The 52,346-nt window shown below is 64.6% G+C and carries 58 protein-coding genes and 5 pseudogenes (2 of these 63 running past the window's edge); 38 read left to right on the top strand and 25 right to left on the bottom strand.

The genetic code is table 11. From position 1 onward, the window contains the following. Window positions 1-437, top strand: partial view of an Asp-tRNA(Asn)/Glu-tRNA(Gln) amidotransferase subunit GatA gene (gene gatA, locus ACPFMJ_RS03865; RefSeq protein WP_424362545.1) — the 3' end only. 1,048 nt of this gene lie to the left of the window's left edge; the window shows 437 of its 1,485 coding nt (coding positions 1,049-1,485); its start codon lies beyond the left edge, outside the window; it ends in the stop codon at window positions 435-437. Then, entirely contained in the window at window positions 437-769 is a 333-nt protein-coding gene (locus ACPFMJ_RS03860; RefSeq protein ID WP_424362544.1) for a chorismate mutase, read from the top strand. The genes gatA and ACPFMJ_RS03860 overlap by 1 nt, the downstream gene beginning before the upstream one ends. 22 nt (window positions 770-791) lie before the next feature. Here ACPFMJ_RS03860 and ACPFMJ_RS03855 read toward each other — a convergent pair whose 3' ends face one another. Beyond that, window positions 792-989, bottom strand: coding sequence for a hypothetical protein (locus ACPFMJ_RS03855; protein ID WP_424362543.1), 198 nt, complete (start codon window positions 987-989; stop codon window positions 792-794). Between the two features lie 29 nt (window positions 990-1,018). Between ACPFMJ_RS03855 and gatB the strand changes: the two are divergent. Next, window positions 1,019-2,424 (top strand): annotated as a pseudogene (gatB, locus tag ACPFMJ_RS03850) (Asp-tRNA(Asn)/Glu-tRNA(Gln) amidotransferase subunit GatB). Window positions 2,425-3,059: 635 nt separating this feature from the next. Further along, entirely contained in the window at window positions 3,060-3,404 is a 345-nt protein-coding gene (locus tag ACPFMJ_RS03845; RefSeq protein WP_424362542.1) for a hypothetical protein, read from the top strand. Between the two features lie 120 nt (window positions 3,405-3,524). Here ACPFMJ_RS03845 and ACPFMJ_RS03840 read toward each other — a convergent pair whose 3' ends face one another. Next, a complete protein-coding gene (locus tag ACPFMJ_RS03840; RefSeq protein ID WP_424362541.1) occupies window positions 3,525-3,995 on the bottom strand; it encodes a hypothetical protein in 471 nt (156 codons plus the stop codon). Between the two features lie 112 nt (window positions 3,996-4,107). Here ACPFMJ_RS03840 and hemB point away from each other — a divergent pair, with 112 nt between their 5' ends. Beyond that, window positions 4,108-5,124 (top strand): porphobilinogen synthase, encoded by a 1,017-nt coding sequence (gene hemB / locus ACPFMJ_RS03835; RefSeq protein WP_424362540.1) that lies wholly within the window; start codon window positions 4,108-4,110, stop codon window positions 5,122-5,124. Window positions 5,125-5,127: 3 nt separating this feature from the next. Here hemB and ACPFMJ_RS03830 read toward each other — a convergent pair whose 3' ends face one another. Beyond that, window positions 5,128-5,571 (bottom strand): PA2169 family four-helix-bundle protein, encoded by a 444-nt coding sequence (locus ACPFMJ_RS03830; protein WP_424362539.1) that lies wholly within the window; start codon window positions 5,569-5,571, stop codon window positions 5,128-5,130. Between the two features lie 71 nt (window positions 5,572-5,642). Further along, window positions 5,643-6,227, bottom strand: coding sequence for an NAD(P)H-dependent oxidoreductase (locus ACPFMJ_RS03825; protein ID WP_424362538.1), 585 nt, complete (start codon window positions 6,225-6,227; stop codon window positions 5,643-5,645). A gap of 198 nt (window positions 6,228-6,425) precedes the next feature. Between ACPFMJ_RS03825 and ACPFMJ_RS03820 the strand changes: the two genes are divergently transcribed. After that, a complete protein-coding gene (locus tag ACPFMJ_RS03820) occupies window positions 6,426-6,848 on the top strand; it encodes a DUF1036 domain-containing protein (RefSeq protein ID WP_424362537.1) in 423 nt (140 codons plus the stop codon). Window positions 6,849-6,929: 81 nt separating this feature from the next. Then, complete coding sequence (locus ACPFMJ_RS03815; protein ID WP_424362536.1) at window positions 6,930-8,378, top strand: pyruvate kinase; 1,449 nt, start codon at window positions 6,930-6,932, stop codon at window positions 8,376-8,378. A gap of 33 nt (window positions 8,379-8,411) precedes the next feature. Here the strand turns inward: ACPFMJ_RS03815 and ACPFMJ_RS03810 are convergent, their stop codons facing one another. From ACPFMJ_RS03810 to ACPFMJ_RS03800, 3 genes are all read right to left on the bottom strand, one after another. Further along, a complete protein-coding gene (locus tag ACPFMJ_RS03810) occupies window positions 8,412-8,624 on the bottom strand; it encodes a cold-shock protein (protein WP_424362535.1) in 213 nt (70 codons plus the stop codon). A gap of 175 nt (window positions 8,625-8,799) precedes the next feature. Then, window positions 8,800-9,297: a GNAT family N-acetyltransferase gene (locus tag ACPFMJ_RS03805; RefSeq protein WP_424362534.1), complete on the bottom strand. Its 498-nt coding sequence runs from the start codon at window positions 9,295-9,297 to the stop codon at window positions 8,800-8,802. Further along, entirely contained in the window at window positions 9,294-10,085 is a 792-nt protein-coding gene (locus tag ACPFMJ_RS03800; protein WP_424362533.1) for an inositol monophosphatase family protein, read from the bottom strand. Before ACPFMJ_RS03800 ends, ACPFMJ_RS03805 begins: the two co-directional genes overlap by 4 nt. Window positions 10,086-10,232: 147 nt before the next feature. Here ACPFMJ_RS03800 and ACPFMJ_RS03795 point away from each other — a divergent pair, with 147 nt between their 5' ends. The 3 genes from ACPFMJ_RS03795 (at window position 10,233) to ACPFMJ_RS03785 (ending at window position 12,311) form a co-directional block, all read left to right on the top strand. Continuing rightward, a complete protein-coding gene (locus tag ACPFMJ_RS03795; RefSeq protein ID WP_424362532.1) occupies window positions 10,233-10,496 on the top strand; it encodes a hypothetical protein in 264 nt (87 codons plus the stop codon). Between the two features lie 478 nt (window positions 10,497-10,974). Then, window positions 10,975-11,511, top strand: coding sequence for a DUF1465 family protein (locus ACPFMJ_RS03790; protein ID WP_424362531.1), 537 nt, complete (start codon window positions 10,975-10,977; stop codon window positions 11,509-11,511). Between the two features lie 122 nt (window positions 11,512-11,633). Further along, window positions 11,634-12,311: a sulfotransferase family 2 domain-containing protein gene (locus tag ACPFMJ_RS03785; protein WP_424362530.1), complete on the top strand. Its 678-nt coding sequence runs from the start codon at window positions 11,634-11,636 to the stop codon at window positions 12,309-12,311. 119 nt (window positions 12,312-12,430) lie between these two features. Here the strand turns inward: ACPFMJ_RS03785 and rpmE are convergent, their stop codons facing one another. Both rpmE and ACPFMJ_RS03775 read right to left on the bottom strand, forming a co-directional pair. Next, window positions 12,431-12,661, bottom strand: coding sequence for a 50S ribosomal protein L31 (gene rpmE / locus ACPFMJ_RS03780; RefSeq protein ID WP_424362529.1), 231 nt, complete (start codon window positions 12,659-12,661; stop codon window positions 12,431-12,433). Window positions 12,662-12,801: 140 nt separating this feature from the next. Next, window positions 12,802-13,872, bottom strand: coding sequence for a hypothetical protein (locus tag ACPFMJ_RS03775; protein WP_424362528.1), 1,071 nt, complete (start codon window positions 13,870-13,872; stop codon window positions 12,802-12,804). A 187-nt stretch (window positions 13,873-14,059) separates the two neighbouring features. Between ACPFMJ_RS03775 and ACPFMJ_RS03770 the strand changes: the two genes are divergently transcribed. Further along, entirely contained in the window at window positions 14,060-15,109 is a 1,050-nt protein-coding gene (locus ACPFMJ_RS03770; RefSeq protein ID WP_424362527.1) for a hypothetical protein, read from the top strand. Window positions 15,110-15,149: 40 nt separating this feature from the next. Here ACPFMJ_RS03770 and cpdR read toward each other — a convergent pair whose 3' ends face one another. After that, window positions 15,150-15,524 (bottom strand): cell cycle two-component system response regulator CpdR, encoded by a 375-nt coding sequence (gene cpdR / locus ACPFMJ_RS03765; protein WP_424362526.1) that lies wholly within the window; start codon window positions 15,522-15,524, stop codon window positions 15,150-15,152. Between the two features lie 183 nt (window positions 15,525-15,707). On the opposite strand from cpdR, the gene ACPFMJ_RS03760 reads away from it, so the two are divergent. Continuing rightward, window positions 15,708-16,664, top strand: a complete 957-nt coding sequence (locus tag ACPFMJ_RS03760; RefSeq protein WP_424363785.1) for an N-formylglutamate amidohydrolase — start codon at window positions 15,708-15,710, stop codon at window positions 16,662-16,664. A gap of 27 nt (window positions 16,665-16,691) precedes the next feature. Then, the gene (hisN, locus tag ACPFMJ_RS03755) at window positions 16,692-17,495 is read left to right on the top strand and encodes a histidinol-phosphatase (RefSeq protein WP_424362525.1); all 804 of its coding nucleotides are present in this window, start codon (window positions 16,692-16,694) and stop codon (window positions 17,493-17,495) included. Here the strand turns inward: hisN and ACPFMJ_RS03750 are convergent. Beyond that, entirely contained in the window at window positions 17,492-18,436 is a 945-nt protein-coding gene (locus ACPFMJ_RS03750) for an alpha/beta fold hydrolase (protein ID WP_424362524.1), read from the bottom strand. The two genes, hisN and ACPFMJ_RS03750, sit on opposite strands and share 4 nt — an antisense overlap. A gap of 645 nt (window positions 18,437-19,081) precedes the next feature. Between ACPFMJ_RS03750 and ACPFMJ_RS03745 the strand changes: the two genes are divergently transcribed. Next, entirely contained in the window at window positions 19,082-19,855 is a 774-nt protein-coding gene (locus ACPFMJ_RS03745) for an energy transducer TonB (protein ID WP_424362523.1), read from the top strand. 10 nt (window positions 19,856-19,865) lie between these two features. Continuing rightward, window positions 19,866-20,477, top strand: coding sequence for a MotA/TolQ/ExbB proton channel family protein (locus ACPFMJ_RS03740; protein WP_424362522.1), 612 nt, complete (start codon window positions 19,866-19,868; stop codon window positions 20,475-20,477). A gap of 7 nt (window positions 20,478-20,484) precedes the next feature. Here ACPFMJ_RS03740 and ACPFMJ_RS03735 read toward each other — a convergent pair whose 3' ends face one another. The 3 genes from ACPFMJ_RS03735 to ACPFMJ_RS03725 form a co-directional block, all read right to left on the bottom strand. Continuing rightward, window positions 20,485-21,051 (bottom strand): TlpA family protein disulfide reductase, encoded by a 567-nt coding sequence (locus ACPFMJ_RS03735; RefSeq protein WP_424362521.1) that lies wholly within the window; start codon window positions 21,049-21,051, stop codon window positions 20,485-20,487. 90 nt (window positions 21,052-21,141) lie between these two features. Next, window positions 21,142-23,586, bottom strand: coding sequence for a TonB-dependent receptor (locus ACPFMJ_RS03730; protein ID WP_424362520.1), 2,445 nt, complete (start codon window positions 23,584-23,586; stop codon window positions 21,142-21,144). 65 nt (window positions 23,587-23,651) lie between these two features. Next, window positions 23,652-24,062 carry a hypothetical protein gene (locus ACPFMJ_RS03725; protein WP_424362519.1) on the bottom strand — a complete coding sequence of 137 codons (411 nt, stop codon included), beginning with the start codon at window positions 24,060-24,062 and terminating at the stop codon, window positions 23,652-23,654. A 245-nt stretch (window positions 24,063-24,307) separates the two neighbouring features. On the opposite strand from ACPFMJ_RS03725, the gene ACPFMJ_RS03720 reads away from it, so the two are divergent. After that, the gene (locus ACPFMJ_RS03720; RefSeq protein ID WP_424362518.1) at window positions 24,308-24,772 is read left to right on the top strand and encodes an Hsp20 family protein; all 465 of its coding nucleotides are present in this window, start codon (window positions 24,308-24,310) and stop codon (window positions 24,770-24,772) included. A 51-nt stretch (window positions 24,773-24,823) separates the two neighbouring features. Here the strand turns inward: ACPFMJ_RS03720 and ACPFMJ_RS03715 are convergent, their stop codons facing one another. Then, on the bottom strand, window positions 24,824-26,248 hold the full coding sequence (locus tag ACPFMJ_RS03715) for a hypothetical protein (protein ID WP_424362517.1): 1,425 nt from the start codon (window positions 26,246-26,248) through the stop codon (window positions 24,824-24,826). A gap of 348 nt (window positions 26,249-26,596) precedes the next feature. On the opposite strand from ACPFMJ_RS03715, the pseudogene ACPFMJ_RS03710 reads away from it, so the two are divergent. From ACPFMJ_RS03710 to ACPFMJ_RS03660, 11 genes and pseudogenes are all read left to right on the top strand, one after another. Further along, window positions 26,597-26,916: pseudogene (locus ACPFMJ_RS03710) on the top strand (hypothetical protein). Next, window positions 26,877-27,370, top strand: a pseudogene (locus tag ACPFMJ_RS03705) (glutamate synthase subunit alpha); the annotation flags it as partial. The pseudogenes ACPFMJ_RS03710 and ACPFMJ_RS03705, both read left to right, overlap by 40 nt. A 64-nt stretch (window positions 27,371-27,434) precedes the next feature. Then, a complete protein-coding gene (locus tag ACPFMJ_RS03700) occupies window positions 27,435-27,800 on the top strand; it encodes a hypothetical protein (protein ID WP_424362516.1) in 366 nt (121 codons plus the stop codon). Next, the gene (locus ACPFMJ_RS03695; RefSeq protein ID WP_424362515.1) at window positions 27,797-28,021 is read left to right on the top strand and encodes a glutamate synthase central domain-containing protein; all 225 of its coding nucleotides are present in this window, start codon (window positions 27,797-27,799) and stop codon (window positions 28,019-28,021) included. The genes ACPFMJ_RS03700 and ACPFMJ_RS03695 overlap by 4 nt, the downstream gene beginning before the upstream one ends. Beyond that, a pseudogene (locus ACPFMJ_RS03690) lies at window positions 28,018-28,134 on the top strand (glutamate synthase central domain-containing protein); the annotation flags it as partial. The gene ACPFMJ_RS03695 and the pseudogene ACPFMJ_RS03690, both read left to right, overlap by 4 nt. 2 nt (window positions 28,135-28,136) lie before the next feature. After that, window positions 28,137-28,631 (top strand): glutamate synthase central domain-containing protein, encoded by a 495-nt coding sequence (locus ACPFMJ_RS03685; RefSeq protein ID WP_424362514.1) that lies wholly within the window; start codon window positions 28,137-28,139, stop codon window positions 28,629-28,631. Next, window positions 28,628-28,810 carry a glutamate synthase central domain-containing protein gene (locus tag ACPFMJ_RS03680; RefSeq protein ID WP_424362513.1) on the top strand — a complete coding sequence of 61 codons (183 nt, stop codon included), beginning with the start codon at window positions 28,628-28,630 and terminating at the stop codon, window positions 28,808-28,810. Before ACPFMJ_RS03685 ends, ACPFMJ_RS03680 begins: the two co-directional genes overlap by 4 nt. 106 nt (window positions 28,811-28,916) lie before the next feature. Continuing rightward, window positions 28,917-29,303, top strand: coding sequence for a glutamate synthase-related protein (locus tag ACPFMJ_RS03675; RefSeq protein WP_424362512.1), 387 nt, complete (start codon window positions 28,917-28,919; stop codon window positions 29,301-29,303). Further along, window positions 29,258-30,229: an FMN-binding glutamate synthase family protein gene (locus ACPFMJ_RS03670; RefSeq protein ID WP_424362511.1), complete on the top strand. Its 972-nt coding sequence runs from the start codon at window positions 29,258-29,260 to the stop codon at window positions 30,227-30,229. The genes ACPFMJ_RS03675 and ACPFMJ_RS03670 overlap by 46 nt, the downstream gene beginning before the upstream one ends. 61 nt (window positions 30,230-30,290) lie before the next feature. Beyond that, a pseudogene (locus ACPFMJ_RS03665) lies at window positions 30,291-30,711 on the top strand (hypothetical protein); the annotation flags it as partial. Between the two features lie 439 nt (window positions 30,712-31,150). Next, window positions 31,151-32,455 carry a glutamate synthase subunit beta gene (locus tag ACPFMJ_RS03660; protein WP_424362510.1) on the top strand — a complete coding sequence of 435 codons (1,305 nt, stop codon included), beginning with the start codon at window positions 31,151-31,153 and terminating at the stop codon, window positions 32,453-32,455. Between the two features lie 85 nt (window positions 32,456-32,540). Here ACPFMJ_RS03660 and ACPFMJ_RS03655 read toward each other — a convergent pair whose 3' ends face one another. Beyond that, window positions 32,541-33,203, bottom strand: coding sequence for a L,D-transpeptidase (locus tag ACPFMJ_RS03655; protein WP_424362509.1), 663 nt, complete (start codon window positions 33,201-33,203; stop codon window positions 32,541-32,543). Window positions 33,204-33,343: 140 nt separating this feature from the next. Continuing rightward, a complete protein-coding gene (locus ACPFMJ_RS03650; protein ID WP_424362508.1) occupies window positions 33,344-34,669 on the bottom strand; it encodes a DUF459 domain-containing protein in 1,326 nt (441 codons plus the stop codon). Between the two features lie 99 nt (window positions 34,670-34,768). Between ACPFMJ_RS03650 and ACPFMJ_RS03645 the strand changes: the two genes are divergently transcribed. The 5 genes from ACPFMJ_RS03645 (at window position 34,769) to ACPFMJ_RS03625 (ending at window position 38,622) form a co-directional block, all read left to right on the top strand. Further along, window positions 34,769-35,239, top strand: a complete 471-nt coding sequence (locus ACPFMJ_RS03645) for a hypothetical protein (RefSeq protein ID WP_424362507.1) — start codon at window positions 34,769-34,771, stop codon at window positions 35,237-35,239. Between the two features lie 29 nt (window positions 35,240-35,268). After that, window positions 35,269-36,066 (top strand): ribonuclease T2 family protein, encoded by a 798-nt coding sequence (locus ACPFMJ_RS03640; protein ID WP_424362506.1) that lies wholly within the window; start codon window positions 35,269-35,271, stop codon window positions 36,064-36,066. Window positions 36,067-36,095: 29 nt separating this feature from the next. Further along, window positions 36,096-36,941: a 23S rRNA (adenine(2030)-N(6))-methyltransferase RlmJ gene (locus tag ACPFMJ_RS03635; RefSeq protein ID WP_424362505.1), complete on the top strand. Its 846-nt coding sequence runs from the start codon at window positions 36,096-36,098 to the stop codon at window positions 36,939-36,941. A gap of 352 nt (window positions 36,942-37,293) precedes the next feature. Further along, window positions 37,294-37,899, top strand: coding sequence for a hypothetical protein (locus tag ACPFMJ_RS03630; protein WP_424362504.1), 606 nt, complete (start codon window positions 37,294-37,296; stop codon window positions 37,897-37,899). Between the two features lie 132 nt (window positions 37,900-38,031). Then, a complete protein-coding gene (locus ACPFMJ_RS03625) occupies window positions 38,032-38,622 on the top strand; it encodes a glutathione S-transferase (RefSeq protein ID WP_424362503.1) in 591 nt (196 codons plus the stop codon). A 49-nt stretch (window positions 38,623-38,671) separates the two neighbouring features. On the opposite strand, the gene lysM is transcribed toward ACPFMJ_RS03625, so the two are convergent. After that, entirely contained in the window at window positions 38,672-39,187 is a 516-nt protein-coding gene (lysM, locus tag ACPFMJ_RS03620; protein ID WP_424362502.1) for a peptidoglycan-binding protein LysM, read from the bottom strand. An 88-nt stretch (window positions 39,188-39,275) separates the two neighbouring features. Further along, window positions 39,276-39,953 (bottom strand): outer membrane protein, encoded by a 678-nt coding sequence (locus ACPFMJ_RS03615; protein ID WP_424362501.1) that lies wholly within the window; start codon window positions 39,951-39,953, stop codon window positions 39,276-39,278. Window positions 39,954-40,289: 336 nt separating this feature from the next. Here ACPFMJ_RS03615 and ACPFMJ_RS03610 point away from each other — a divergent pair, with 336 nt between their 5' ends. After that, complete coding sequence (locus tag ACPFMJ_RS03610; protein WP_424362500.1) at window positions 40,290-41,060, top strand: SDR family oxidoreductase; 771 nt, start codon at window positions 40,290-40,292, stop codon at window positions 41,058-41,060. 2 nt (window positions 41,061-41,062) lie between these two features. Here the strand turns inward: ACPFMJ_RS03610 and ACPFMJ_RS03605 are convergent, their stop codons facing one another. Continuing rightward, a complete protein-coding gene (locus ACPFMJ_RS03605; RefSeq protein WP_424362499.1) occupies window positions 41,063-41,908 on the bottom strand; it encodes a hypothetical protein in 846 nt (281 codons plus the stop codon). Between the two features lie 291 nt (window positions 41,909-42,199). Between ACPFMJ_RS03605 and tsaD the strand changes: the two genes are divergently transcribed. Genes tsaD through ACPFMJ_RS03590 form a run of 3 tightly spaced genes read left to right on the top strand, consistent with a single transcriptional unit; the run spans window position 42,200 to window position 44,799 of the window. Further along, window positions 42,200-43,261 (top strand): tRNA (adenosine(37)-N6)-threonylcarbamoyltransferase complex transferase subunit TsaD, encoded by a 1,062-nt coding sequence (gene tsaD / locus ACPFMJ_RS03600; protein ID WP_424362498.1) that lies wholly within the window; start codon window positions 42,200-42,202, stop codon window positions 43,259-43,261. Window positions 43,262-43,264: 3 nt separating this feature from the next. Beyond that, window positions 43,265-43,813 (top strand): phospholipase D-like domain-containing protein, encoded by a 549-nt coding sequence (locus ACPFMJ_RS03595; RefSeq protein WP_424362497.1) that lies wholly within the window; start codon window positions 43,265-43,267, stop codon window positions 43,811-43,813. After that, window positions 43,813-44,799, top strand: coding sequence for an NAD(P)H-dependent glycerol-3-phosphate dehydrogenase (locus tag ACPFMJ_RS03590; protein ID WP_424362496.1), 987 nt, complete (start codon window positions 43,813-43,815; stop codon window positions 44,797-44,799). Before ACPFMJ_RS03595 ends, ACPFMJ_RS03590 begins: the two co-directional genes overlap by 1 nt. 33 nt (window positions 44,800-44,832) lie before the next feature. On the opposite strand, the gene ACPFMJ_RS03585 is transcribed toward ACPFMJ_RS03590, so the two are convergent. The 5 genes from ACPFMJ_RS03585 to ACPFMJ_RS03565 form a co-directional block, all read right to left on the bottom strand. Beyond that, complete coding sequence (locus ACPFMJ_RS03585) at window positions 44,833-45,666, bottom strand: hypothetical protein (protein ID WP_424362495.1); 834 nt, start codon at window positions 45,664-45,666, stop codon at window positions 44,833-44,835. Between the two features lie 13 nt (window positions 45,667-45,679). Continuing rightward, entirely contained in the window at window positions 45,680-47,578 is a 1,899-nt protein-coding gene (locus ACPFMJ_RS03580) for a CHASE3 domain-containing protein (protein WP_424362494.1), read from the bottom strand. A 118-nt stretch (window positions 47,579-47,696) separates the two neighbouring features. Then, window positions 47,697-49,535: a dihydroxy-acid dehydratase gene (gene ilvD / locus ACPFMJ_RS03575; RefSeq protein ID WP_424362493.1), complete on the bottom strand. Its 1,839-nt coding sequence runs from the start codon at window positions 49,533-49,535 to the stop codon at window positions 47,697-47,699. Between the two features lie 159 nt (window positions 49,536-49,694). Next, window positions 49,695-50,624: a hypothetical protein gene (locus ACPFMJ_RS03570; RefSeq protein ID WP_424362492.1), complete on the bottom strand. Its 930-nt coding sequence runs from the start codon at window positions 50,622-50,624 to the stop codon at window positions 49,695-49,697. Between the two features lie 168 nt (window positions 50,625-50,792). After that, complete coding sequence (locus tag ACPFMJ_RS03565) at window positions 50,793-51,053, bottom strand: acyl carrier protein (RefSeq protein WP_424362491.1); 261 nt, start codon at window positions 51,051-51,053, stop codon at window positions 50,793-50,795. A 265-nt stretch (window positions 51,054-51,318) separates the two neighbouring features. Between ACPFMJ_RS03565 and ACPFMJ_RS03560 the strand changes: the two genes are divergently transcribed. Beyond that, window positions 51,319-52,047, top strand: coding sequence for a tetratricopeptide repeat protein (locus ACPFMJ_RS03560; protein WP_424362490.1), 729 nt, complete (start codon window positions 51,319-51,321; stop codon window positions 52,045-52,047). 60 nt (window positions 52,048-52,107) lie between these two features. Then, window positions 52,108-52,346 carry the start of a malonic semialdehyde reductase gene (locus ACPFMJ_RS03555; RefSeq protein ID WP_424363784.1) on the top strand. Its footprint extends 325 nt past the window's final position, so only the first 239 of its 564 coding nucleotides appear in the window; it begins with the start codon at window positions 52,108-52,110; its stop codon lies off the right edge, out of view.

Here is a 52,346-nt window from a genome sequence, read left to right as displayed (position 1 = left end):
CGCGCGCCAAGGGCTTCGGCGCGGAGGTCCGTCGCCGCATCATGATCGGCACCTATGTGCTCTCGGCCGGGTATTACGACGCTTATTATGTGCGCGCGCAGAAGGTCCGCAGCCTCATCAAGCGCGATTTTGACGAGGCTTTCGCCGCTGGCGTCGACGCCGTGCTGACGCCCGCGACCCCTTCCACCGCCTTTGCGCAAGGCGAGCAGGGTTCGACAGATCCCGTCGAGATGTATCTCAACGACGTCTTCACGGTGACGGTGAACATGGCGGGACTGCCGGGCATTTCCGTTCCGGGCGGCCTCGCCGCCAACGGCCTGCCGCTCGGCCTCCAGCTCATCGGCCGCCCCTTCGACGAGGAGACGCTCTTCTCGCTGGCTTCCGCGATCGAGCAGGCGGCGCCGAAGTTCGACTTCCCGCAACCGTGGTGGCGCTGATGAGCAAGACCGCAGCCGAGCCCGACCTCAAGGCGGCGCAGGACGAGATGTCAGACGTCCGCCGCGTCATCGACGAGCTCGACGACGAACTCGTCGCGCTTCTCGCCAGGCGCCAGCGCCAGATCGAACGCGCGGCGAAAGTAAAGCCGGCGCTGGGCATTCCCGCGCGCGTGCCGGATCGCGTCGACGAAGTGCTGGCGCGGGTGCTCGGCGCCGCGCGGCGCGAGGGCCTCTCTGTCGAGGTCGCGATGAATTTATGGACGGCCATCATCGAATGGTCGATTCAATATGAAGAGCGCCTGATGGGGGAGCGCGCGCCGAAAGGCGAATGACCCCCTAAAGAAGCGGCGCGCCCTAATCCCGCTCGGGCGGCGCGCCGTCGCCGTCCTTCCGCTCGACGCGCTTCACGCGCACGAAACCGTAGCGGATCGACCAGCGCAGAAATTTCAGCCATTGCCATTGCATGCGGCGGGCGAGCCTTTCGGCCCCGGGCGAATGCGGCGCAAGGATCACCAGACCCGCCGGAACCATCCAGACGCCGAAAATCGGCAAGAGGCGCGACCGGCGACTGGGAAGTCGTCATCGGCATGGAAATTCCACGCTCAGGTGACGTCGAACGCCAAGCTCTTCTCCGGCGCTTCCGCTGAATATGGCGGCGCGCCCAACGATCACGTCTCTCTCGTCGACGCGGCGATGCCCGGCATGCTGCCGGTCATCAACGAGGAGTGCGTCCGCCAGGCGATCCGCACGGGCCTCGGGCTCAAGGCGCAGATCAACCTGCGCTCGGTCTTCGACCGCAAGAATTATTTCTATCCGGATCTGCCGCAGGGCTATCAGATCTCGCAATACAAGCAGCCGATCGTCGGCGAGGGCCTGGTGATCGTCGACGTTTCGCCGCGAGCGCATCACGGTGGGCGTCGAGCGCCTGCATCTCGAGCAGGACGCCGGCAAGTCGCTGCACGACCTCTCGCCGAGCGAAAGCCACGTCGACCTCAACCGCACCGGCGTCGCGCTGATGGAGATCGTCTCCAAGCCGGACATGCGTTCGGCGGAGGAGGCGCGGGCCTACGTCACCGAAGCTGCGCGCGATGTTGCGCTACATCGGCTCCTGCGACGGCAACATGGAGAAGGGCAACCTGCGCGCCGACGTCAACGTCTCGGTTCGGAAGCCCGGCGACAAGCTCGGCACGCGGTGCGAGATCAAGAACGTCAACTCGATCCGCTTCATCGGGCAGGCGATCGAAGTCGAGGCGCGCCGGCAGATCGGCATTCTCGAGGACGGCGGCAAGATCGATCAGGAGACGCGGCTGTTCGATCCCGGCAAGGGCGAGACGCGCTCCATGCGGTCGAAGGAAGAAGCGCACGATTATCGCTATTTCCCCGATCCCGACCTGCTGCCGCTCGAGTTCGATCAGGCCTATGTCGATGCGCTGAAAGCGGAATTGCCGGAGCTGCCGGACGCCAAGCGTCAGCGCTTCATCGACGAATACGGCTTGCCGCCCTACGACGCCGGCGTGCTCGTGATGGAGCGCGCGAGCGCCGATTATTTCGAGGAGACCGCGAAGGGACGAGACGCCAAGCTCGCCGCCAACTGGGTCATCAACGAGCTGTTCGGGCGCCTCAACAAGGAAGGTCTCGACGTCACGCGTTCGCCGGTCTCGGCGCAGGCGCTTGGCGCCATTATCGACCTCATCTCCAGCAACGTCATATCCGGCAAGATCGCCAAGGATCTCTTCGAGATCGTCTGGACCGAGGGCGGCGATCCGAAGGAGATCGTCGAGGCGCGCGGGATGAAGCAGGTGACGGATACGGGCGCGATCGAAGCCGCCATCGACGCCGTCATCGCCGCCAATCCCGACAAGGTGGAGCAGGCGAAGGCGAAGCCGACGATGCTCGGCTGGTTCGTCGGCCAGGTGATGAAACCACCGGCGGCAAGGCGAATCCGCAGGCCGTGAATGAGCTGCTGAAGCAGAAATTGGGCGTCTGATCCCGCGCCTGGTTCGCGAATCCGAATCAGTGTCGGCTGCGTCTTGCGCGATTTTTTGTCTCGCGCACGATGTCAGCCGACATTTTTTTTGTTTTTTTTCGCGCCGCGCACAATTTTTTTTCGTGACGCGTCCAGCCTGAGTCGAAGCGTCCTCGTCCTGCGCTCATGAACCTTCGAGCGAACATGTGCGCGCTCTTGTGACGACGATGCGCAAGTCGCTTCTGAGCTGGCTCACAACACAGCCTTACGTGTTGCGACGACTTATGCGCGGCTTTGCTCGCCTGGGTGCGACTGAAGCGATCACGAAGAAAAAACAACATATTGAATTGCGTTAGCCGCATCGCTCGCTTCGATACGGATGCGTCATGCGCGCGGATCTGGAATTGCGGTTGCACGCGATTATCGAGAACAATCGCGCGTGCGTCGAAACGATGTGAAAGCATTCACGCGGCGTCTCGACAGGACATTCGACGCACTCTTCTTCGCTCTCCACGATGCTGCGAAAGCACGCTCGAAGGCTTGTTTTGCATACGCGTCGCGCGGCGCCACTTGAACCGGCAGTTAACCACGTTACGCTATTTGCGCGTATTGTCGGTCGACCATAACTCCGGCAATTCGGATCAAGGGGACTTATTATGGCGAGAGCTACAACGAAGCGTAAGCCGGCCAAGAAGGCTGCGGCGAAGAAGGGCGCGCGTAAAACCGCGACCAAGAAGGCGGCTACCAAGAAGCGCGCAGTCAAGAAGGCGACGACCAAAAAGCGCGCGACGAAGAAGACCGCGACGAAGAAGACCGCTCGCAAGGCCGTCCGCAAGGTAGCGACCAAAAAGCGCGTTGCGACGAAGAAGGCCGCGACGAAGAAGCGCGCGACCAAGAAGACCGCGACGAAGAAGACCGCCTCCAAGCGAGCGCCGGCCAAGAAGCGTGCGCCGCGCAAAGTTAAGGTAGCTGCGCCGGAAACGACCAACGAGGGCGCCTGATCAAGGCGTCTTCGCAATGCGTGACCCAAGGGTCACGCGTCGGTTTCAAAAGTTATCGCCCGGGGATCGCGGTTGAAGCGCGCCTCGGGCGAAGCTTTTTGTAGGACTTGGAATTTCCCCTCAGCGCGTGAGGCAGCCGGTCGCGAAGTCGCGCCACATTGGCAGGTTCGCGTTGGCGCCGCGTTTCAACTTGTCCCATTCTTCGGCGCAGGCCCGCATGCGCTCTCGCGACGCGCGCGGCAATGTTGGCGGCGGCTTCGAGGTGTCGATCGGCGGCAGCGGCGGGAGTTTAGTTTGCGATGGGGGCGCGGGCGCAGCCTTCGGCGCGGATTGCGGCGCAGGGGCTTTCGCCGGCGCGCCTTGTTTGCTTGTCGGGGGCGTCGCGGGCGTGGGCCGCTGCGGGCCGGCGCCTGCGCTCGGTTTCTGCGCCGCTCCGTTCTTTTGCGGCTTCGCCTTCGTTGCGGCGGGCGGGCGCGCCGTCGGCGGTTGAGCGTCCTGCGCGAGGAGGTTCGGCGCTCCCAGGCACAACGCGCCGAGGCCAGCCGCCGCGATCATGGCGAATGACGACGAGACTTTGCCCGCGACGGCCATCTTCTCTCCCTGCGCGAGCGCAACGGACGCGCCATATGTCTATAACGTTCCCCCGCGCCGGAGTCGAAAGGCGCAACCATGCGTGTTAAGCGTCCGCGAAAGGGAGGCGAAAATGACCGACAGGGAGAATTCTTCGACGCGGCTCTCGCTCGTGCAGCGGCCTCGGCGCAACCGCAAGAGCGACTGGTCGCGGCGCCTCGTGCGCGAGACGACGCTCGACGTTTCGGATCTCATCTGGCCGATCTTTCTCATTGAGGGCGAAGGACGTAGCGAACCCGTCGCTTCCATGCCGGGCGTTTTCCGCCAGTCGATCGACGTCGCCGTAGCCGCGATCACAGAAGCCGCGGCGCTCGGCGTGCCCGCGGTCGCGCTCTTCCCCAACACCGATCCAAGGCTTCGCGACGAGAAGGCGAGCATCGCGCTCGACCCTGAAAATCTCGTCTGCCGCGCCTGCCGCGCGATCAAGGAGGCGGAGCCCGAAATCGGCGTAATCACCGACGTCGCGCTCGATCCCTATACGAGCCACGGTCACGATGGCCTGCTGGTCGGAGACGAGATCGTCAACGACGAAACGGTAGCGGTTCTGACGCGGCAGGCGGTCACGCAGGCCCGCGCGGGCTCCGACATCATTGCGCCGTCCGACATGATGGACGGACGCGTCGGCGCCATTCGCACGGCGCTCGACGCGGAAGGCTTCCAGAATGTTCAGATCATGAGCTACGCCGCGAAATACGCGTCGGCTTTCTACGGTCCGTTCCGCGACGCCATCGGCACCAACAAGACCTTACGCGGGGACAAGCGCGCCTATCAGATGGATCCGGCGAATTCGGACGAGGCGCTGCGCGAGGTATCGCTCGATCTGGAGCAGGGCGCCGACATGGTGATGGTCAAGCCGGGCATGCCCTATCTCGACATCGTGCGCCGCGTCGCCGAAACATTCCACGCGCCCACCTTCGCGTATCAGGTCTCCGGCGAATACGCGATGATCATGGCGGCGGCGCAGAACGGCTGGCTGGATGGAGAGCGGGCCATGATGGAAAGCCTGCTCGCCTTCAAGCGCGCGGGCGCGTCGGGCGTGCTCACCTATTTCGCGCCGCGCGCCGCGCGCATCCTGCAAGACGCAGGCTGAGGCTCACGCCGCCCGGTTTCTAAGATCGCGCACCCGGTCGTGATTTTCCTTCACGCCGCGATACTGGCGGGCGATGATCTCATGAATCTTGGGCGGCAGTTCTTTTGCGATGGCCGACTCATAAGCGCTCTTGGCGACGTCTTCGCCGCGCTCCACTTCGTCGAGGATCGCCTTGTCGCTATGGCCGGTGACGATCGCCTTGAGGCTGGTCCAGACCCTGTGCCACGCGCCCGAGACCGAGCCGCTATGCGACGGCGAGCCGCCCATGGTCGTGATCTGCGACTCCAGTTCGCGGGCGCCGTCCGCACAGCGAGACGCCGCGCTTTCGAAAATGTTCCTGAGCTGAGGATCGCGCGCTTCCTGCGCAGCCGTGCGGAAACCTCTCTCCCCGTCACGGCTGATCTCGACGAGATTGTTCAGCGTCTTGATGACTTCGTTGTTCTCCATGTGCGCCTCCTGACGAAACGGACGCCGCTGCGTCCGTCCGAAACAAGAGGAAGCCGAGTTTGTTCCGACGATCAGCGTGCTTCTCGCCCTAGCGCTTCGGCGTCGGAAAGCCACTTCTCGGCGACGTCGCGCTGCATGCCTTTCGCCGAGCCGATCAGCGTCGTGCGCACCGGCGCGACGCCCGCGTAGTTTAGAACGTTGCGCTTCAGATTTCTGAGGCCGTGCGCGAAGAAGAAAAAGCGGTAGACGAGGCTCGGCATGCCCATCGTCACGATCACGCGCGCGGATTTTCCCCGGAGCAAACCCTGGGGGATTCTCCCGTCCCGATAGCGAAGCGCGAAGCCGGGACGAAACGTCTGCTCGATGAAGCCCTTGAAGAGGGCGGGCGCGTCGCCGAGCCAGATGGGATAGACGAGAACCCAATGGTCGGCCCAGCGCAGCGTGTCCTGCGCCTCGGCGATGGCCGGAGGGAGGGCGCCCCGCTCGAACTGGGCCTGGCTGCGAAGCATGGGAAAATCGAGTGCGGCGACATCGATGCGCCTGACCTCATGGCCGCCTTTCTCTGCGCCGTGCGCATAGGCCTCCGCCAATCCCCGGCAGAGGCGCTCGGGCGCGGGATCGGGATGGCCCTGGACGACGACAATCTTTTTGCGCAACGCTCAATCTCCCACTTTGCAAACCTCTTTTACAGCTGGGAAAGCCGACAGGCCGCCGCAACCCAGGCGCTGCGGCTTTGGCTGAGACCTTTTGGCGCGGACGGGGTTGCCAAAGCCGGCCGCCCGTGGTTTGCCTGTGCCTCGGACGGCGGCGCTTCGGCGCTTCGCCGAAGGAACCCTCCACTTTCGTCCTCAACCATGATTCGACGCGTTTTCCTTCCCGCCATTCTGACGGGCCTGGCCCTGACGGCGCCGGCGCGCGCCGATTTTCGGCTGTGCAACAACACGAATACGCGGGTCAGCGTGGCCATCGCCTATACCGACGGAAAGAACTGGCTCTCGGAGGGATGGTGGAATCTGCGTCCGTCGGCTTGCGAAACGCTGCTGCGGGGGCCGCTCGCCGCACAATTCTACTATGTGTATGCGATGGACGAGCGCGGCGGCGAGTGGAAGGGCAAAGCCTTCATGTGCACGCGCGATCGCGAGTTCCGGATCGACGGCCGCGAGGACTGCTTCGCGCGGGGGTATGAGCGGACGGGGTTTTTCGAGATCGACACGGGGCGCGACGCCAAGAGCTGGACGGTTCAGCTGACGGATCCGAACGCCGCGCCGGCGCAATGACATAGAGCCGCGCTATAGCGGCCATTGAAGCGCGCCGCGAAAAAGCGGAAAGAAACGCGCGAGGTAGATGAGGATTTGGGAATGAGAAGGCTGAGGCGGACCAAGATCATCGCCACGCTCGGACCGGCGACAGTCGACAAGGCGGTCATCGCCGGCCTCGTGCGCGCGGGCGCCGACGTCTTCCGCATCAATATGAGCCATACCGACCACGCGGCGCTCGGAAACTATGTGCGCATCATCCGCGAGATCGAGGCCGAGATGGGGCGGGCGATCGGCATTCTCTGCGATCTCCAGGGCCCGAAGCTGCGCATCGGCGCCTTCGAGGAGGGCTCGATCCATCTGCGTAAGGGCGACGTCTTCGTCTTCGATTCGGACCCGACGCCGGGCGACGTCACCCGCGTCCGCCTCCCGCATCCGGAAATTCTGGCGGCCCTCAAGGTCGGCGACACGATCCTGATCGACGACGGCCGCGTGCGTCTCCATGTCGTGGAGACGACGCCCGAGCGCGCCCATGCGGTCGTCGACGTCGCGGGGCGCCTGTCCAACCGCAAGGGCGTCAGCCTGCCGGATACGGAAATCCCGATCACCTCCATGACCACGAAGGACCGCGCCGATCTCGACGCGGCGCTGAAGGAGGGCGTGGACTGGGTGGCGATCTCCTTCGTGCAGCGCCCCGAGGACGTGATCGAAGTGAAGCAGATCGCCAAGGGCCGCGCCCTGGTGATGGCGAAGATCGAAAAGCCGCAGGCGATAGCCGCACTTGAAGAGGTGATCGAGGTCTCGACGCGCTCATGGTCGCCCGCGGCGATCTCGGCGTCGAAATGCCGCTGGAGAGGGTGCCCGGCTTGCAGAAGCGCATCAACGCGTCGGCCCGCCGCTCGGCAAGCCCGTCGTCGTCGCGACGCAGATGCTCGAATCGATGATCTCTCGCCGCTGCCGACCCGCGCCGAGGTGTCCGACGTCGCAACCGCCGTCTTCGAGGGCGCCGACGCGGTCATGCTCTCGGCCGAAAGCGCTGCGGGCCAATATCCGCAGGAAGCCGTGGCGACGATGAGCCGCATCGCGGAGGAGGTCGAGACGGACGCGGTGTTCCGCTCGATCATCAACGCGCAGCGCGGCGAACTGCCGAATCCGACCTCGGCCGACGCCATCGCGGTCGCCGCCCGCGATGTCGCGCAGACGCTCCATTCCAAGGCGATCTGCGCCTGGACCTCTTCCGGCACGACGGCGCTGCGCATCGCGCGCGAGCGCCCGCAGTCGCCCATCCTCGCGCTGACGCCGAAGCGCGACACCGCGCGCCGTCTCGCGCTTGTCTGGGGCGTGCACGCGCTGGAAACGCGTGACGCGGCGGACATCGAGGATATGGTGAAGCGCGCCTGCGAATATTCGCGCAGCGAAGGCTTCGGCGAGGATGGCGATCGCGTCATCATTGTCGCCGGCATGCCCTTCGGCTCACCCGGCGCGACCAACATGATCCGCATCGCGCATGTCGGCGAAGCGTCGACCTTTCCGGGCGACGACGCGCCCTAAGCGAAAAGGGGCCGTTTCCGGCCCCTTTTTTTATTACTGAGAAATCTTCAGATTGTCGGCCGAGGAGCGCCCGCTGCGCTTGTCGACGACGATCTCGTAGCTGACCTTCTGGCCTTCGGCGAGATTGCTGAGGCCCGCACGCTCCACGGCGCTGATGTGGACGAACACGTCCCCACCGCCGGCGTCCGGCTGAATGAAGCCGAAGCCCTTTTGAGCGTTGAACCACTTAACGGCGCCAGTCTGCATGGCGTTTCCTTTCAAGACACGAAGAGACCGCCGCGAGAATGCAGCGTCTTTCAATCGAAGTTTAGGGAGAATGTCATCGCCGCGCGTCTTGAGACGAGAGAGCAAGATCGTTCGGCCGAAACTCGACACGCACAATATGGAGCGCCGCGGCTGCGATGAAAAGCGTGGCGGCGGATTATTCAGCCGTTCGCCACTCCATTTGAATGGTCGCGCGGCCTGAAAGCGTGTTTTCGCCCCGACCGACCTGAACGAAACTGTTGCGTTCATAGAAACGGATCGCCCGCATATTGTCGGCGTTGACGTCGAGGCGGATGACGCCGGGCGATATTTCGCGCGCGGCCGCCATCAGCGCTTCCGCGCAGCCATTGCCCTTATAGGCGTCACCCACGCAGATCTGATCGAGCCAGCCCGTTTCCGGATGGATGACGACGAAACCTGCGAGCGCGCCATCGTGGAAGACGCAGAGCGTGACGGCGCCCTCCTGCTCCAGCGTCGCAATCTGGTTGACGAGCCAGGGACGGCGCGCGTCGAAATCGATCTGGGGATAGGCGACGCGCCATGAGGCGACCCAGAGATCGAGCATCTCGGGAAGATCGGCGTCCTCGCGCCGGCGCAGGCGGGCGGGGCCGGGGAGGGGCGTGATCTCGGGGCTCGCGCTGGTCAGTGCGGTCACGCCTTCCTCATCACGTCGAGAAGCTGGCGATGGACCGCCTCATTGCCGCAGCAGATCTCGCCCTTGGTCAGCATGTCGCCGCCGCCCGAAAGATCGGTGACGAATCCGCCGGCCTCGCGCACGAGAACGATGCCCGCGGCCACGTCCCAGGAGTTGATGCCGCGCTCCCAATAGCCGTCGAAGCGGCCGCAGGCGACATTGGCGAGATCCATGGCGGCGGCGCCCATGCGGCGGATATTGCCGATCTTCGCCATGCCGGCCGAGAGCTCGCGCTTGAACGACTCATGGTTGCGCGAACGGGCGAGGGGAGGGATGCCGCAGGCGACCATCGAGTCCGCGAGGGTCCGGCGCGCGGCGACGCGCATGCGGCGATTGTTGAAATAGGCGCCCTGGCCCTTTTCCGCGACGAACATCTCGTCCGTGGCGGGATTGTAGACGAGGCCGGCGACAAGCTGGCCGTCGCGCTCGAGGGCGACGGAGACGGCGAAGACCGGAACGCCGTGCAGGAAGTTCGAGGTGCCGTCGAGCGGGTCGATATGCCAGGTGTGGCTCTTGTCCGATCCTTCGATCGAGCCGCCTTCCTCCATGATGAAGCCGTAGCCGGGGCGGGCCTTGGAAAGCTCCTCGAATAGCGTCTTCTCGGCCCGCTTGTCGGCGGCGGTGACGAAATCGCCGGGGCCCTTCACCGAAACCTGGAGGTTTTCGACCTCGCCGAAGTCGCGCTTCAGCCCCCGCCCGGCCTTGATCGCGGCGGCGGTCATCACATTCATCAACGCGGAACGAATCATTCGGGAAGGCCTCGGGAAGCAGGGGGGAGGGATCAAATGCCTCCCCCCCGCCCATGCGTCAAGCCGTAACGCGGGGTTAGCTGAAGCTTTACGGAAAAGTAAGAACTCCGTCTAAAATCTAGGAAACAATTTAACGGAGTCCTTCCGATGGCGAATATGGACGTCGACTTTGGGATGCAACCCGCCCAGCGCCCGCGGGCGATCGTCGGCGCCTATCACCGTTCGCAAAGGGAAGAACAGCCGGCGGTCGTCACGCGAGCCGCGCCGCGTCCGAAATTCTCCCGCATCACGATCGGCCAGATTGTCCGCGCGCTGATCCTCGTCGCCCTCTGTCTGGGGGTGGTCCAGCTTTCCCACGCCGAAAAGGCTGTCGACGACCCGCGCGCGGCCGAGTTCGGCAAGCGGATGTAGCATTCCCTATCAAACTCACTGACAGGACCGCCCGGGCGCCGGCGCGGCCAAGCCAATGTTATTTCGAGCCATTTCGTGGCTTTCGAAAAAATTGTGCGCGTTAACTGTAAATTAATGAATGAAGCTCAGCCTTTTCATGTCCGCACTCCGGACCCGAGTGGCTCAATCTCTTCTCCACTCGTCCTTGATGCCTCCCTGTATGAGCCTTTAGAGCCGCTTCCGCGGCTCTCTTTTTTGCCGTTAAAAATCCGTTGCCGGCATTAAGGTTAAAAAACGGCTAAGCGAGCGCGTCCATTACAATTGCGCTAATGTCTCTGTGTATCGAGTTCGCCGGCGTCAACCAGACCGGCGAGAGCGCGCGGCGAATTACGGAAGACCGGTTTTTCGCGCAAAGCTCACTCGAAAAGTTGAGGCGATCGCGTTTGTAGTCGGGCGTTTCGGCCCAATTAGCAGCGTGATCTAGCGGCGTGAGCGTGGCATGGGTCGTTTAAGTGACAATCGGGGCGAGGACAGCCAGCCCGTTTCCTTCGTCGAAAAGCTCGCCGGTTCCGAGGCGTTCGGCATGATGTTCAAGGAAGGCATGGGCCTTGTCGAAGAGGCCGCCGCCTATCTCGACGGGCCGGGACGCGAGGAGGCCAAGGAATTGCCCCGCGCCGAAGCCTTGGCCTATGCCGCGGAGAGCATGCGCCTGACGACGCGCCTCATGCAGATCGCCTCCTGGCTTCTTTTGCAGCGCGCAGTCAATCAAGGCGAACTGACCCGCACCCAGGCGGCGAGCGACCGCCACCGGGTCAAGCTTCACCAGCAGGAACTCGCCTCCGCGGCGGATATTTTCCAGCGGTTGCCGGAGCGCCTGCGCGATCTCGCTCTGCATTCCTTGCGCCTGCAGGCCCGCATCATCCATCTGGACCAGCTCATCTACGCCATGCCGGAATCGACTCACGCCCGCAGCGCGCCGGCGGCGTCCCCGGTGCAGGAGCAGCTCGCCAAGCTGCGCGACGCGTTCGCGCAATAAGGGCCCGACCCGCCCACCCGAGCGCCGGCTGAACGCCGGCCGCGGCGTGGCGCCGGGGTAACGCTTGTAAAACATTCAAAACGGAGGCACGCCTCGGGAGGGAGAGCCTTCGAGGATGGGTGATGATTACGTATGATCCCGGCCAGCCGCTGATCGGCCTTCATATACCCAAGACGGCGGGTACGAGTTTCGGCTGGGTTCTCGAACAGTGGTTCCCGGGCGAGAGTCTGTTGAAGCATTATCGCAAAGGCGAAACGCTGCCTGTTCTTCACGAGTTGCGAGGCGGCGTCTGCGTTTACGGCCATTTCAACGCCTTCCGGAAGTTCGGCGTTCATGACTATTATCCGAAAGCGCGTCAGTTCTTTTGCTTTCTCAGAGAGCCATACGCCCGCTTCGTCTCCCAGTGGCTTTATCTCGATCCGAATGGCGAGAAGGACGACCCTCGCGCCTTTGAGCGTTGGCTGGCGGTGAGATCCGAGGAACAACGCGCCGGAATCAACAGCTATTCCTTCATCTGGCACTTTCCGGTTCTTCCGAGAACGATGCCGGCGGAGGTCATGTTCGATGAATATTTCGTATTCGTCGGCCTTGTCGAACGATTGCAGCGGTCAGTGGATGCTCTTGCCGCAGCCTTGCACAAGCCGCGTTTGGCGGCGCCGCGCGTCAACGTTTCCGAGCGACCGCCGATTGATTTTGAGGCTTACCGTTCTGTTTTTGAACGAAGTTTCTCAGATGAAGTCGAAATCTATCAAAAGGCAGTTGTCGCGAATGATGAGATGACGGCGGCCCTGATTGGTTAAGTCTCTGATTTGAAATTGGCGCCGCCAACGTGCGGAGCGCTCCCTGAATGTCGCCATCAACGAAAAAGGCGCCGGAATGACCCGGCGCCTTTTCGAGGCCAGTCGCCCTAGGGCGGCTATTACTTCTTGCCGAAGGAGAGGCCGCCGAAGCGCGAATTGAAGCGGGAGAGACGGCCGCCGCGGTCGAGGAGCTGCGTGGAGCCGCCGGTCCAGGCCGGATGCGTCTTGGGGTCGATGTCGAGATTCATCGTGTCCCCGTCCTTGCCCCAGGTCGAGCGCGTCAGATATTCGGTGCCGTCGGTCATCACGATCTTGATCGTGTGATAGTCCGGGTGGATGTCCTTCTTCATCTGAACGCGTCCTTCCTGCGATATTAAACGGCCACGACCCCGATACGCCTTTCGGCGCGGGGCGGCCGGCTCAAGTTGACGATTTGGCAGCGCTCTTAGCGCAACGCGCCTGTTTCGGCAAGCCGTCCGTGCGATTCCGGCTAAATCTGGCGCTGAAGCGTCGCGTCCGGGGTGCTCACGCCCTCGTTGATCGCGTCCTCGACATAGGAATAGAGCGCGAGGTCGTCGGCGAGGAGGTCGTTGACGACGCCGATCTTGGCCAGATTGGCCGCGAGCGTCTTGACGCTCTGGAAGACCACGGGCGCCTCATCCCCGAAAATATTGGAGCCCACGGCCCCGGCAAGCAGGTCCTTGAAGAGCGGAAAGCGCTCCCGCGTTCCGACGACGTCGAAATCCGAAAGGCTTTCGAGGGCTTTGGACACATTGGCGTGTTTCGGCGGCTCGTCCACGTCGCAGCCGAAAACCTTGGTCATGGGGCTCATGAGCTCGCGACGCTGTTGCTCGGTGGAGGCGCGGAACGCGCCCGTAAGCGCCTTCAGATCGTTGAAGGGCAGGTCGCGGGCGAATTCCAGCAGGCTTCGCGCGCCGTGCGTGTAGGTCGAGAAGGAGGCGGCGTCGCCTTCCCTGACGAGGAAGTTGAAGAAATAGAGGCGCTCGGCGAGTTCCTCGTGGGGCTCGCGCAAGAGCGCGACCCGGAGATAGTCCTTCTCCTTGAGAAGGTCGTTGTAGCGCATCAGCACCGATCGCCCCGAAATGAAGGTCGACCTGTTGGTGGGATTGGCGATCATCGCCACGGTGGTTTCGAGCCCGTTGCGCTCCGAACTGAAATAGGTGAGCGAAAAACGGTTCTTGATCTCGTTTTGAATGCGTCGCTGCGGGATGATCGAGCAGTCGAAGAGAAACATTTTGCGCGGGACATCGAGATCGGCCTGGAATCGGCGATAGATCGGGAGGCGCGTTTCCGCCTCCATGATCTCGACATCCATGACGAGCGGCAGATCGGGGACGATATCGGTGGAAATGACGAATCCGCACTCACCGGTCGCATGGAGGCCGAGGTCGCGAATGCCCTCCCGCATCAGATTGGCGCGGATCTCGATCTCGTCACGGCCGGGGATCGACACGATGAAATGCGGTACGGTCGAGGGATTGTCCGGGGCGAGCCAACCGGAAATTGCGTCGCCGCTGTCGCTATCGATGATGAAATGCATTCGTACCGGGCGTTTGGCGGTAGAAGGGATTCTCTTATTGCGCCCTCTGACCTGGGGGCGGCATCCCACGTTTTGCGCAGAGAATTGAGGACTTAGTACCCGATAAACAGATGTGACTCAAGGCTGGCGGACGAAGCCGTCGGGTCCTAAACAGTTCGGGCGTTTACGCGCTCGGGAGAAACTGCGCTTGCACATCATGGTCCTCGGCGGCTCCAATTCCGGTCCAAAAAACGGCTGGGCCGCGACGCTCGCGCAGATCGCGCCGGAGCATCGAATCGAGAACAAGTTCCTGGGCGCCGTCGGTTCTCTCTTCGGTCTGCTGCGGCTCCTGAAAATGCGTCAGGAGGGGACCGAAAGGCCGGACGTCGTCATCTTCGAATACGCGCTGAACGACTCGCTCTGGCTTCTCGGAAACAACATCACGCTGAAACTCGTCGAGGAGGCGCTGCACGACGTGATCACCCTTTGCGCAGGCGAAGGGATCGGGCTTCTTTTCCTGTGCCTCTGCCTGCGCCCGCCGGAGCCGGAAGGCGAGGCGGAGTTGTCCTTGATCATGGATCGGCTCTATTGCGACATCGCTCGCGTGCGCGGCGCCGCCGATTGTCTCTTGCAGGCCGATATTCTCGGCGGGATCGCCCAGAGCCAATATGTCGACTCCGCGCATATTGGTCCCGAACCGGCGATGCTGGTGGCGCAGGCCGTGGCGGCGCGCCTGCGCGAACCGGTTCCGGCGCCGCGCCAGGCGCGACGCGCGCTCACCTTCGACTATCTCGATGCGAAAAAGGCGCGCATCGACGGCCCGGGCAAGCGGATCACGACCAGCAGCAGCGTATTCGAAGGCCCGTTTGTCGAACTTCAGCGCGGCGGCGCCTGCGTCTGGGACGCCAATGGCGCCCTTGTCGCGCTGGCGCTGCGTTCGACGGAGAGAAGCGGCAGCTACAGCATCCGCGCCGGCGACCGGCTCATCCGCAAGAACGCACAGTCGCTCGCCCGAGAGAATGTCCCGAATCTCATGGCGTTGCACTATGTGACGGCCGAACTGCCGCCGACATCGAGGGTTGCGGTGGAAATGACGCGCTCGGAGCGCACGCTCATGGCCCAGCCCTACGACCTCACCTTGATGGATGGGCCGCCGCACGTGCGCTTCGAGGATCAGACTCTGGAGATTGCGGGGATCATGGTCCGCCGGCGGCGCAACATGTTCGAAAAAGCGCTGGCGCGCATCGCGGCCCGCTGAGGGCGCCGGGGCCTGCCCGCCGGCGCGCGCGTCGGGATGATCAGGCCGCGAGCATGCGCTGAACCTCGGTCACGAGGTCACGCAGATGGAACGGCTTGGAGAGGATCTTCGCCTGACGGGGGGCCTGATTGTCCGGGTTGAGCGCCACGGCGGCGAAGCCCGTGATGAACATCACCTTGATGTCGGGGTCGAGCTCGGTCGCCCGGCGGGCGAGCTCGATTCCATCCATCTCCGGCATGACGATGTCGGTCAGGAGAAGCTCGAAAGGCTCGACGCGAAGCTGGTCGTAGGCCGAGAGGCCGTTGTCGAAGGACGTCACCGAGAAGCCGGCCTGCTGCAAGGCTTTGACCAGAAAACGACGCATATCGTTGTCGTCTTCTGCAAGCAGGATCTTCGCGTTCAGCCTCTCGTTCATCGCAGTCCTCGCGTAGTTTTCTACATAGAGCCGGACCTTCGTAAATATCAGGTGAAACTCCGGCTGCGTCACGTTAACTTAGGCGACTATAATGTGGAAATTCGCGGAGCTTGGGTGAGCCGCGCGACGCCCGCCTGCTATTATGAGGGCGTCGATCCGGCGAGGCCAAGGCGGGGCGAGCTGATGAATGAGGTAGAATCAGGACGCATCGACGGGGATGCCGCCATCGCGCTGCACGAGCCCGAGCTGCCGGCGCCCTTCGAGGTCGTCGAGCCGGCCGAGCTGCTCTCGCCGCTTGTCTTCTCCTCGCCGCATTCCGGCCGGATTTATCCGGCGCGATTCCTTGCCGCCGCGCGGCTCGACGCCGCGTCCCTGCGCCGGTCGGAGGACGCCTATGTCGACGAGCTCTTCGCCGCGTCGCAGGCCGTGGGCGCGCCGATGCTGCGGGCGCTATTCCCGAGGGCCTATCTCGACCTCAACCGCGAGCCCTATGAGCTCGATCCCAAACTCTTCGACGGTCCACTGCCGTCCTTCGCCAATACGCGGTCGCTCCGCGTCGCGGCGGGACTCGGCACCATCCCCCGCGTCGTGGCCGACGCGCGTGAGATCTACGCCAGCCGCATCCCGCTCGACGAGGCGCTGCGGCGGATCGAGGCGCTCTACAAGCCCTATCACGCGGCCCTGCGTGGCCTGATGGAGCGCTCCCAGCGCCGGTTCGGCTTCGCCGTGCTGGTGGATTGCCACTCCATGCCCTCGACCAGCGCCCGCGAGTCAGCCGCCGCGGCCCGCGCGGACAAAAAGCGCGTCGATTTCGTCATCGGCGATCGCTATGGGGTGAGCGCCGCGCCGGTCGTCGTGGGCGGGGTGGAGGAGCGGCTGCGCGCGCGGGGCTATCATGTGCAGCGCAACCGCCCCTATGCGGGCGGCTTCATCACCGAGCATTTCGGCCGCCCGGCGGCCGGATGGCACGCCGTGCAGATAGAGGTTTCGCGCGGCCTCTACATGGACGAGGCGACGCTGGAGAAGAACGCGCGCTTCCAGACGGTCGTCGCCGATCTGGCCGAAGTCGTCGCGGGCCTTGCGCAGGACATCGAGCTCGACGAATCCCTTGGCGGCCCGCGCCGGATGGCCGCCGAATAACGCGACCGCCGCGTCGCTGGAGAATCCATGACAGTCGTCGATTTCGAACGCTTCGTAGAGGAGCTTGCCGACGTTTCGGGCGAAGCGATCATGCCCTTCTTCCGCACGGCCCTCGCCGCGGACGACAAGGCGCATGGCGGCGCCTTCGATCCCGTGACGGAGGCCGACCGCGCCGCCGAGCTCTCCATGCGCCGGCTGATCGAGCGGACCTTTCCGAACCACGGGATCATCGGCGAGGAATTCGGCTCGAAGGATTCCGGCGCCGAATATGTCTGGGTGCTCGATCCCATCGACGGCACCAAGAGCTTCATCTCCGGCTTTCCGACCTGGGGGACGCTGATCGGCCTGCAGCATCGCGGCCGGCCCTGCTACGGGCTGATGCACCAGCCCTTCACGCGCGAGCGCTTCCACGGCGACGGCGAGGCGGCCTTCTGGCGCGGCCCGGCCCGCCATGGCAAGGCTCCGGAGGAGCGTCGCAAGCTCGTCGTCCGCCCGTGCCCCAAGCTCGCGCAGGCGACGATGATGACGACCTCGCCTCTGCTGATCGAGCCCGCGTTGCGCGAGAGCTTCCTCCGCGTCGAAGCCGAGGTGCGCCTCTCGCGCTATGGCGGCGACTGCTACGCCTATTGCGCGCTGGCGGCGGGCCATGTCGACCTCGTGATCGAGGCGGGCCTCAACGCCTATGACATTGTGGCGCTCATCCCCATCATCGAGGGCGCGGGGGGCGTCGTGACGACCTGGGACGGCGGCGATGCGTCGAAGGGCGGCGCGATCGTCGCGGCCGGCGATCGGGCGCTGCATGAGGCGGCGGTGAGGCTGTTGAGCGCCTAAGCCTTCCCCGACCCCGGCACAAACGCGTCGAACGCCTTCCAGAACCGTTCCCTGACCGGATCGCGCTCCATCAAGATCTCATGCTTCGATCCTGAGATCGGGATCAATGCGCCATTGTTGAGGTTCTGCACGAAGCGTTCGATGGCGGGGTTGGACACGACATTCTCCAGCCCCGCCGAATAGGCGAGAATCGGCGTTCGAATCTGCCTCGCATATTCCGGCGCGTCGAAGCGGTTCATGAGGCGGAAGGCGGCGTTGACCCAGCCGATCGTCGGATCGCCGATCAAGAGCGACGGCGCCGCGCGGACGATCCCCGCATTGCGTGCGAAGCGCACCGGATCTGTGGTCAGCTTGTTTCCCTCGAAGGGCAGTTCAAGAAAGTTGCGCCCGCCGCCGAAAGGGATGAACTGCGCGCCGAGTCCCAGCATGTCGAGCGTATCGGCGAGCCAGCGCGCGCCACGCGGAAAGATCAGATTGGCGAGATCGACCATCGGCGCGGTGACGACGATCCGCTCGAAGGGCGGGCGGCCGGCATGCGCCGTGTCGAGCAGGATGGCGCCGCCCATGGAATGCGCCAGCGCGAACCATGGCTGCGGGCGGGGTCTCAGCACATCCGCGACGAAGACCTCGAGATCGCGCTGATACTGCGAGAAATCGTCGATATGTCCCTTGCGCGGATCTTCCAGCTCGCGCTCCGAGCCGCCCTGTCCGCGCCAGTCGAGCGCGACGACGTCGAAGCCGCGCTTGCGCAGCGCTTCGATGGTCTCGAAATATTTCTCGATGAACTCGTTGTGGCCCTGAAAGACCGCGACCGTGCCGCGCGGGGTCTCGCGGGCGGGGAACGTCGCGGCGCGCAGGCGCCTGTCGTCATAGCTCTTGAGCTGATGGACGACGGCGCCGTCGGGAATGGGATTGTCAGGCGTCGCGACCAGTTCGAGCATGTCTTCTCCGTGACGCTAGCGCGGCCGATTCTCTGTATTCGAACATAGTGCAAAACGTCCTCCGGGCCGAACCGAAGACGATGAGGTTGAACGCTCGAGCCGCCGAGCCGCGGCCTTCCGCCGCAACGCCTCTCCTTGATTCCGCAAAGCTTAAAAACTAGCGTTTGCGAGAGGCGAGAGAGGCGGCATGACCAATCCCTCGGGAGGGCTCGGCAAGAACGCAAGGCGCTTTGGCGCGTGGCTTGCCTTGCTGCTGTTTTTCCAGGGCGCCTTGTCCGCGCTTGCGCTCGCCCGTTCGGGCGAGCCGGGCCACGCAACCTGCATCACAAAGCAAGTTTACGGCGATGGCGAAGGGCCGGCTCCCGCTGCGCCGGGCCATAAGACTGAGAAATGTTGCGTCGCGCATTTCTCCCAGAAGGTTTTGGTTGCTCCCGATCATTCGTGGCTGATCGAACATCGAGCCGCTCTCAGCGAAGGCGGTCTCCCGCGAGGCCCCGTTCGGCCGGTCGCAAGGCTGCGAAACCAGTTCGCCTTTCCCAGAGCGCCGCCGGTTCTCTCCCCGTAACGACCCCACGCGCCGCCCTCTGGCGGCTCTTGCTGCGTCTCGCCTGCGCGAGCGCGGGTTCTTACTCGAAGAGCGGCATCATGAGTGATCTTGTCTTCGCACGAGCGACGGAGCAGGCCGAGCCCGGTCGCGCGCGCCCGCCTTTGCGGCCGTCATGGCTGCACCGAACATCCGCCGTAGTCGTTATCGCCGCGCATGCGATCTTTTTCGCAGCCTTCCTGCGTTGGATGGAACCGCAACTGATTTCGCTCGCTTCGATCGACGCTGAACTCGTGCGTGACGGCGATTTTCTGGAGATGGGCGCTCCCGCAGGCGTGGATGAAGCGCAGAGTGAAGAGGATTCCGCTGAGATCGATCCTGCCGAATTCGCCGCGCTTCCGCCGCCGCCGGTCATGGAGCCGGTGGAGGTCCCCGTCGAGGCGCCCAAGCCGGTGAAGAAGGAGCGGGCGAAGAAAAATCCCGACAAGGCGAAGAGGGAGACGAAGAACGCAGTCTCCGCATCCAGCGCCTCGCGTGGGCCCGGCGGAGGGATCGCCGGCCCCAGAAGCGGCTCCGGGAGCGGGAGAGGTCCCGGCGTTCCGGGCGGTCGCGGCACGGGCGCCGGCGCGTCCGAGGCGACATGCCTCGCGGGGGTCGCTGTGTCGATACGTCGACACCTGCCGGGCGCGACGTCGCTCGGCCCGGGCTCTGCTTTCGTCACATTTCACATCAATTCAGGCGGCGGCATTTCAGGCGTTTCGGCCAGCGGCTCGACGCCTGCCCATGCGGCGCTTGCGCGACGCATCGTGGCGTCGGCGCGCGGACCGGCGCTATGCGGCGCCGCCTTCGCCAGCCAGAACATCTCATTCGAATAGCGAGGGCTCCGTGGATTACTCCCTCTCACCTACGGCGATGTTTCTGAACGCCGGCCCCGTGAGCAAGGTCGTGATGGCCGTGCTCGTCTTGGCGTCCATCTGGACGTGGATTCTCATCGTCGACGGCGTCTATGTGGCGCTACGGATTTCGAAAGCCATCAAATCGGCGCGGGCGGGCGGGGCCGTCGACGTGCTTTGGCCGATCGCTTGCGCGGGAGAGCGCGCGGCCTCGGCCTCCCTGCCTGGCGAAACCAATGAGCAAAGGCGCAACCGCATCCTCGAGTCGACGCGCCGCGCCGCCGCGGAATTCATGACATCGGCGCGAGGCGGACTCTCCAACCTTGCGATCGTCTCGTCGGTCGGGCCTTTCGTCGGCCTTTTCGGAACGGTCTGGGGGATCATGTCGAGCTTCTCGAGCATTGCGCAGACTCAGGACACGAGTCTCACAATCGTGGCGCCCGGCATCGCCGAGGCGCTCGCGGCGACCGCCTATGGTCTGGCCGCCGCCATTCCCGCCGCCATCGGCTACAATCGCATCGGCGCCGCTTTTTCCGAGATCGGCGACGAGGTCTCGCAGTTCGTCGCCGACGACGTGATCTCCCTGACAAAGGACGTCACATAGGCGGGGCTCAACTTCCGCAGAAGGCCGCCAGTCTGTCTGGCTCCGCGAAATTGATTCTGCCGCTGACGATCGCCTCGACGACGCCGACGCCGTTGACGAAGTAATGCGTCGGCGTCACCACGCCGCCCTCCTTGGTCAGACCGTAGAAAGCCCCCGCAGCCCGCGCCTTGGCCTTGTCGGTCTTGGTCGTGTCGGAGATGCGGTAAATTTTCCAGGGCAGGCCGAAGGTCTTGAACTTGGCGAGATCCTTCGGATAGTCCTTCTGCATCGACGAGACGAAGACGACGTTCCAACGCCCCGGGCAGGCCTTCGCCAGCGCCTTGTAACCCGGCGCTTCCGCGACGCAGTTGGGGCACCAATGCGCCCATATGGAGACGAGCGTCGGCTTGCCGTTGCCGAGCGCCGCGCGCAAATCGAAGGGCGCGCCTTTCTCGTCCACGAGATCGATCTCGCGCAGCGAATCCTTCATATCCTGCTCGGTCACTGCGCGCTCGACCTGCATGCCGAGGATTTCCGCGCGGGCGAGGCCTGTGGCGCAATGGAGCCCGAACAGCAAAACGATCAGGCGCTTCATCTGCTTGTCCTTTCCGTTCGCTCTTGAATCGCGAACAAAAAAACCGGGCGGCGCCAGCCGCCCGGTTGCGATGGCTCGAAGTCGGCGATCCTAGAACTTTACGTTCGTCGCCACATAGACGCTCCGCCCCATGCCCGGGACCGGTATGCCCCAGACCGGCGCCCCGCCGCCGTTGCCCGACATGGTCGCGCCGTAACCGATATAGGCGCCGCCGAGAGGCTGATAGTAGAATGTGTTGAAGATGTTTTCGACGCCGACGTCGAAGCGGACATTGCGCCATTCATAGCTGCTGCGCCAGTTGAAGAGCGTATATCCGTATGTCTTCAACTCGTTGCGAGCCTGCTCGATATTCGCCTTGGCGCCGACCACCTGCATTTCGATCGCGTTGGTCAGACCGAAATATCTCTGCTCCAGCGACAGCTTCGCGTTCACCGGCATGATCTGGTACAGATTTCCGCCCGTCGTGATGTTTTGCCCGTTCACGTAGCTGAGAATCGCCCGGCCGGTGAAATCGCCGAGCGGCGTGTTCTGCGCCAAGACGGCATGGCCCGAGAGGTCCGCGCCGAACAGACGGGCGTCCTGATTGACGAACTGGAGAAAGACGAAGCCATACGTCGTCACCAGATTGTTGCGCAGCGTCGGCGTATTTCCGCAGACATAAAGCGGGCAGCGCTGCACGTCGATGAAGTTGGAGACGTAGGTGAAGTACGGGGTAAAGCGGATTCCGCGCTGGTTCGCCTCGTCATGCCAGTCGGCCGTCGCGCTGATGGTGTTTGCGACTTCCGGCTTCAGGTTGAGATTGCCGATATAGAAGTTTCCGTCGCCGAACCAGCCGATCATTTCCGCCGGCATGGTCGCCGGCGACCAGGAATAGCGCTCATAGAGATTGGGCGACCGGCTCTTCAGCGAATAGCCGAGCGAGAAGGCCCAATCCGCATTGGGCGTATAGGTCGCCTGCGCGGTTGCGTTCCAGTTCTGATCGGTGCGGGCGCGGTTGGAGATGTTGAACTTCGTCGCCGCGAAGAGCGGAGCAGAGTCGTACATCTGGACATTGTAGCCATGCACGGGACCGGCGTTCATCCACACCGTGTCGCTGCGCACGCCGACCAGGGTCAGCCATTGCGGGCTCCAGCGCGATTCCACTTCGGCGAAGGCGTCGAAGCGATCACGCTGTCCGTCGTTGATCGCGATGAAGGCGGCCGGCGCCATGCCGCCGACCGTCTTGCCGGCCGGCAGCACGAAGGGGGACGGCGGCCACCATTCATTGTAGCGATACTGCTGATACTCCGCGCCGACGCGCAGATTGTGGATGTTGAACAGGGGAATGCTGGCCTTCGCCTTCACCCCGGTGTTCTGCGCCTTGGTCTCCATCGGCATGCCCGGCGCCAGGATGTTGTTGAGCGCGCCGTAGTAGTACTGCTTGTCGTTGCCGAAATCCATGCCGTGGCGGACGGTCTGGTGATAGAACTGCCCCTCGAGCAGGCCCCAGTCATATTGGCCGTTATAACGGACGCTGCCCTGAACCGTTCGGTTCAGCGTCATGTCCATGCGCTGATTGGGGAAGTTCTGATAGGGAATGTGCTGAAAGCCGACATTCACCTGGAGCAGATGGTTTTCGTGGCGGAAGGCGAGATTGACGTCGTGATTCTGCGTTTGATACGCGGTCGAACCGACCTCGCTGCCCGAAAGCCAGGGCACGAACTGGTTTGAACGGGTCAAGGGCAGCGGCGCGAACGGGAAGGCGTAGCCTGCCGGTTTGAACGCGGCGGCCGCATGGTAGTTTTCGGACCGCGCATAAGCGCCGTTGTACGTGATGTTGAAGCGGTCCGATGCCGCCGTCGCGGAGAGATGCCCGCCATAGCCGTTGCCGTTGCTGCGATAGAAGGCGCCGATCTCTCCCTTCGTCAGGATCGGGCTGCCATTAAGATTGAAGATCAGAGGGGCGGGCTCGTTCGGCGCCGGGCGGCGCGGATCGGCCGGTTGCGCAGCGGATGCGAAGACGGGCGAGGGCGGGTCGACTACAACGGCGCCGCCAATGCTGTCGCCGCCGACGCTGACTGGAACCACGCCGGGATAGACGCGGATATTTCCGACCTGCGACGGCGAAACGTAGGAGAGCGGCGGGTTCATGTGGTTGGCGCAGGCCGAAGCCGCGGGGATGCCGGACACCAGCACGTTGAGGCGATCGTCGGCGAGGCCGTGGATCGCGGGGAGGCGGGAGACGCCGCCAGCTTCGTACCAGCTCACGCCGGGCGTGTTCCGCAGGAGCTGGACGGTGTCGACGGCCGCCGGACGCTCCTCGGCGATCTGACGCTGGTCGATGACCGTCGCATCGATCGGCTTCGCAGGCTCCGTCACGGTCGGGACCGCTTGCGTGACGGCGGGGGCGGAACGCGAAGGGGCGGTCCGGCGCGCGGCCGCGATCGTAATGTCGGGCAGGGGGGTCTGGGCCAGCGCGCCAGTTTCGGCGCCGGCAAGCAAGGCGATAGCGATCGCGCCGGCGGATGCGCCGCGCGTCAGGGCAGGACGTGACATGACAAGATTCTCCCGATCCGCCGGATTACGGCGGCTAAACAGCAACTGATCGTTTGTTCAGTGGATCAGGAGAAAAGCGGGGGCGCGCGAGCCGAGTGCGCGATGCGCCAGCGCGTCGGAGGCGCGGAGAAACCCTGCGGGAAAGGCGCGACAATCTCGCCTGTGCGAACTGGCTGCGCAATCCGGCCGGAACTCGCGTCTGCGACGGAGGCGAAGAAGCAGGCGAGGCAGGCCTCGCAATCATGCTGAAGATCAGTCGCCGGTCCACGGGTCTGGTGGCCCGGGACGGCGACGCCGGTTCGTTCGCACTTCTGGCCGACGGCCGCGCCATTGAGCGGGCGCCCGCCCTGCGCATGGACAGCCGGACCCTGCGCGACGAAGAACAGCGCCATCGCCAGGGCAAGGACGCTCCGCGCCCAGCCGGCGAATCCGACGCGCTTCTTTGCGCCGAGAATATGGCCCCCTCGATTCCGCATGCAGCCAACTTAGCCGGCGCGAGCGTCGTTCAGCATGCGACAAAGTCTCCGATTACAATGATATATCTGGAGTGTGATTTTTGAGCAACGCGAATTGATTTTAGGCAAGCTCTGCCGAAAGCGACCCTCTTGAAGTCCGCGAAAGCGCTTCCCACCTCGTAGTCAGCGCGGGCCACACTGGACGCGCGGAAAGGCGCGGCGCGTTACGCAGCGCGCCGCATGTCGCTTCTTCAGGAGGATATGTCATGCGTCACTTCGATCTTTCGCCCCTCTATCGTCAGACCGTGGGCTTCGATCGTCTCTTCAATCTTCTCGACCAGGCGGGCGGCGTCGACAGCGCGTCTACCTATCCGCCTTACAACATCGAGCGCACCGGCGAGAACGCCTACCGCGTCACGCTGGCCGTCGCCGGCTTCTCGCGGGAAGAGCTGACGATCGAGACCAAAGAGAACACCCTCTCCGTCAAGGGCTCGAAGGAACAGGCCCAGCCAGCCGAAGGCCGCGAGATGCTGCATCAAGGCATCGCCGCGCGCGCCTTCGAGCGTCGCTTCCAGCTTGCCGATCATGTCATCGTGACGGGCGCGAGTCTCGTCAACGGCCTGCTGCATGTCGACCTCGTTCGCGAGATTCCGGAAGCTCAGAAGCCTCGCCGCATCGAAATCGGCGGCGGCGCGTCGGCTCCGAGGGTCGTCGAGACGAAGGCCGCCTAAAGTTCATCCAGGGTCTGAAAATGAGAGAGGCGCCCGTTGAGGCGCCTCTTTTTATTGTTCCTTCGGCATCGCGACGCTTTGCGGCGTTCGCCCGCCCGGCGAGGCACGCGCAGTCGATGTCGACGGCGTCGACGGCGTCACCACCGTCACGCCCTCCGCCGCCGCCGGCGGCACGATCGCGCGATGCGAGCCGCCGCCGGTCGAACGCGCCGCCGTCGCGCGCTGGGCCTTGGCTTCTACGGGATTCTTCCACTCTATCGCTGGCGCCGCGGCGGGCGCCGTCGCGGCCTCCACGGGCTTCGCCGGTTGCGATCTCGCGGCGACCGGCTTCGCGGGCTCCACAGCTCTGGCGGCGACCGGCTTCGGCGCTTCTGTCGCCTTTGGCGACTCGGGGGCCTTCGAGGTTTCGACCGGCCTCCCCAATTCAACGGGTTTCTGCGGCTCGACGGCTTTCACCGCCTTGACGGGCTTTGCGGGCTCGATGGGCTTCGCCGCAACGGGCTTGGTCAAATCCATCGGTTTGGCCGCTTCCGCAGCCTTGGGCGGCTGGGCGGGCTTTGGCGGTTCCGCCGCCTCGGCAGGTTTCGAAATCTCGGAGGGCCTCGCCCATTCGACGGGTTTCGGCGGCTCCGCCGACTTCACCGCCTTGACGTGCTTTGCCGGCTCGATCGGCCTCGCCGCAACGGGCTTGGCCGAATCCATCGGTTTGGGCGCTTCCGCAGCCTTGGGCGGCTGGGCGGGCCTTGGCGCATCCGCCGCCTCGGCGGGCTTCGAAATTTCGGAGGGCTTGGCCCATTCAACGGGCTTTGGCGGCTCCGCGGGCTTCGCCGTCTCGACCGGTTTGACCGCCGCAGGCTTAGGCGACGTCTTTGGAGAAGGCGCGGCGACGGGAGCCGGTGGAGCCTGCGGGCCGGGCGTCGGCGCGATGATCTGCGGCGCCGGGCGCGCGGCTTCGCGCCGGGGCGTTGCGGCGGGCTCCTGCGGGGCCGGGCGCTCAACGCGGCGGATGCGGTCATTGCCCCGCGCTTCTTCCGGCGGCTGCGCGCGGTCGCGGCCGATTTCCTTGACTACCGGATGCGAGCCGCCCAGTTGCGGCACGAAACCGTCGTCGCGACGCGGCGGCGGCCCCCCGAGGCTAACGGCGTGGATGATCACGCCTTCAAACGGGTCGATGAAGAAGCGCGTCTCGCCCTCGCGGCGGCTCACGCCCGTCGCGACGATCTGGTCGCCGCGTCGCCCCAGGGGCCCGACGAGCTGAAATCCCTCGCGCGCCAGTATGCGCGCGACGGCGCGGCGCGAGGCGAAGCGGGGCGCGTCATCGTAATCGTCGTCGATGTCGGGCGGCGGCAGGTCGTAGTGGAACGTATGGACGAAGGGCCGGAAGTAGAACTGCGCCATGGCCGCGTCGCCGGCCGCGCAAGCGAGCGCGATTCCCAGCGCCAGCGGGGTCCCCCATTTCCGCCAAGCAGAAGACATGATCCACTATCCTTAACCGTAGCCCCAATCTCTTTTACCATCATCTCCTTGATTACGGCGAGCGTTGGACGGTCGGATGGAACCGCCTTCTTATTGGGCGGTTGCTTGTCACCGCTGCATAAATCTGGCACTTATCGTGTGCGCCGATATGTCAGTGCTGCTGACCTTTCGTCGCCGCTCGCCCTTCGGTCGCGATCCGCTGCTCCCGCCCTCGCAAGGGCTTTACGATCCGTCGAAAGAGCACGACTCCTGCGGCGTCGGCTTCGTCGCCAACATGCACAATGAGAAGACGCACGACATCGTCGAGATGGGCCTGCAGATCCTCTCAATCTCGATCACCGCGGCGCGGTGGGCGCCGACCCCAAGCTCGGCGACGGCTGCGGCATTCTCGTCCAGATCCGCACGACTTCTTCAAGGCCGAGTGCAAGAAGCTCGGCTTCGACCTGCCGGCCGCCGGCGAATACGCCATCGGCCAGTTCTTCATGCCGCGCGACGCCGAAATGCGCGCGCAGGCGCGCGCCATCATCGAAGCCGCGATGCAGCGCGAAGGCCTCACGCTGCTCGGCTGGCGCGACCTTCCCGTTGATTCGAGCGATCTTGGCGTCGGCGTCCGCGAGCCGTCGAGCCGATGCACCGTCAGCTCTTCATCGGCCGCGGTCCCGACGTGAAGGACCATGACGATTTCGAGCGCCGCGTCTATCTCGCGCGCAAGTCCGCGTCGAACGAGATCTACGCGATCGGCAATGGCGGCCGCGAGTTCTATTCCGTGTCCGTGTCGACGCGCACCATCGTCTACAAGGGCATGGTGCTCGTCTCCCAGCTCGGACCGGGCTACTTCCTCGATCTTCAGGACAAGCGCTTCGTCTCCGCGCTGGCGCTCGTGCATCAGCGCTTCGCGACCAACACCTTCCCGTCCTGGAAGCTCGCGCATCCCTATCGCATCGTCGCGCATAACGGCGAGATCAACACGCTGCGCGGCAACTCAACTGGATGGCGGCGCGTCAGGCATCGGTCTCCTCGCCGCTCTTTGGCGACAATATCAGCAAGCTTTGGCCGATCTCCTATGAGGGCCAGTCCGACACCGCCTGCTTCGACAACGCGCTCGAATTTCTCGTGCGCGGCGGCTATTCGCTCGCGCATGCGGTGATGATGCTGATCCCCGAGGCCTGGGCCGGCAATCCGACTGATGGATACCGATCGCCGCGCCTTCTACGAGCACCACGCCGCGCTGATGGAGCCGTGGGATGGCCCCGCCGCCATGGCCTTCACCGACGGCCGCCAGATCGGCGCAACGCTCGACCGCAACGGCCTGCGCCCGGCGCGCTACCTCGTCACCGAGGACGACCTCGTCGTCATGGCCTCTGAAATGGGCGTGCTGCCTATTCCGGAGGAGAAGATCGTCAAGAAGTGGCGCCTGCAGCCGGGCAAGATGCTGCTCGTCGATCTGGAGCAGGGCCGCATCATCTCGGACGACGAGATCAAGCAGGAGCTGGCGCTCTCCCATCCCTACAAGGAGTGGCTCGCGCGCACGCAGATCAGCTGGAGGACTTGAAGCCCGTCGAGTCGCGCCCCGCGCGCGCCGACGTGACGCTGCTCGATCGCCAGCAGGCCTTCGGCTACACGCAGGAAGACCTCTACCTGCTGACGTTCCCGATGGCGGTCACCGGCCAGGAGGCCACCGGCTCGATGGGCACCGACACGCCGATCTCGGCGCTCTGTCGTCGAAGTCGAAGCTGCTTTACACCTACTTCAAGCAGAACTTCGCGCAGGTGACCAATCCGCCGATCGATCCGATCCGCGAAGAGCTGGTGATGAGCCTCGTCTCCTTCATCGGCCCGCGCCCGAACATCCTGGATCACGAGGGTCGGCGAACAAGAAGCGCCTCGAAGTGCGACCAGCCGATCCTGACCAACGAGGATCTGGAGAAGATCCGCTGGATCGGCATGGTGGAGGACAGCTTCGACACGAGACGCTCGACATCACCTATCCGGCGGATAAGGGCGAAGGCGGCATGGGGCCGGCGCTCGACGGCATCTGCGCCGAAGCGGAAGAGTACGTCCGAGCCAAGGAATTCAACATCATCATCCTGTCCGACCGTCGCGCCGGACCGGACCGCATCGCCGATCCCGGCGCTGCTCGCGACGCGGCGGTGCATCACCACCTGATCCGCAAGGGCCTGCGCACCTCGGTCGGCCTCGTGGTCGAGACCGGCGAAGCGCGCGAGGTGCACCACTTCGCCTGCCTCGCGGGCTATGGCGCCGAGGCGATCAACCCCTATCTCGCCTTCGAACGCTCGCCGATGATCCCGGAGCTGCCGGAAGGACGTCGACGCCGAGACGGCCGTCAAGCGCTACATCAAGGCGATCGGCAAGGGCCATCATGAAGGTGATGTCCAAGATGGGCATCTCGACCTATCAGTCCTATTGCGGCGCGCAGATCTTCGACGCCGTCGGCCTCGCGCAGAGCTTCGTCGACCAGTATTTCACCGGCACGCACGACCCGCGTCGAAGGCGTCGGCCTGCGCGAGATCGCGCGCGAGACGGTGCGTCGCCATCGTCATAAGGCGGCCTTCGGCGACGCGCCGGTCTATCGCGACGCGCTCGACGTCGGCGGCGAATACGCCTATCCGCATCCGCGGCGAGGCCCATAGCGTGGACGGTCGCAGACCGTGCTCGCACGCTGTTCGCGCGCCGTGCGCGGCAATGCGCGCGACAAGTATCGCGCCTTCGCCAAGGCGCTGAACGAGCAGGACGAACGCCTGCTGAATCTGCGCGGCATGTTCCGTATCCGCTCAGCCGAAGACGGCCGCAAGCCCGTCCCGCTGGAGGAGGTCGAGCCGGCGACCGAGATCGTGAAGCGCTTCTCGACGGGCGCGATGTCCTTCGGGTCGATCTCGCGCGAGGCGCACACCACGCTCGCCATCGCGATGAACCGCATCGGCGGCAAGTCGAACACCGGCGAGGGCGGCGAGGAGCCGATCGCTTCAAGCCGATGCCGAACGGCGACTCGATGCGCTCGGCGATCAAGCAGGTCGCTTCCGGCCGCTTCGGCGTGACGACGGAATATCTCGTCAACTCCGACATGATGCAGATCAAGATGGCGCAGGGCGCGAAGCCCGGCGAAGGCGGTCAGCTGCCCGGCGACAAGGTCGACGCCACGATCGCCAAGGTGCGTCACTCGACGCCGGGCGTCGGCCTCATCTCGCCGCCGCCGCACCACGACATCTACTCGATCGAGGACCTGGCGCAGCTCATCTACGACCTGAAGAACGTCAACCCGAAGGCCGACGTCTCGGTGAAGCTCGTCTCCGAGGTCGGCGTCGGCACGGTCGCCGCCGGCGTCTCCAAGGCGCGCGCCGACCACGTGACGATCTCCGGCTTTGAAGGCGGCACAGGCGCATCGCCGCTGACCTCGATCAAGCACGCAGGTAGTCCGTGGGAGATCGGCCTCGCCGAGACGCATCAGACGCTGGTGCTCAACGGCCTGCGCGCGCGCATCGCCGTGCAGGTCGACGGCGGCCTGCGCACTGGCCGCGACGTCGTCGTCGGCGCGCTGCTGGGCGCCGACGAGTTCGGCTTCGCGACGGCTCCGCTGATCGCAGCGGGCTGCATCATGATGCGCAAGTGCCATCTCAACACCTGCCCCGTCGGCGTCGCGACGCAGGACCCGGTCCTGCGCAAGCGCTTCGTCGGCCAGCCCGAGCATGTGATCAACTACTTCTTCTTCGTCGCCGAGGAAGTCCGCGAGATGATGGCGCAGATGGGCTATCGCAGCTTCGACGAGACTCATCGGCCAGATGCAGATGCTCGACAAGGATCGCGCCATCGAGCACTGGAAGGCACGTGGCCTCGACTTCACGAAGCTGTTCCACAAGCCACACGCCCCGGCTGGCGTCGCAATTTACAACAGCGAGCGCCAAGACCACGGTCTCGAGAAGGTTCTCGACGTCAAGCTGATCGAGCTGGCGAAGCCTGCGCTTGAATTGAAGAAGCCGATCAAGGCCGAGGTCAACATCAAGAACGTCAACCGCTCGGCGGGCGCGATGCTCTCGGGCGAAGTCGCCAAGCGCTTCGGTCACGCCGGCCTGCCGGAAGATACCATCTGGATCTCCTTCAAGGGGACGGCAGGCCAAGCGTTCGGTGCCTGGGTCGCCCACGGCGTGACGCTCGATCTCATCGGCGAAGGCAACGACTATGTCGGCAAGGGCCTCTCGGGCGGCAAGCTCATCGTCTATCCCTCGCGCAACGCCAAGAAGATCGAGCCGTCGAACTCGATCATCGTCGGCAACACGGTGCTGTACGGCGCCATCGCCGGCGAGTGCTATTTCCGCGGCGTCGCCGGCGAGCGTTTCGCCGTGCGCAACTCGGTGCCTCGCCGTCGTCGAGGGCACAGGCGACCATGGCTGCGAATATATGACCGGCGGCGTTCGTCGTCGTGCTCGGCCAGACGGGCGCAACTTCGCGGCTGGCATGTCGGGCGGCATCGCCTACGTGCTCGACGAGGATGGCAATTTCGACGCGCCGTCTCGCATGGTCGAACTCGAAGCCGGTCACTGCCGGAAGAGGGCGGCGATGAGAAGCTATCAGCAGGGCGGCGATCTCGAGACGCACGGCAAGGTCGACGTGATGGCCGACATGACGCGCTTCGACGCCGAGCGCCTGCGCCACGCTCATTTCACGGCACGCGCACTACACGAACTCGCGTCGCGCTCAGGAAATCCTGAAGAACTTCCAGGCCTACCTGCCGAAGTTCAAGAAGGTGATGCCGGTCGAATATCGCCGCGCATTGACCGAGCTTGCCAAGGCCCGCGAAACCAATCGCGAGGCAGAGCTCGAAGCAGCGAAGCAATAACAATCGCACCGGCACATCGCGGATAGACAAGACGAAAGAAGAAACAGAAGAATGGGCAAGCCGACTGGTTTTCTGGAAATCGAGCGCGCCGACCGTAATTATCGCCCGGTCGAAGAGCGCCTGAAGCACTACAAGGAATTCGTCGTTCCGTTGTCGGAGCCTGAAATCAAAAAGCAGGCTGCGCGGTGCATGGATTGTGGCATTCCGTATTGCCACAACGGCTGCCCGGTCAACAACCAGATCCCCGACTGGAACGACCTCGTCTATCGGGGCGACTGGAAGGAAGCCGCCGACAACCTGCACACGACGAACAACTTCCCGGAAGTGACGGGTCGCATTTGCCCGGCGCCATGCGAAGCCTCCTGCACGCTCAACATCGACGACAAACCAGTCACTATCAAAACCATTGAATGCTCCATTGCGGATCGGGCGTGGGAAGAAGGCTGGGTCCAGCCGCTTCCTCCTGAAAAGAAGACCGGCAAGAAAGTCGCGATCATCGGCTCGGGCCCGGCGGGTCTCGCCGCCGCGCAGCAGCTCGCGCGCGCTGGTCACGAGGTCCACGTATACGAAAAGAATGCCCGTCCCGGCGGCCTGCTCGTTTACGGCATTCCCGACTTCAAGATGGAAAAGAGCGTCATCGCCCGCCGCGTCAAGCAGATGGAAGCCGAAGGCGTAACCTTCCATTGCGGCATCCACGTCGGCGAGGACCTTTCGGCGAAGTACCTGGAATCGAAGCACGACGCCGTGCTGATCGCCATCGGCTCCGAGCAGCCGTTCGACTTCTTCGCCAAGTCTCCGGGCCGCGATCTCGACGGCCTGCACTACGCAATGGATTTCCTGCCGCAACAGAACCGCCGCAACGCTGGCGAGCCTCAGAAGCCGAAGTCAAAAGAGATCTCGGCCAAGGACAAGCACGTCATCGTCATCGGCGGCGGCGACACGGGCTCCGACTGCATCGGCACCTCATTCCGCCAAGGCGCAAAAAGCGTGACGCAGCTTGAAATCATGCCGATGCCGCCGGAGAAGGAGAACAAGGCGCTCTCCTGGCCGCACTGGCCGCTCAAGCTGCGCATCTCGACGTCGCAAGCCGAAGCGGGCGCGCCGCGCCATTTCTCGGTGCTGACCAAGGAATTTGTGGGCGAGGGCGGCGCGGTCACGGGCCTGCGCTGCGTGAAGGTCGACGGCAAGATGCAGGAGGTGCCGGACAGCTCCTTCATCATCAAGGCGGATCTCGTGCTGCTCGCCATGGGACGCGAGAAGAAGAAGGCCGGCTGGATCCTGATCGGCATCTGGGTCGTGATTCAGGTCGGCCTGTCGGCGCTGACCAATTTCGTCTTCACCTGCAATATGGAATAGGCCGGCGCGGAGCGCTTGAGCCGTCCAAACGAAAAGCCCCGGTTTTCCGGGGCTTTTTAAGTTTGGGGGGAGGAAAGGCGTTCGATCAGAGGACCACCACCGTCGTGCCGACCTTCACGCGGCTGAAGAGGTCCGTGACGTCGTCATTCGTCATGCGGATGCAGCCCGAAGAGACCGCCTGACCAATCGTCCAGGGCTCGTTGGAGCCGTGGATGCGGAACATGGTGTCCTTGCCGCCAGAGTAGAGATACATGGCGCGGGCGCCGAGCGGGTTCTCCTCGCCGCCAGCCATGTGGCGCGGCAGGTCGGGACGGCGCTTCAGCATTTCCTTCGGCGGCGTCCAGGCCGGCCAGGCTTCCTTGCGGCCGATATGGACGCGGCCCTTCCAGGTGAAGCCCTCGCGGCCGACGCCGATGCCGTAGCGCATCGCCTGACCATTCGCGAGCGAGAGATACAGATAGCGGCCTTCCGTATCGACGGTGATCGTGCCCGGCCGCTCATTGGTCGGATCGGAAACGATTTCGCGCGTCACGTTCGAGGATTCGCGCTGGAGGCGCGTGTCGTCCTGCTGCTGCTCATATGAGGCCGGTTGCTGGCCGCCGTCGTAAGAGGCGCTGTAATCCTGCGAATCGGCGGGCTCTTCGAAGAGGGCCATGAAACCGCTGTTCTCCGCCGAAGCGCTCGTCGAAAGGGCGCTCATCAGCGCGAGAGCGGCGACCGGAAGAAGGCGGTTTTTGAAATGAGACATTTTTGCGGCTCCAGAAGTCCTCTGGAATCGAGAATGCAGAAGCCAAGCAATTGGTTCCGTGCGCCGCCGCACGATAGTCAACGGCGCGCAAAAGGAATCGCCGCAGAATCGGCGTCGTTCTTAAACGCCTTTCAACGATATCAGTGCGCTACGGGCTTCCAGGAGTAATCGTCGGCGCGATTGGGGCGCGGGGATTGATCGCCCCCTTCCACGAAGACATGGCGCGCAAGGGCCTGCGCATCGGCGGCGGGCGCCGAGGCGGGAGCGCGTCTCGCGAGTTCGGAGCCAGCGGCGGGAGCCGGCGCGCCGGTGAGATTTTGCACGGGACCGATCGCGGGGCGTTCCGGCAGGGCGGGCGCCTGGGTCGTCGATGGTTTCACCGGCGAGCGGAAGACGACCGGCGCGCCGGGCGCCGAAACAGGCGCGGTCGCTTGCGTCGGCGGCTGTCCCGAGGCGGGCGGCGCTGCGGCCGACGGCGCTTGCTCATGAGGTGGAGCGGGGTGATGGCCCTCATAGAGCTTCTTGATCTCGTTCGCGACGAAATGGGCGACGCTCAGCGCGCCCGCATCGGTCAGATGTACGCCATCGGCGGTGCGAAGCTTCACGATCTGGCCGTTCACGTCGGGCCCGAAGGCGCTGAACTGACCCTTCTCGTCCGCGAGATCTTCCCAGAGGTCGACATAGATGTCGCCGGCCTTTTCGACGCGCTCGCGGAAAATATCGTTGAGCTTGGCCATGTCGGCCGAGTAGCTCTCATTCTTCATGATCGGGAGGCCGACCCAGACGACGGGGATTTTCTTTTCGTGGAAGGCCGCGAGCACGGCGTCGACGCGCGCCGCATAGAGTTCGCGCCAGCGCGGCGATAAGGGATCTTCGCTCTGCGCGCCTACGCGCAAGGGCTGCCGGTCGTTGGAGCCAATCATCATCACGGCGACGTCGATCTTTTGCGGACCGTCGGCGATCTCCTTTGCGGATTTCGGCCAGTCGAAGAAGTCGTCGCGCACGAGGCCGGAGCTTTCCTTGCCCTTGCGAAGGACGCCGATCTCCGGCTTGTCGGCGAAGGTTTCCTCGAGGCCGCCGGCAAGCTGAATGCCGAGCGTATCGCCCATTACGGCCACGAAATAATTGGCCGCCGCCTCGGGCGCCTGCGCCTCCGCTGTTCCAGGACCGCCGGTTTCGCTGCGCTTTACCGCGCGCTTGGTTCCGGAGCGGCTCGCTTCTCCGCCCCGCCAATAGGTAGGCGGTCGGTTCTCCTGATGAGGCATCATGCGGCGCACGCGCGGTTGGCTCTCGGGCCGCGCGGCAGGGGCATGTTTTGGGCTTCCGAAAAGGCCGCCGAAGAAATCGGAGAAGGGATCCTGCGCGAAGGATTCGGGCGCGGAAGCAAGGAGGGCGGCGAGCGCGAGCAGGACGGCTCCGAGCGCGCGGCGCAGCGAAAAAGCATTGGCTTTGCAGTCATTCGCCATGGAAGGAGTATGGCGCCGCGCGGCGCCTCGCGCAAATCGCGGCTTGACGCAGACGCGCCTTTCGCCCCCAATCCGCGGCGAGTCGGACAAGGGAAGAATATGATGCGCAAAAGGGCCGTCGCTCGCCTCATTCTGGGCTTCGCCGCCGTGATGGCGGCTTGTTCGCCGGCCCTTTGCCGCGACGGCGGGCGGCGTGAATACGATCCGCCGGCCGAATTTCGCTATCCGCCCTTCACCGGCGCCGTGCCGCTCTGCTCCGACCCCTGGGTGTTTCGGGAAATTTCGGACAAATTCGCTTCACGGGAGCAGGAATATTGGAACTCCGGCCTCGTCATCGCCGCTTTCGACGGTGTCGCGGAGACCGGCTATCGCACCAACGGCTTGAGCTACATACCGCGCCGCTATTGCCTGGGCGACGCGATGTTCAGCGACGGAAAGCGCCGCCGAATTGTTTACAATATCGGCGAGGCGCTCGGCTTCATCGGCCTCGGATGGGGCGTGACTTGGTGCGTGGAGGGGCTTGACCGCAACCATGCCTTCAGTCCGAATTGCCGCGCGGCCGGGCCTTGAGCGTGGCCGTTTGAGCCAAGAGGACTTCGATGTTCGCCATTCAATTCAGCGCCGCGCTTCGTGTGGCCGCGATTTGCGTTGCTTTTTCCTGTTTGTCGGCCGCGCAGGCCAAGGACGACGATTGCATTCTCGACCATTGCGCCGACAAGCTGCCGCCCAAGGCGCAGCCGGCGCCTGCGCAGCAGGTTGCGCCCGAGACCAGGGCCACGCCCGAGACGAAGACCGAGGCGCGTGACGGCGGCGGCTTCCGCTCTGGCGCGCCCTCCAGCGATTTCGATTTCTACGTGCTCGCCCTGAGTTGGTCGCCCGGCTTTTGCGACAGCGTCGGCGGGGCGCGCGACCAGTGCGAGCCGGGCAGGGGCCTCGGCTTCGTCGTTCATGGCCTCTGGCCGCAATATGAGCATGGCTTCCCGAGCGATTGCGACGGTCCGCGCAGCCCCTCGCGCATCGCGCTCGAGCGCGCCAACGGGGTTTTCCCGGATGAGCGTCTCGCGCGTTACGAATGGCGCAAGCACGGCACCTGCAGCGGCAAAAGCCCGAGCGATTATTTCGCCGACGTCTCCCGCGCCCGCGAGGCGGTCGCGATCCCGGCGCCTTTCGTGCGGGCGACGCGCGACCAGACCTTCACGCCCATCGACATCGAACGCGCCTTCTACGACGCCAATCCGCGCCTGCGCCCCGGCATGATGACGGTGGCCTGCCGGCGCAACATGCTGGAAGAAGTGCGCATCTGCATGTCGAAGGATCTGCGCGAATTCCGCGCCTGTCCGGAGGTCGTGCAGCATGGGTGCCGCCAGCGCGAGATTTCCGTGCCCGCGCCGCTGTGAGAATGCGACGCCGCGTGCGATAGGACGCCATGAACTATCGCCACGGCTTCCACGCCGGCAACTTCGCCGACGTCTTCAAGCACGCGCTTCTCGCCCGCCTTCTCGTTTATCTGACGCGCAAGGAGACCCCCTTCCGCGTCATCGACACGCATGCGGGCGAGGGCGCCTATGACCTCGCCGCGGACGAAGCCGAACGCACGGGAGAGTGGGAAGGCGGCATTGGGCGCCTCGCCGATCTCACGGGCGCCGATGACGAGACGCGCGCGCTCCTTGCGCCTTATCTCGACTGTGTCGGCGCGTTAGACGCGGACGGGCGGCCCAGACTCTACCCAGGCTCGCCGCTCATTGCGGCGCGTCTCATGCGCGAGCAGGACCGCGCCATCTTCTGCGAGCTTCGCCCCGACGCCTATGAGGAGCTGCGCTATCGTTTCGGCCGCGACGCGCGGGTGAAGTCGATCCATATCGACGGCTATACCGGCCTCGGCGCCTATGTGCCGCCGAAAGAGCGGCGCGGCCTGGTGCTGATCGATCCGCCCTTCGAGCGCACGGACGAATTCGACGCGATGTTCGCCGCCTTTCTCGCCGCTTACCGGAAATGGCCCATCGGCGTTTACGCCTTATGGCACCCGTCAAAGGACGCGGCCGCCGAGCGCAAATTCCTCGACCGCTTCAAGGCCGAGGGCGTGAAACGCGCGCTGCGTCTGTCGCTCGCCGTCGCGAGCGGCGGCGAGGGCCTGAGGCGCACGGGCCTCGTCGTGGTCAACCCACCCTTCGTCTTCGAGGAAGAGGCGCGAAGGATCGTGGCGTTTCTTGCGGCGCGACTTGCGCAGGGCGAAGGGGCGGGGTTCGTGGTCGAACAACTGACGGGAGAGTGACCGCAAAAATTTTAAAGTCTGGCGAGCCCTCAGTCGCGCCTGTCGCTGCTCGGCACGAGTCCCGGCGACAAGCGTCGCCATCGCGAAAGACTTGACGGCAGAAGGACTTGGAAAGCGTCGTCGCGCAAGGGCGCGTCTCGGGCTGCATTCTGACCGCCTGGCTCGGGCCGCGCGAAGAAGATGTGCGCTGGCGCGCAGTTCTGCGGTTTTCTTTTCACTACGCTGGGAAATGCTGATAATGCAGCGAGGAGCGGCGACCATGGCTTAACCGCAGGCCGACATTCGGCTGCGCGGCGAAGTCGTTTCTCTATAACAGACGGCGACTAGGGAAATTGATTCGGAGGCGGCGGTCATGGGTTTCATTAATTATTTTTCTCAGCTCCATCGCTGCGGTCGCCTTCTGGCCCCAGTTCTCGTCGTCTGCGCATGGTCGACCGCCGCCGAAGCCGGTTTCTTCGAGGATTTGTTCGGGGACGGCGGCGAAACCAAAGCCGCGCCCGCCGCGCCCGCGCCGCAGGTTCGGCGCCGCCAGCCGACGGGGGGCGTCTCCTTTTCGATCCGCGCGAATATTTCCGCGAAGGACCGCCGGTCCATCGTCCGCAAATCTGACGACGCCAGCGACGGCGGATCGAAGCCGCAGAAAACTGTCTTTTGCGCCCAGGGCCTGTCGGCGCGCGCCAATCCCGACAGCGACGAGGTGCGCCTGCATGACGGCACGCTGCGGGCCGGAGACAGCCTCGTGACGGCGGACGGCATCCTCGTCTTCAAGGGCCGCGCCGCCTGTCCGCACACTGCGTCGGATTTCGTCGGCCTCGCGCAGTCCAAGCTGCCGGTCGCGCGGCGCAATGCGCTCGAGCAACTGGAGCATACGATGCAGACCGGGCGCAGCTCGCTGGTGCTCAGCGAGCAGGAGAAGGATGACGACGCGCAGCAGGTCGCGAGCGGAAACAATCGATAAGTCAGGCGTCGTCGCGCGTCTCCGTTGACTGGAACGGGGCGCGAAACCCGCTCTTGATGTCGGGCCTTGGGGGCAATATGCGTCCATCGAGCCGCCGCCGCGAGCGGCCGTGCGACAGAAAGACAGCCGCCAATGATGATTCTCCGCTATTCCGCCGCCTCTCCCTATGCCCGAAAGATCCGCATCGCGGCGGAGCTGCTTGGCCTTTCCGGCCGCATCGAGATCGTGGCCGCAAGCACGGCAGATCCCAGCGACACGCTGCGCCAGCAAAATCCGCTCGGCAAGATTCCGACGCTCATTCTGGAGGACGGTTCGGCGCTCTATGACAGCCGCGTCATCGCCGACTATCTCGACCATCTCGGCGGCGGAAAGCTGATCCCCGCCGCGCCGCGCCGCTTCGATGTCCTGCGCCTTCAGGCGCTGGGAGACGGCATCAACGACGCCGCTCTGCTCATTCGCTACGAGACGGCGATGCGGCGCCCGGAGTTGCGCGACCAGGACGCCATCGACCTGCAGCAGGGCAAGATCGACCGCGCGCTCGCCGTTGTGGAGTCCGCGCCGCCTTCGGGTCCGGTCGATCTCGGCCAGATCGCCGTCGCCTGCGCGCTCGGCTATCTCGACCTGCGCTTCGAGGGCGCGTGGCGCGGGAAGCATCCGAAGCTCGTCGCGTGGCTACGGGATTTCGAGGCGCAGGTCCCGGCCTTCGAAGCGACGAAGGCGTAAAAACGGGCCCGGCGCTCCGCAAGCAAAGCGCCGGGCATGTATTCGAGCCTCATCCCTTTTTGGAGATCTCGGCCGGCGGCGCCCAGACGACGGCGTTCGCGGCGGCGGGGCCGGTCGCGCCCGGAATACGCAAGCGCTGGCCCGGATAGATCTTGTCGGGATGCTTCAGCATCGGCTTGTTGGCCTCGAAGATCTCTTCGTAACGCTTGCCGTCGCCATAGCTTTCCTCGGCGATCTTCCAAAGCGTGTCGCCCGCCTTGACGACATAGACGCCCGACGGCGCCTCGGGGTCGGCGTCCGGCGCGATGAGATTGTTCTCGACCTGAGCGACGCCCTTCGTATTGCCGACGAGCAGCACGATCTTTTCCATCTCAGCGCGGGAGTTCACGGCGCCGTTCAGCGTCACCTTGCCTCCGTCGACTTCAATGTCGACGCCCGACACGTCGAAGCCGTGGTCCTGCAATTCCTTGGTCAGCGCGTCGGCCGGCGCCGCCGCGTTGTCGGTCGCGCCCGCGGGCGCGGGGGCCGCTTTGCTCTTGCCCGTGAAGAAATCGAAAATGCCCATGAAATGCCTCCTGACCAAGACGCTTGCGCGCGCCGCCTTGTATATTAGGCGCGCCGCGCGCCTGTGACAGGGCCTTTCGTCATTCCGCTCAGAAATGAAAATTCATGCCCGCCTTGACCGCTGACATATTCACGCCGGAATCCAAGGCGTAAGGCGAGAAATCAAAATAGCGTCCCGAGCCCGTCGATGTGAACATGTATTCGCCCTTGGCCGAGACGCGCGGCGTGATCATGTATTCGACGCCCGCGCCCAGCGCCCAGCCCGGCTGGAAGCTCGCCTGAAAACCGTAGAACGGTCCCTGCGCATATTGCAGCGTGTTCTTGCTCGCCGCGAAGCCGCCCGTGACATAAAGGAGCGCGCGGTCCATCACCGCATAGCCGGCGCGGCCGCGGATCGTGAAAAGGTCGTCGACCTCTCCCTTGGCGGCGGCGTTCCAGAAGGGCGAGGTGGTGGCGCTGATGCCCGCGAAGGCGAAATCCGCCTCGGCGCCGATGAGGAGTTGCGGCGCGGCCATATAATTGAAGCCGCCGGTGAGGCCGATGAGCCCGCCCGTTGGATCGCCGATCAGCCGGCCAGCGTCATTCGTGAAGGAAGCAAAGCCAACGCCGCCGTGCACGCCGGCATAGAAGCCGCCCCAGGTGAGGGCGGGCGGCGGCGGCGCATACTCGATCGGCGGCGCGCTGGAGCGGCTCGGCAGGTCGGCGCCGAAAGCGGCGCTCGCCGCGAGGAGGAGGGGCGCGCAAAGGAGGGCGCGGCTGATTTTCATGTCCTTACTCCCATGGCCGCTCTACCCGCGGCATGTATCGACGCGGCTGTTTCTCCGCTTGTCGATGGGAAGAAATGAAATCGTTCAGCTTAATGATTTCTTGCCGGAGACCGCCGCAAAGCGTGGCGGAAAGCGGGCGGGGCAGTATTATTCTTGTCGGAACCTTGGCGCCCCTAGACGCAACCATTCTATACTTGCCGCAGGAGTTAAGCGCATTGGTAAAACTCGACTTGAATGCAGAGCATCTTGGCTAACGTTTCGTTGAAGCGCGGCGCCGCCCGAAGTTGACCCCGTATGCGCATCGTGAGAATCCCCCTGCCATGGAGCAAAGCGGCGATGACTGAAGCGAGCGACAGACATGGCGGGCCGGCGCTGGTGACCGGCGCCGCCCGGCGGATCGGCCTCGCCATAGCGGGGCGGCTGGCGCGCGAAGGGCGCCCCGTGGTGCTGCATTCTTCGCAGCGCTCGGCTGAAGAGGCGGAGCTCGCGGCGGACGCCATCCGCCAGCAGGGCGGCCGCGCCTGCGTCGCCGTCGCCGACCTCGCCAATGCGGATGAGACGGGGCGGCTCGTCGACTTCGCGTCGCGCGCCTTCGGGCCGCCGACGCTTCTCGTCAACAACGCTTCCGTCTTCGAGGTGGATCAGGCGTCGGATTTCACGCTGGAGCGCTATGAGCGCGCCATGGCGATCAATCTGCGCGCGCCGCTCATCCTCGCCCGCGACTTCGCCGCCGCGCTGCCGGAGTGCGGGCAGGGCGCCATCGTCAATATCATCGACCAGCGCGTCTGGCGCCTCACGCCGCGTTATTTCAGCTACACGCTCTCCAAGTCGGCGCTCTGGACCGCGACGCGCACCATGGCGCAGGCCTACGCCCCGCGCATCCGCGTCAACGCCGTGGGGCCGGGTCCGGTCTTCCCCAACGAGGCGCTGGGCGACCGCGATTTCGAGATCGAGACGCGCGGCGTCCCGCTCGGCCACGCGGCGGAAGTCTCGGGCGTCGTGGACGCGGTGATCTATCTGAGCAAGGCGAAGAGCGTCACCGGCCAGATGATCGCGGTGGACGCGGGGCAGCATCTCGCGTGGCGGACGCCGGATGTGGCGGAGTAGCGCTAGGAGATCGGGCCCAGGAACTCGAGGCAGTTCATGAGGAAAGTCTTATTGTCCGCGGCGTCTATCAGACCGGGCGCCGGGAACGGGCTGTCCGCATCTCCGCTTATGCCGGAGTTGCCGGCTATGATGACGGCTCCGTTGTTGTCGCCGTAAGGGACCAGCAGCGCGAAGGGCAGTCCATCAGGCGGCATATGGTTGATCGGGCTTCTGTTGAGGACGCCGTCGGCGCGATCCGGAAGAAGGGCGATTGGATAGGAAGTCACCCCGTTCATCGGGAATATGGCGCAGCTATTGTGCGCCTGCAGTTCGGAGACCCCCGCCAGAATCTTCGCGACGACCGGATCCTGTCCAAAGGACGTGATCGACAGCATTCCTTGCGACTGATCCTCGAAAGTCGCTGGCTGAACTTGCACGCCGAAAGCCGCCGCAAGCTGGCAGTCATTGATTGTCTGGATGTCGGTCTTGTTGCCGTCGAAGGGGCCGTGATCCGAGATCAGCAGGAGTCCGTGGCCTTGGTTCACAAAAGCCTGGATCGCCGTAAGCTCTTCCGGGGGAAACTGGAAGTTGGCGTTTTCGGGGAAAGGGTTGGGCAGCGGCGGCCAGATGGTGCCCGGCGGATAGGGCGTCCTTGGTTTCTCCGGCGCTTGCTGCCTGAGGCGCGTTAAAATGCACAGCACGTCGACGCCTTCCAGTTCTTGCGGCGTCAGGGGGGATCCGTCGCGATGTTGCGAGATTGTGTGCTTCCAGCCTCGGCTCTCGATGGCGCGGAAAAGCTCTTTGAGCCGCGTTCCCGTTTCCAAGTGAACTTCAACCTGAGATGACTTGGCGTCGAACAGAATATGCATGACGGCACTCGTGTTGCTTGAGCGAAACGTTTCTTGCGAATTTTATCTAAGTCTTCTTTTTTGCAGCGGATTTGATACGACGAGCGATGCCAACACGTCGTTGCGCGCATTGCAAGGTTCAAGGCGGCGCCTCCGCGCAACATGTGCGGGCGTGGCTAAGCCGCTCGATTGCCGTAAACCCTTCGCAAACCATAAGCCGCTAAAGCTTTAAGCAGTTACAGTCAGTTCTCCGGGGGCGACGTATCCGGTCCCGGGCGTCAAAAAGGCGCGTTTCGCGCCTAGGGAGCGTGTATGCGCGTACTTGGCATCGAAACCACCTGCGACGAGACGGCTGCTGCCGTCGTGTCGGACCGCCTCGGCATGGACGGGGGCGAAATTCTCTCCAATGAAGTCCTGAGCCAGATCGCCCAGCACGCGGCCTATGGCGGCGTCGTGCCGGAGATCGCCGCGCGCGCCCATATCGACGTGCTCGACCGGCTGATTGTCCGCGCGCTGGCCAACGCCAATGTCGAGCTCTCCGATATCGACGCCATCGCCGCGGCCGCAGGGCCGGGGCTCATCGGCGGCGTGCTGGTGGGGCTCACGGCGGCGAAGGGGTTGGCGCTCGCCTCCGGCAAGCCCTTCATCGCCGTCAATCACCTCGAAGCTCATGCGCTCACGGCGCGGCTCACAGACCATCTCGACTTTCCCTATCTCGCGCTGCTCGTCTCGGGCGGGCACACGCAGCTCGTCGCGGTGCGGGGCGTCGGCGATTATCGCCGCATCGGCTCGACGGTGGACGACGCCGCGGGCGAGGCTTTCGACAAGGTCGCGAAGATGCTCGGCCTGCCTTATCCGGGCGGCCCGCAAATCGAGAAGCTCGCGATGGAGGGCGATTCCCACCGCTTCGACCTTCCGCGTCCCATGGTCGGACGCGGCGGCGCGGATTTCTCGCTCTCCGGCCTCAAGACGGCCGTGCGGATGGAAATTCTCAAGCTGGGAACGCCGAGCGAGCAGGACGTTAAAGATCTCGCGGCCTCTTTCCAGGCCGCCATTGTGGACGTGATCGTCGATCGCGTGCGCGGCGGCATCAAGCTCTTCACGGAAGGCGAGGGACGCCCGAGCGGGCTCGTCATCGGCGGCGGCGTCGGCGCCAATGGTCCCATCCGCCGGGCGCTCACGCGCCTTTGCGCCGAGAGCGGTCTGCGCTTCGTCTCGCCGCCCGGCAATCTCTGCTCGGATAATGGCGCCATCATCGCCTGGGCAGGGCTGGAGCGCTTCAAGCGCGGCTTCACCGACGATCTGGGCTTCGCGCCGCGCCCGCGCTGGCCTCTCGACGCGGTGGCGAGCGGCGCGCATCACGGCAAGGCCTGAGGGTTGCGTCGCACTTTCTTCGTGGCGCTGGCGGCGATGCTGCTGGCGCCTGAGCCACAGGCCGCCGGGCTGCTCTCGCAGGAGCCGCTCTACACGGGCGTGCAAATCTTTTACGGACCGAGCGACGGCTTCGAGAGCGTGGACATCCAGCTCATCAGCGGCGCGCGCCATTCCATCGACATAGCGGCTTATGTGCTGACCGACCGCGCGCTTATCGCCGCGCTCGGCCGCGCCGCCATTCGCGGCGTGCGCGTGCGGGTTTATCTCGACGGCGAGGAGATGGGACGCAATGCGCCGATCCTCAGCGTCGCGGAAGCGCCCAACCTCGCCGTGCGCCTCAAGGCCCGCAACCGCGAGCTGATGCATCTGAAGAGCTATCAGGTTGACGGCCGCACTCTACGTACGGGGTCGGCGAATTTTTCGGTCTCTGGCGAAGTCTATCAGGACAACGATCTAATCGTTATAGAGAGCCCGCAGGCGGCGGCGCGCTTCCGTGAGACGTTCGAGCGTCTCTGGGCGCGCCCCGACAATCAGCGAATCGGGATGAGGTGATGCGCGACTCCATCGCAGTTCTCGGCGCCGGCGCCTGGGGCGTCGCGCTCGCCAATGTCGCTGCGCAGGGTCGCGAGCGCGTGGCGCTCTGGGCGCATGATCCCGCCCATGCGGCGGCGCTGGCGAAGGACCGCGAGAACAAGCGGCATCTTCCGGGGCTGCCGCTCGCCGCCGCCGTCGCGCCGACGAGCGACCTCTCTTGCATCAGCGGCGCGCGGATCGTGCTGGCGGTCGTGCCGGCGCAGGCGCTTCGCAGCGTCGCGCGCGCGGCTCGGGCGCATCTTGCCGACGGCGCGGCCTTCGTCATCTGCGCCAAGGGCATAGAACGCGATCGCCGTCATTTCATGAGCGAAGTCGTCGCGGAGGAACTCCCGCAGGCGCGCCCCGCGGTTCTGTCCGGTCCGAGTTTCGCGGCCGATGTCTGCAAGGGCCTGCCGACGGCGGTGACGCTCGCCGCCGAAGACGAGGCGCTGGCGCAACGGCTCTGCGAGGAAATCTCGACCAGGACGTTCCGCCTCTATCGCTCGACGGATGTTCGCGGCGTCGAGATTGGCGGCGCGGCCAAGAACGTCTTCGCCATCGCGGCAGGAATGGCCTCGGGCCGCAAGCTCGGCGCGAGCGCGCAGGCCGCGCTCATCGCCCGCAGCTTCGCAGAGCTGACGCGCCTCGGCCGCGCGCTGGGCGCGCGGAGCGAGACGCTGATGGGCCTTTCCGGCCTCGGCGACCTCGTGCTCACCTGCGGCTCCGCGCAATCGCGCAATTTCGCCTTCGGCCAGGCGCTGGGACAGGGAACGGCTGTGAAGGACGCCTCCGGCGGCAAGCTCACCGAGGGCGCCTTCACGGCGCGCGTGCTCATCGAGATGGCGCAGGCGGCGGGCGTGGAAATGCCCATTGCGGAGGCGGTGGACGCCATTCTGTCCGCGCGGCTCAGCGTCGACGCGGCGATCGACGCGCTTTTGATGCGGCCGTTGAAGGCGGAGGGGTGAGCGTGCGCAGAGCTTCCCGCGCACGCACGTCATCTACCAGCTTTTGATAAACTGCCAGAAAGTCCGCGTCTCCGTGCCGTCGCGCAGCCTCGCGATGGCTTTCTTACCCGAGATGCGCACTTCCTCGCCATGCGTTTTGAGATCGTCGATGTCGCGATCGAGCGCCTCGAATTTCTTGCGGATTTCTGGATTCTCCACGCGAGGCGGCGCGGGCGCCGGCGGCTTGTCGGAGACTTTCAGCAACGGCGCGGCGGACGGCGGCTTTTGCCGCAGCGCGAGCGCGCGCGGCTTCACCTTTGCGACGATGAAGCAGTGATGCATGGCGGCGAGACGCCAGGTCGGACTCGTCCAGTCGGCTTCTTTCGGCCCGTTGCCACGGTCGAGCGCGCGATGGCAATCGAGCTTTTCCTCAAAGCCATTGGTGTCGATGTCGTGGAAGTCGCGCACGAGGCCGTTTTCGTCGATCTCCAACGCGAACTGGAAATCCTGCAAAAGATCCGGATAGGCGATGTTCCAGTCCTCGACGACTTTGTCATATTTGTCGAGCTTCGCCGCCAAAGCCGCATCGTCGTCGCCATCCGCGCCATTCGCGATCCTGTATGAATGGAAGACGCGCGCCGACATGAGCTGCGAGGCGCGGTCGAAGCTCTTGGTTGCTTCCTCGAGACGGGCCTTTGCGAGGTCGAGGCGCGTCTGCTCGCGCCAGCTCTTGTAGGTGAAGCTCGTCGTGACGACGCCCGCGAGCAGGGTGGTGAAGACGAAGCTCCAGAATTTCTCTTTCAAAAAGCCGCCGTCGGCCATGCGCGCCTCTGAAATTTTCACCGGGAAAACAAAAGCCAGCGTCGCGCCGAGCGCCTGAAAATGCAAGCGCCCTATCGGGCTATTCCGCGCCAGCGGGAAGGTTCGCCTTGCCGTCCAACGCGTCCCTGATCTTCCGCGCAAGCTGCGCGAGCGTGAAGGGCTTGGTGAGCAGATTGACGTCGGGGTCGAGCAGGCCGTTGCGCATGATCGCGTGCTGCGAATAACCGGTGATGAACAGCACATGCAGGGAATGGCGGCGGAAGACGGCCTCGCGCGCGAGCCGCGCGCCATCCATTCCCGGCATGAAGACGTCGGTGATCATCAGCGAGATATCCGAGCGGGCGCGAATGATCTGGATGGCCTCTTGCCCGCCCGAGGCCTCGAGAACGGTGTAGCCGAGCTCCCGCACGCCTTGCGAGGTCACGCGCAGGGCGTTTTCGTCATCCTCGACGATGAGAACGATTTCTTCGGGCCTCCCGCGCGGAAAATCCTCCAGCGTGATCGACGGGGGCGGCGGCTCAGCCTCTTCCTGCGCCTCCACATAGCGGGGGAGATACATTTTGATGCAGGTTCCGTGACCGACTTCCGAATAGATCTTGATGTGCCCGCCGGATTGTTTGACGAAGCCATGGGCCTGAGAAAGGCCGAGGCCCGTCCCCTTGCCAATCGGCTTGGTCGTGAAGAACGGATCGAAAGCCTTGGCGACGATGTCGGGCGGCATGCCCGCGCCCGTATCAGAGACCGAGAGCAAGACATATTGGCCGGCCTTCGCCTCGGGATTTTCCTCGGCATAGTATTCGTCGAAGTCGACATTCGCGGTCTCGATCGTCAGTTGCCCGCCGGTCGGCATGGCGTCTCGGGCGTTGACGGCGAGGTTGAGAATGGCGCTCTCCAGCTCGTTTGCGTCGACCTTGGTCAGCCAGAGATCCTTGTGAAGCGCGGTCGCGAGCTGGACCGGCGTGCCCAACGTGCGATGAAGGATCGACGACATGCCCGTGACGAGCTGGTTCGCGTCCACCGGCGTCGGGTTGAGCGGCTGGATGCGGGAGAAAGCCAGGAGCCGGTGCACGAGTTTCGCCGCGCGATCGGCGCCGTCGAGCGCCGAAGTGATCATCTGATCCGCGTCGCCCTCCTTTCTTTGCAGCTTTCGCCGCAGAATATTGAGGCTCGCGACGATGACGCCGAGCATATTGTTGAAGTCGTGCGCAATGCCGCCGGCGAGCTGGCCCAGCGCCTCGAGTTTCTGCGATTGGCGGAGCTGCGCCTCCAGTGCGCTACGCTTCGTCGACTCGGCGATCAACTCGTTATAGGCGTGCTTGAGGGCGTCGCCGGATTTGCGAAGCGCGGTGATCTGCTTCTGGGCGAGGAAGACCGCAAAGGCGCCGACCCCCGCAAGCAGCACGATCATGACGCCGATCGCGGTTTGCAGGGATTCGCTCGCCTGCAAGAGGCGCTCGTCGCGATGGCGATAGAGCTCCTCTTCCGACGAGATCATTTCATTGACCAGCGCGTCGATCTGATCCATCAGCGCCTTGCCGCGACCCGTGCGCACGATTTCGCTCGCCTCGTCGAAGCGTTCGGCCCTCATCAGATCCAGCTTGCGCTGGAGAAGGCGGACGCGCTCGTGCAACAGGGGACGTAGCCTGGTGAGCCTCTCGTTTTGTTCTGGATTGTCGGAGACCAGCGCGCCGATGTCGGTCAGCGCCCACTCGATCCGGGCGGCGAAGTCAGACTTCGGCGTGAAATATTTCGGGTCGTGGGTGATGACATAGCCGCGCTCCTCGCTCTCCGCGCGGCGAACCTCGCTGTTCAACTTGTGCAGCGCACTCTCGACCTGCAGCGTATGGCGTACGAGGGAGCCGCTGTTGCGGCGATGCTCCTCGGTGCGAATGGTAACGACGCCGGCCGAGGCGAGAATCGCAAAGGCGACGATCAGACTGACCGTCTCGAAGGAGAGATACTTTCTCGACGCGGCCATGCGCGGTCCACTAACAAACCGATCTGGCGATTTTATGCGATACGAGGCTGATTGCCAGCGTCGCAACGCGGCGGGCCATGCTTCTTTGCAAAGCCCGCCATTTTCTCGCCAATGGCTCCTAAGCCTTCGGAATCTCGCGAACCGCGCCGCGCGCCGCGCTCGTCGTCATGGCCGCATAGGCGCGCAACGCCGTCGAGACCTTGCGATGGCGTGGGCTTGCCGGTTGGAACCCCTTGGAGGCTTGAACCGCGCGGCGGGCGGAAAGTTCCGTCTCAGAAACGGCGAGGGTCATCTTTCTGTTGGGGATGTCGATCTCGATCAGGTCGCCGTCCTGCACCAGAGCGATGGTCCCGCCCTCGGCCGCCTCCGGCGAGACATGGCCGATGGAGAGGCCGGACGTGCCGCCCGAGAAGCGACCGTCGGTGATGAGCGCGCACGCCTTTCCGAGGCCCTTCGATTTCAGATAGCTCGTCGGATAGAGCATTTCCTGCATGCCGGGGCCGCCGCGCGGCCCCTCATAGCGGATGACGACCACGTCGCCCGCCTGCACGGCGCCGGTGAGGATGCCGGAGACCGCGGCGTCCTGGCTCTCGAAGACACGGGCGGGGCCCGAAAATTTCAGGATCGACTCGTCGACGCCCGCCGTCTTCACGATGCAGCCGTCTTCGGCCAGATTGCCGAACAGCACGGCGAGGCCGCCATCCTTGGAGAAGGCGTGGGCGGCGTCGCGGATCGCGCCCTTGGCGCGGTCGGCGTCGAGCGAGTCGTAGCGGCGGTTCTGGCTGAAGGCCTCCTGCGTCGGCACGCCGCCGGGCGCGGCCATGAAGAAGGTCTTGGCGGTGTCGCTGGTCGTCACGCCGATATCCCAGCGGGAGATGGCGTCGGCCAGCGTGACGCTGTGCACCGTCGGGCGGTCGCCATGCAGCAGACCGGCGCGGTGCAGTTCGCCGAGAATGGAGATGACGCCGCCGGCGCGATGCACATCCTCCATGTGCACGTCCGGCACGGAGGGCGCGACCTTGCAAAGGACCGGCACGCGGCGCGACATGCGGTCGATGTCGGCCATCGTGAAATTCACCTCGGCTTCATAGGCCGCCGCAAGGAGATGCAGCACGGTGTTGGTCGAGCCGCCCATGGCGATGTCGAGCGCGATGGCGTTCTCGAAGGCCTCGAAGGTCGCGATCGAGCGCGGCAGCACGCTCTCGTCATCCTGCTCGTAATAGCGGCGCGCAAGATCGACGATGAGATGGCCGGCCTCGATGAAGAGGCGCTTGCGGTCGGCATGCGTGGCAAGCGTCGTGCCGTTGCCCGGGAGCGAGAGGCCCAACGCCTCGGTGAGGCAGTTCATGCTGTTCGCGGTGAACATGCCCGAGCAGGAGCCGCAGGTCGGGCAGGCGGAACGCTCGATGGCCTTCACGTCGCTCTCGGCGACCTTGTCGTCGGCGCCGGCGATGATGGCGTCGACGAGGTCGAGCGCATGCTCCTTGCCCGCGAGCACGACCTTGCCGGCCTCCATCGGCCCGCCCGAGACGAAGACGGCCGGGATGTTGAGGCGCAGCGCAGCCATCAGCATGCCGGGGGTGATCTTGTCGCAATTGGAGATGCAGACCATCGCGTCGGCGCAATGGGCGTTGACCATATACTCCACGCTGTCCGCGATCACTTCGCGCGAGGGCAGGGAGTAGAGCATCCCGTCATGGCCCATCGCGATGCCGTCATCGACCGCGATGGTGTTGAACTCCTTCGCGACGCCGCCGGCCTTCTCGATCTCGCGGGCGACGAGCTGACCGAGATCCTTCAGATGGACATGGCCGGGCACGAACTGGGTGAAGCTGTTGACGACGGCGATGATCGGCTTGCCGAAATCCTCGTCCTTCATGCCCGTCGCGCGCCAGAGGCCGCGCGCGCCCGCCATGTTGCGGCCGTGGGTGGTGGTGCGGGAACGATAGGCAGGCATGGCACAGCTTTCTGCGAGCAAGGGAATTTGATGAGGCGATAGCCCAGCCGACGCGCGCCCGCAACCGGCCCGAGGCTCCGCAGCTTTATAACATAGCTTGGCAGAAGGCGCCGCTTTCGCAAGCCCCCGCCGCGCAACAGCGGTCGGCGTTCGGATTACCTACTGAAACAGCCGTTTGAGACGCTGGCCGAAGCCCCGGGCCTCGGTTGGCGGCAAATGAACCGCACAGCTTTCGAGCGTCAAATGAAGCGCCCCCGCCGGATTGGCGTCGCTCGGGCCGGCGTGGCGGACGCGGATCGTTCCGGCCTCGTTCGCCTCGAAAATCCCGCCGTCCGGGGTGAGCTGTCCCGCGCGCGCCCGCATCGCTTCGACGAATTCGCAGATGCGGACAAAAATCCAGTCGGGGGGCATCGGGGTTTCTTCGAAGATGACGGCGCAATTGAGGAAGTGCTCGGCGAAACAGGCGCGTGCGCCGATCACCTGCCGCCCGGCAATTGTCCAGGCGCCGGTAAAATAGCTCGGATGCAGGAAGAGTGGCATGGGCAGCGCTCTCGTCGCGGCGAGCGACAGAAACTGTTCCGGACGGAGGATCTGGTTGGACTGGCGCCAGTGTATCGCCGTCGGATACGACCGCCCGCAGACATATTGGGTCAGTAATTTGCAGACAGCGAGCTTCATATCGAAAAGGCCGTCCGCTTGCGGCGCCCGCTTGACGCCGAGCTTGGCCTGCGGTTCGCCGCCGGTTTCCACCGGCGCGTCATGGGTCACGGTGATGTGAATGTGGGACCGGTGGTCGGCGACCGCCGTCGCGGCGTCCTCGAAGGTCATCTGCGTATAGGGCGAGGCCAGGCTCTGCGTGAGGCTCTGCAGGCCGAGCGGCCGCGAATTCTTCGACACCAGAACGAACAGACCCGAGCCGACGAATGCGCCCGCGGCGCCCGTCGCGACAGGGCAGAAACGGAAAGGCTCGAGAACGCCCCTGAAGAGCGCGTTCAGATGGTCAAGAATTTCTGGGAACGGGATATTCGGACAGGGGCCCGCATAGAGCGTCGCCGACTCCAGGTCGATGGGGGCGAAGCTGAGCAGCATGGCGGGTCTCCGGCGAATTTGTCGGAGTCTGATCCCCAAGCTGCTAACACTTGTTGGACAAACGTGCTTAAGGGAAATCAACCGTCAGAATGCGCAAGCCCGAAAGGGCGGCAGGAACCGGGCCGTGTGCTTTCGGGCTTTGGGAAGAGCGACGCTGCGCTCGGAGCGTCACGCGGCCTGGCGGGCGGCGACGGAAGGCTTGAGTTCATTCAGGCAGGCGACGATGGCGTTGACAGAGGAGAAGCTCTGGCGGCGGAGCATGTTGACCGGGAACTCCACATCGAAGGCTTCCTCGATCGCGAGCATGGTGCGGATCGCGGCGAAGGGGGTCAGGCCGGCCGAGTAGAGGTCGGCGCCGTCGGAGAGATTTTCAATCGGGGTGTGCAGGCGGCCATTTTCTTGCAGAAGACGGCGAATGGTCTCGATCATGGCTTCAACTCCAAAGGCGCGCGTTACGAACCGGCGCGGGCCGAAAGCTTCGTTTGAATCGATGCTCAGATTTTGACTGGCAATCGTGAACATCGTGGAAAGAAATTGGGGCGCCCTCCCTGAACCGAAAATGAATTCGCGGAAAATTCGACCGGATTTCCCATATGGTTAGGTTAATGTGTGGTTAACTGTGGGCAAGCCCGCCTTGGCGGCCGCGCGTGCAGTGCTTTAGTGTGACCCCATGAGAACGATCGGCGCGTTTTTGATGTTGTTCGCCCTCCTGTGCGGCCTCCCGGCCGGCGCGCAGGAGGACGCGCCGACCCTCGGCGACGACGAAAACGGCGGGAATTTCCTCTTCATACCCGGCATCGGAAAAATTCCGCTGCCGCCCGGCGCGCGGGGCTACGGTCCCGGCAATCCGCAGGATCCCCAGGACAGCCTCGCCCCGAGGCGCCTCGGTCCCAAGGCGGCCAATCCGCGGCCGGAGCCGCCGAAATCTCCCGAGGAGCGGCAGGCCCAGGAGCTGGCCCGCCTGTTCGACCGCATGCGCGACGCGGACGACGAGCGCGAATCGCAGTCGGCCGGCGCCGCGATCCTTCATCGATGGTCGCGGTCGGGCTCGGACACGGTCGCCCTCCTCGCCGCGCGCGCCCTTGCGGCGGAGGTCGCGGGCGCGCCCTCTCTCGCCAGAGCTTTGCTGGATTACATCGTCGCCCTATCTCCCAACTGGCCGGAAGGTTTCGTGCGCCGCGCCCGGGTGATGGCCTCGGAGGGGGACGTCGCGAGCGCGCTCGCGGATCTCGAGACGGCCGCGCGGCTGGAGCCGAAACGCTTCGACGCGCTGGAAGCGCTCGGCGCCCTTTCGGAAAAGGCGGGAGACAAGAAGCGTGCGCTCGGCGCCTATCGCAAGGCGCTGGAGATCGAGCCGCGCAATGAGTCGGTGCACAAGAATGAGGAGCGCCTGCGCATCGAGGTCGAAGGGCGCGATATCTAGATTGAATTTCCGCGGGAGGAAAAGATTGTGACCGACGCGACGCATCTCACGCCGGAGGCGATGGCGCAGCTCTTCACCGCCGCGCGGACCCATAACGGGTGGCTGGAAAGGGAGGTTCCGGACGACCTGCTGGAGCTTGCGCTCGATTACGCCAAATGGGGCCCGACCAGCGCCAATTGCTCGCCGATGCGCATCCTGTTCGTGCGCTCGCCCGAGGCCAAGGCGCGGCTTTCGCCGGCCATGTCGGCCGGCAACCACGACAAGACCATGGCCGCGCCCGCCACGGCGATCATCGGCTA

It is taken from the genome of Methylocystis parvus (genome assembly GCF_049675845.1).
GTDB classification, from domain to species: Bacteria; Pseudomonadota; Alphaproteobacteria; order Rhizobiales; family Beijerinckiaceae; genus Methylocystis; species Methylocystis parvus_A.
This window is presented reverse-complemented; position numbering and strand designations above follow the sequence as displayed.

What these genes read in the sequence shown, in the direction of transcription:
- ACPFMJ_RS03860 (WP_424362544.1), top strand. Translation starts at nt 437, where the DNA reads ATGAGCAAGACCGCAGCCGAGCCCGACCTCAAGGCGGCGCAGGACGAG.
- ACPFMJ_RS03845 (WP_424362542.1), top strand. Translation starts at nt 3,060, where the DNA reads ATGGCGAGAGCTACAACGAAGCGTAAGCCGGCCAAGAAGGCTGCGGCG.
- ACPFMJ_RS03840 (WP_424362541.1), bottom strand. Translation starts at nt 3,995, where the DNA reads ATGGCCGTCGCGGGCAAAGTCTCGTCGTCATTCGCCATGATCGCGGCG.
- hemB (WP_424362540.1), top strand. Translation starts at nt 4,108, where the DNA reads ATGACCGACAGGGAGAATTCTTCGACGCGGCTCTCGCTCGTGCAGCGG.
- ACPFMJ_RS03830 (WP_424362539.1), bottom strand. Translation starts at nt 5,571, where the DNA reads ATGGAGAACAACGAAGTCATCAAGACGCTGAACAATCTCGTCGAGATC.
- ACPFMJ_RS03820 (WP_424362537.1), top strand. Translation starts at nt 6,426, where the DNA reads ATGATTCGACGCGTTTTCCTTCCCGCCATTCTGACGGGCCTGGCCCTG.
- ACPFMJ_RS03815 (WP_424362536.1), top strand. Translation starts at nt 6,930, where the DNA reads ATGAGAAGGCTGAGGCGGACCAAGATCATCGCCACGCTCGGACCGGCG.
- ACPFMJ_RS03810 (WP_424362535.1), bottom strand. Translation starts at nt 8,624, where the DNA reads ATGCAGACTGGCGCCGTTAAGTGGTTCAACGCTCAAAAGGGCTTCGGC.
- ACPFMJ_RS03800 (WP_424362533.1), bottom strand. Translation starts at nt 10,085, where the DNA reads ATGATTCGTTCCGCGTTGATGAATGTGATGACCGCCGCCGCGATCAAG.
- ACPFMJ_RS03795 (WP_424362532.1), top strand. Translation starts at nt 10,233, where the DNA reads ATGGCGAATATGGACGTCGACTTTGGGATGCAACCCGCCCAGCGCCCG.
- ACPFMJ_RS03790 (WP_424362531.1), top strand. Translation starts at nt 10,975, where the DNA reads ATGGGTCGTTTAAGTGACAATCGGGGCGAGGACAGCCAGCCCGTTTCC.
- ACPFMJ_RS03785 (WP_424362530.1), top strand. Translation starts at nt 11,634, where the DNA reads ATGATTACGTATGATCCCGGCCAGCCGCTGATCGGCCTTCATATACCC.
- rpmE (WP_424362529.1), bottom strand. Translation starts at nt 12,661, where the DNA reads ATGAAGAAGGACATCCACCCGGACTATCACACGATCAAGATCGTGATG.
- ACPFMJ_RS03775 (WP_424362528.1), bottom strand. Translation starts at nt 13,872, where the DNA reads ATGCATTTCATCATCGATAGCGACAGCGGCGACGCAATTTCCGGTTGG.
- cpdR (WP_424362526.1), bottom strand. Translation starts at nt 15,524, where the DNA reads ATGAACGAGAGGCTGAACGCGAAGATCCTGCTTGCAGAAGACGACAAC.
- ACPFMJ_RS03760 (WP_424363785.1), top strand. Translation starts at nt 15,708, where the DNA reads ATGAATGAGGTAGAATCAGGACGCATCGACGGGGATGCCGCCATCGCG.
- hisN (WP_424362525.1), top strand. Translation starts at nt 16,692, where the DNA reads ATGACAGTCGTCGATTTCGAACGCTTCGTAGAGGAGCTTGCCGACGTT.
- ACPFMJ_RS03750 (WP_424362524.1), bottom strand. Translation starts at nt 18,436, where the DNA reads ATGCTCGAACTGGTCGCGACGCCTGACAATCCCATTCCCGACGGCGCC.
- ACPFMJ_RS03745 (WP_424362523.1), top strand. Translation starts at nt 19,082, where the DNA reads ATGAGTGATCTTGTCTTCGCACGAGCGACGGAGCAGGCCGAGCCCGGT.
- ACPFMJ_RS03735 (WP_424362521.1), bottom strand. Translation starts at nt 21,051, where the DNA reads ATGAAGCGCCTGATCGTTTTGCTGTTCGGGCTCCATTGCGCCACAGGC.
- ACPFMJ_RS03730 (WP_424362520.1), bottom strand. Translation starts at nt 23,586, where the DNA reads ATGTCACGTCCTGCCCTGACGCGCGGCGCATCCGCCGGCGCGATCGCT.
- ACPFMJ_RS03725 (WP_424362519.1), bottom strand. Translation starts at nt 24,062, where the DNA reads ATGCGGAATCGAGGGGGCCATATTCTCGGCGCAAAGAAGCGCGTCGGA.
- ACPFMJ_RS03720 (WP_424362518.1), top strand. Translation starts at nt 24,308, where the DNA reads ATGCGTCACTTCGATCTTTCGCCCCTCTATCGTCAGACCGTGGGCTTC.
- ACPFMJ_RS03715 (WP_424362517.1), bottom strand. Translation starts at nt 26,248, where the DNA reads ATGTCTTCTGCTTGGCGGAAATGGGGGACCCCGCTGGCGCTGGGAATC.
- ACPFMJ_RS03700 (WP_424362516.1), top strand. Translation starts at nt 27,435, where the DNA reads ATGGATACCGATCGCCGCGCCTTCTACGAGCACCACGCCGCGCTGATG.
- ACPFMJ_RS03680 (WP_424362513.1), top strand. Translation starts at nt 28,628, where the DNA reads ATGAAGGTGATGTCCAAGATGGGCATCTCGACCTATCAGTCCTATTGC.
- ACPFMJ_RS03670 (WP_424362511.1), top strand. Translation starts at nt 29,258, where the DNA reads ATGCGCTCGGCGATCAAGCAGGTCGCTTCCGGCCGCTTCGGCGTGACG.
- ACPFMJ_RS03660 (WP_424362510.1), top strand. Translation starts at nt 31,151, where the DNA reads ATGGGCAAGCCGACTGGTTTTCTGGAAATCGAGCGCGCCGACCGTAAT.
- ACPFMJ_RS03655 (WP_424362509.1), bottom strand. Translation starts at nt 33,203, where the DNA reads ATGTCTCATTTCAAAAACCGCCTTCTTCCGGTCGCCGCTCTCGCGCTG.
- ACPFMJ_RS03650 (WP_424362508.1), bottom strand. Translation starts at nt 34,669, where the DNA reads ATGGCGAATGACTGCAAAGCCAATGCTTTTTCGCTGCGCCGCGCGCTC.
- ACPFMJ_RS03645 (WP_424362507.1), top strand. Translation starts at nt 34,769, where the DNA reads ATGATGCGCAAAAGGGCCGTCGCTCGCCTCATTCTGGGCTTCGCCGCC.
- ACPFMJ_RS03640 (WP_424362506.1), top strand. Translation starts at nt 35,269, where the DNA reads ATGTTCGCCATTCAATTCAGCGCCGCGCTTCGTGTGGCCGCGATTTGC.
- ACPFMJ_RS03635 (WP_424362505.1), top strand. Translation starts at nt 36,096, where the DNA reads ATGAACTATCGCCACGGCTTCCACGCCGGCAACTTCGCCGACGTCTTC.
- ACPFMJ_RS03630 (WP_424362504.1), top strand. Translation starts at nt 37,294, where the DNA reads ATGGGTTTCATTAATTATTTTTCTCAGCTCCATCGCTGCGGTCGCCTT.
- ACPFMJ_RS03625 (WP_424362503.1), top strand. Translation starts at nt 38,032, where the DNA reads ATGATGATTCTCCGCTATTCCGCCGCCTCTCCCTATGCCCGAAAGATC.
- lysM (WP_424362502.1), bottom strand. Translation starts at nt 39,187, where the DNA reads ATGGGCATTTTCGATTTCTTCACGGGCAAGAGCAAAGCGGCCCCCGCG.
- ACPFMJ_RS03615 (WP_424362501.1), bottom strand. Translation starts at nt 39,953, where the DNA reads ATGAAAATCAGCCGCGCCCTCCTTTGCGCGCCCCTCCTCCTCGCGGCG.
- ACPFMJ_RS03610 (WP_424362500.1), top strand. Translation starts at nt 40,290, where the DNA reads ATGACTGAAGCGAGCGACAGACATGGCGGGCCGGCGCTGGTGACCGGC.
- ACPFMJ_RS03605 (WP_424362499.1), bottom strand. Translation starts at nt 41,908, where the DNA reads ATGCATATTCTGTTCGACGCCAAGTCATCTCAGGTTGAAGTTCACTTG.
- tsaD (WP_424362498.1), top strand. Translation starts at nt 42,200, where the DNA reads ATGCGCGTACTTGGCATCGAAACCACCTGCGACGAGACGGCTGCTGCC.
- ACPFMJ_RS03590 (WP_424362496.1), top strand. Translation starts at nt 43,813, where the DNA reads ATGCGCGACTCCATCGCAGTTCTCGGCGCCGGCGCCTGGGGCGTCGCG.
- ACPFMJ_RS03580 (WP_424362494.1), bottom strand. Translation starts at nt 47,578, where the DNA reads ATGGCCGCGTCGAGAAAGTATCTCTCCTTCGAGACGGTCAGTCTGATC.
- ilvD (WP_424362493.1), bottom strand. Translation starts at nt 49,535, where the DNA reads ATGCCTGCCTATCGTTCCCGCACCACCACCCACGGCCGCAACATGGCG.
- ACPFMJ_RS03570 (WP_424362492.1), bottom strand. Translation starts at nt 50,624, where the DNA reads ATGCTGCTCAGCTTCGCCCCCATCGACCTGGAGTCGGCGACGCTCTAT.
- ACPFMJ_RS03565 (WP_424362491.1), bottom strand. Translation starts at nt 51,053, where the DNA reads ATGATCGAGACCATTCGCCGTCTTCTGCAAGAAAATGGCCGCCTGCAC.
- ACPFMJ_RS03560 (WP_424362490.1), top strand. Translation starts at nt 51,319, where the DNA reads ATGTTGTTCGCCCTCCTGTGCGGCCTCCCGGCCGGCGCGCAGGAGGAC.